General features: G+C 74.5%; 48 protein-coding genes. 29 read left to right on the forward strand and 19 right to left on the reverse strand.

The genetic code is table 11. From position 1 onward, the window contains the following. Positions 1-54: 54 nt before the first annotated feature. Positions 55-288: a DUF7455 domain-containing protein gene (locus tag ACSNN7_RS14520; protein WP_088964796.1), complete on the reverse strand. Its 234-nt coding sequence runs from the start codon at positions 286-288 to the stop codon at positions 55-57. Positions 289-535: 247 nt separating this feature from the next. Next, entirely contained in the window at positions 536-2,146 is a 1,611-nt protein-coding gene (locus ACSNN7_RS14525; protein WP_436681282.1) for an RNA polymerase sigma factor, read from the reverse strand. 288 nt (positions 2,147-2,434) lie between these two features. On the opposite strand from ACSNN7_RS14525, the gene ACSNN7_RS14530 reads away from it, so the two are divergent. Beyond that, entirely contained in the window at positions 2,435-3,250 is an 816-nt protein-coding gene (locus tag ACSNN7_RS14530) for an inositol monophosphatase family protein (RefSeq protein ID WP_436681283.1), read from the forward strand. Between the two features lie 204 nt (positions 3,251-3,454). Here the strand turns inward: ACSNN7_RS14530 and ACSNN7_RS14535 are convergent, their stop codons facing one another. Further along, complete coding sequence (locus ACSNN7_RS14535) at positions 3,455-3,970, reverse strand: LytR C-terminal domain-containing protein (RefSeq protein ID WP_436681326.1); 516 nt, start codon at positions 3,968-3,970, stop codon at positions 3,455-3,457. Between the two features lie 431 nt (positions 3,971-4,401). Here ACSNN7_RS14535 and ACSNN7_RS14540 point away from each other — a divergent pair, with 431 nt between their 5' ends. Together ACSNN7_RS14540 and ACSNN7_RS14545 are read left to right on the forward strand one after the other, a co-directional pair. Continuing rightward, positions 4,402-4,698, forward strand: a complete 297-nt coding sequence (locus ACSNN7_RS14540; protein ID WP_046565779.1) for a DUF4193 domain-containing protein — start codon at positions 4,402-4,404, stop codon at positions 4,696-4,698. Positions 4,699-4,823: 125 nt separating this feature from the next. Further along, entirely contained in the window at positions 4,824-5,744 is a 921-nt protein-coding gene (locus tag ACSNN7_RS14545) for a hypothetical protein (protein WP_436681285.1), read from the forward strand. Positions 5,745-5,747: 3 nt separating this feature from the next. Here ACSNN7_RS14545 and ACSNN7_RS14550 read toward each other — a convergent pair whose 3' ends face one another. Beyond that, positions 5,748-6,248, reverse strand: coding sequence for a DUF3093 domain-containing protein (locus ACSNN7_RS14550; RefSeq protein WP_436681286.1), 501 nt, complete (start codon positions 6,246-6,248; stop codon positions 5,748-5,750). Positions 6,249-6,291: 43 nt separating this feature from the next. On the opposite strand from ACSNN7_RS14550, the gene dut reads away from it, so the two are divergent. From dut to ACSNN7_RS14570, 4 genes are all read left to right on the forward strand, one after another. Next, a complete protein-coding gene (dut, locus tag ACSNN7_RS14555) occupies positions 6,292-6,861 on the forward strand; it encodes a dUTP diphosphatase (RefSeq protein WP_436681287.1) in 570 nt (189 codons plus the stop codon). Positions 6,862-6,886: 25 nt separating this feature from the next. Continuing rightward, complete coding sequence (locus ACSNN7_RS14560; RefSeq protein ID WP_436681288.1) at positions 6,887-7,555, forward strand: DUF3710 domain-containing protein; 669 nt, start codon at positions 6,887-6,889, stop codon at positions 7,553-7,555. Between the two features lie 290 nt (positions 7,556-7,845). After that, complete coding sequence (locus ACSNN7_RS14565; RefSeq protein WP_436681289.1) at positions 7,846-8,226, forward strand: OB-fold nucleic acid binding domain-containing protein; 381 nt, start codon at positions 7,846-7,848, stop codon at positions 8,224-8,226. After that, on the forward strand, positions 8,223-8,906 hold the full coding sequence (locus ACSNN7_RS14570) for a DUF3159 domain-containing protein (RefSeq protein WP_436681290.1): 684 nt from the start codon (positions 8,223-8,225) through the stop codon (positions 8,904-8,906). The genes ACSNN7_RS14565 and ACSNN7_RS14570 overlap by 4 nt, the downstream gene beginning before the upstream one ends. 46 nt (positions 8,907-8,952) lie before the next feature. Here ACSNN7_RS14570 and ACSNN7_RS14575 read toward each other — a convergent pair whose 3' ends face one another. Both ACSNN7_RS14575 and ACSNN7_RS14580 read right to left on the reverse strand, forming a co-directional pair. After that, complete coding sequence (locus ACSNN7_RS14575; protein ID WP_436681291.1) at positions 8,953-9,642, reverse strand: potassium channel family protein; 690 nt, start codon at positions 9,640-9,642, stop codon at positions 8,953-8,955. A gap of 2 nt (positions 9,643-9,644) precedes the next feature. Further along, entirely contained in the window at positions 9,645-10,310 is a 666-nt protein-coding gene (locus ACSNN7_RS14580) for a potassium channel family protein (protein WP_436681292.1), read from the reverse strand. A 164-nt stretch (positions 10,311-10,474) separates the two neighbouring features. On the opposite strand from ACSNN7_RS14580, the gene ACSNN7_RS14585 reads away from it, so the two are divergent. The 5 genes from ACSNN7_RS14585 (at position 10,475) to ACSNN7_RS14605 (ending at position 17,416) form a co-directional block, all read left to right on the forward strand. After that, a complete protein-coding gene (locus tag ACSNN7_RS14585; RefSeq protein WP_436681293.1) occupies positions 10,475-12,547 on the forward strand; it encodes an APC family permease in 2,073 nt (690 codons plus the stop codon). 5 nt (positions 12,548-12,552) lie between these two features. Next, positions 12,553-13,818: a class I SAM-dependent RNA methyltransferase gene (locus ACSNN7_RS14590; RefSeq protein WP_436681327.1), complete on the forward strand. Its 1,266-nt coding sequence runs from the start codon at positions 12,553-12,555 to the stop codon at positions 13,816-13,818. Between the two features lie 13 nt (positions 13,819-13,831). Next, positions 13,832-14,992, forward strand: coding sequence for an anhydro-N-acetylmuramic acid kinase (locus ACSNN7_RS14595; protein WP_436681294.1), 1,161 nt, complete (start codon positions 13,832-13,834; stop codon positions 14,990-14,992). A 70-nt stretch (positions 14,993-15,062) separates the two neighbouring features. Continuing rightward, a complete protein-coding gene (gene dxs, locus ACSNN7_RS14600) occupies positions 15,063-17,012 on the forward strand; it encodes a 1-deoxy-D-xylulose-5-phosphate synthase (protein ID WP_436681295.1) in 1,950 nt (649 codons plus the stop codon). 266 nt (positions 17,013-17,278) lie between these two features. Then, positions 17,279-17,416 (forward strand): hypothetical protein, encoded by a 138-nt coding sequence (locus tag ACSNN7_RS14605; RefSeq protein WP_436681296.1) that lies wholly within the window; start codon positions 17,279-17,281, stop codon positions 17,414-17,416. Between the two features lie 118 nt (positions 17,417-17,534). Here the strand turns inward: ACSNN7_RS14605 and ACSNN7_RS14610 are convergent, their stop codons facing one another. Beyond that, positions 17,535-18,728 carry a hypothetical protein gene (locus ACSNN7_RS14610; RefSeq protein WP_436681297.1) on the reverse strand — a complete coding sequence of 398 codons (1,194 nt, stop codon included), beginning with the start codon at positions 18,726-18,728 and terminating at the stop codon, positions 17,535-17,537. Between the two features lie 231 nt (positions 18,729-18,959). Here ACSNN7_RS14610 and ACSNN7_RS14615 point away from each other — a divergent pair, with 231 nt between their 5' ends. Next, positions 18,960-20,864 (forward strand): hypothetical protein, encoded by a 1,905-nt coding sequence (locus tag ACSNN7_RS14615; RefSeq protein WP_436681328.1) that lies wholly within the window; start codon positions 18,960-18,962, stop codon positions 20,862-20,864. A gap of 67 nt (positions 20,865-20,931) precedes the next feature. On the opposite strand, the gene ACSNN7_RS14620 is transcribed toward ACSNN7_RS14615, so the two are convergent. After that, positions 20,932-22,818, reverse strand: a complete 1,887-nt coding sequence (locus tag ACSNN7_RS14620) for a hypothetical protein (RefSeq protein ID WP_436681298.1) — start codon at positions 22,816-22,818, stop codon at positions 20,932-20,934. Positions 22,819-22,914: 96 nt separating this feature from the next. Here ACSNN7_RS14620 and ACSNN7_RS14625 point away from each other — a divergent pair, with 96 nt between their 5' ends. Next, on the forward strand, positions 22,915-24,198 hold the full coding sequence (locus ACSNN7_RS14625; RefSeq protein WP_436681299.1) for an outer membrane protein assembly factor BamB family protein: 1,284 nt from the start codon (positions 22,915-22,917) through the stop codon (positions 24,196-24,198). Beyond that, a complete protein-coding gene (locus tag ACSNN7_RS14630; protein ID WP_436681300.1) occupies positions 24,195-25,472 on the forward strand; it encodes an outer membrane protein assembly factor BamB family protein in 1,278 nt (425 codons plus the stop codon). The genes ACSNN7_RS14625 and ACSNN7_RS14630 overlap by 4 nt, the downstream gene beginning before the upstream one ends. Here ACSNN7_RS14630 and ACSNN7_RS14635 read toward each other — a convergent pair whose 3' ends face one another. Beyond that, positions 25,473-26,696, reverse strand: coding sequence for a C39 family peptidase (locus ACSNN7_RS14635; RefSeq protein ID WP_436681301.1), 1,224 nt, complete (start codon positions 26,694-26,696; stop codon positions 25,473-25,475). 136 nt (positions 26,697-26,832) lie between these two features. Here ACSNN7_RS14635 and ACSNN7_RS14640 point away from each other — a divergent pair, with 136 nt between their 5' ends. From ACSNN7_RS14640 to ACSNN7_RS14655, 4 genes are all read left to right on the forward strand, one after another. Further along, positions 26,833-27,501 (forward strand): response regulator transcription factor, encoded by a 669-nt coding sequence (locus ACSNN7_RS14640; protein ID WP_436681302.1) that lies wholly within the window; start codon positions 26,833-26,835, stop codon positions 27,499-27,501. Beyond that, the gene (locus ACSNN7_RS14645) at positions 27,498-28,712 is read left to right on the forward strand and encodes a sensor histidine kinase (RefSeq protein WP_436681303.1); all 1,215 of its coding nucleotides are present in this window, start codon (positions 27,498-27,500) and stop codon (positions 28,710-28,712) included. Before ACSNN7_RS14640 ends, ACSNN7_RS14645 begins: the two co-directional genes overlap by 4 nt. A gap of 34 nt (positions 28,713-28,746) precedes the next feature. Continuing rightward, positions 28,747-29,667 carry an AEC family transporter gene (locus ACSNN7_RS14650; protein ID WP_436681304.1) on the forward strand — a complete coding sequence of 307 codons (921 nt, stop codon included), beginning with the start codon at positions 28,747-28,749 and terminating at the stop codon, positions 29,665-29,667. 165 nt (positions 29,668-29,832) lie between these two features. Beyond that, positions 29,833-30,219 (forward strand): VOC family protein, encoded by a 387-nt coding sequence (locus tag ACSNN7_RS14655; protein ID WP_436681305.1) that lies wholly within the window; start codon positions 29,833-29,835, stop codon positions 30,217-30,219. Positions 30,220-30,273: 54 nt separating this feature from the next. On the opposite strand, the gene ACSNN7_RS14660 is transcribed toward ACSNN7_RS14655, so the two are convergent. The 5 genes from ACSNN7_RS14660 to ACSNN7_RS14680 all read right to left on the reverse strand — a co-directional run bounded on the left by ACSNN7_RS14660 (position 30,274) and on the right by ACSNN7_RS14680 (position 37,194). Next, entirely contained in the window at positions 30,274-31,026 is a 753-nt protein-coding gene (locus tag ACSNN7_RS14660) for a hypothetical protein (protein WP_436681306.1), read from the reverse strand. Positions 31,027-31,194: 168 nt separating this feature from the next. Further along, positions 31,195-32,181: a hypothetical protein gene (locus tag ACSNN7_RS14665; RefSeq protein WP_436681307.1), complete on the reverse strand. Its 987-nt coding sequence runs from the start codon at positions 32,179-32,181 to the stop codon at positions 31,195-31,197. Positions 32,182-32,380: 199 nt separating this feature from the next. Continuing rightward, the gene (locus tag ACSNN7_RS14670; protein ID WP_436681308.1) at positions 32,381-34,450 is read right to left on the reverse strand and encodes a 3-hydroxyacyl-CoA dehydrogenase NAD-binding domain-containing protein; all 2,070 of its coding nucleotides are present in this window, start codon (positions 34,448-34,450) and stop codon (positions 32,381-32,383) included. Next, positions 34,447-35,640 (reverse strand): thiolase family protein, encoded by a 1,194-nt coding sequence (locus ACSNN7_RS14675; protein WP_436681309.1) that lies wholly within the window; start codon positions 35,638-35,640, stop codon positions 34,447-34,449. Before ACSNN7_RS14675 ends, ACSNN7_RS14670 begins: the two co-directional genes overlap by 4 nt. A 246-nt stretch (positions 35,641-35,886) precedes the next feature. Next, a complete protein-coding gene (locus ACSNN7_RS14680; protein ID WP_436681311.1) occupies positions 35,887-37,194 on the reverse strand; it encodes a ribonuclease D in 1,308 nt (435 codons plus the stop codon). A gap of 193 nt (positions 37,195-37,387) precedes the next feature. Here ACSNN7_RS14680 and ACSNN7_RS14685 point away from each other — a divergent pair, with 193 nt between their 5' ends. Continuing rightward, positions 37,388-38,554 carry a S1C family serine protease gene (locus ACSNN7_RS14685; protein ID WP_436681312.1) on the forward strand — a complete coding sequence of 389 codons (1,167 nt, stop codon included), beginning with the start codon at positions 37,388-37,390 and terminating at the stop codon, positions 38,552-38,554. Positions 38,555-38,717: 163 nt separating this feature from the next. Further along, a complete protein-coding gene (locus tag ACSNN7_RS14690; RefSeq protein WP_436681313.1) occupies positions 38,718-39,554 on the forward strand; it encodes a hypothetical protein in 837 nt (278 codons plus the stop codon). A 61-nt stretch (positions 39,555-39,615) separates the two neighbouring features. Here the strand turns inward: ACSNN7_RS14690 and ACSNN7_RS14695 are convergent, their stop codons facing one another. Next, positions 39,616-40,188 (reverse strand): DUF3000 domain-containing protein, encoded by a 573-nt coding sequence (locus ACSNN7_RS14695; RefSeq protein WP_436681314.1) that lies wholly within the window; start codon positions 40,186-40,188, stop codon positions 39,616-39,618. Positions 40,189-40,396: 208 nt separating this feature from the next. Here ACSNN7_RS14695 and hemE point away from each other — a divergent pair, with 208 nt between their 5' ends. From hemE to ACSNN7_RS14725, 6 genes are all read left to right on the forward strand, one after another. Continuing rightward, positions 40,397-41,494, forward strand: a complete 1,098-nt coding sequence (hemE, locus tag ACSNN7_RS14700; protein ID WP_436681315.1) for a uroporphyrinogen decarboxylase — start codon at positions 40,397-40,399, stop codon at positions 41,492-41,494. A 6-nt stretch (positions 41,495-41,500) separates the two neighbouring features. Continuing rightward, positions 41,501-42,913 (forward strand): protoporphyrinogen oxidase, encoded by a 1,413-nt coding sequence (hemG, locus tag ACSNN7_RS14705; protein WP_436681316.1) that lies wholly within the window; start codon positions 41,501-41,503, stop codon positions 42,911-42,913. Then, on the forward strand, positions 42,910-43,611 hold the full coding sequence (gene hemQ / locus ACSNN7_RS14710; protein ID WP_436681318.1) for a hydrogen peroxide-dependent heme synthase: 702 nt from the start codon (positions 42,910-42,912) through the stop codon (positions 43,609-43,611). The genes hemG and hemQ overlap by 4 nt, the downstream gene beginning before the upstream one ends. Positions 43,612-43,698: 87 nt before the next feature. Then, positions 43,699-44,025: a CU044_2847 family protein gene (locus ACSNN7_RS14715; protein ID WP_334454212.1), complete on the forward strand. Its 327-nt coding sequence runs from the start codon at positions 43,699-43,701 to the stop codon at positions 44,023-44,025. 70 nt (positions 44,026-44,095) lie between these two features. Continuing rightward, positions 44,096-46,636, forward strand: a complete 2,541-nt coding sequence (locus ACSNN7_RS14720; RefSeq protein WP_436681319.1) for a trypsin-like peptidase domain-containing protein — start codon at positions 44,096-44,098, stop codon at positions 46,634-46,636. Beyond that, a complete protein-coding gene (locus ACSNN7_RS14725; RefSeq protein WP_436681320.1) occupies positions 46,633-48,012 on the forward strand; it encodes an extracellular solute-binding protein in 1,380 nt (459 codons plus the stop codon). The genes ACSNN7_RS14720 and ACSNN7_RS14725 overlap by 4 nt, the downstream gene beginning before the upstream one ends. A gap of 37 nt (positions 48,013-48,049) precedes the next feature. Here ACSNN7_RS14725 and ACSNN7_RS14730 read toward each other — a convergent pair whose 3' ends face one another. From ACSNN7_RS14730 to ACSNN7_RS14745, 4 genes are all read right to left on the reverse strand, one after another. Beyond that, entirely contained in the window at positions 48,050-49,099 is a 1,050-nt protein-coding gene (locus ACSNN7_RS14730; protein ID WP_436681330.1) for a lytic polysaccharide monooxygenase auxiliary activity family 9 protein, read from the reverse strand. Positions 49,100-49,230: 131 nt separating this feature from the next. Then, positions 49,231-49,707 carry a GNAT family N-acetyltransferase gene (locus ACSNN7_RS14735; RefSeq protein ID WP_436681321.1) on the reverse strand — a complete coding sequence of 159 codons (477 nt, stop codon included), beginning with the start codon at positions 49,705-49,707 and terminating at the stop codon, positions 49,231-49,233. Positions 49,708-49,777: 70 nt separating this feature from the next. After that, positions 49,778-50,035: a Prokaryotic metallothionein gene (locus ACSNN7_RS14740; RefSeq protein WP_436681322.1), complete on the reverse strand. Its 258-nt coding sequence runs from the start codon at positions 50,033-50,035 to the stop codon at positions 49,778-49,780. 132 nt (positions 50,036-50,167) lie between these two features. Further along, positions 50,168-50,686, reverse strand: coding sequence for a pyridoxamine 5'-phosphate oxidase family protein (locus tag ACSNN7_RS14745; protein ID WP_436681323.1), 519 nt, complete (start codon positions 50,684-50,686; stop codon positions 50,168-50,170). A 146-nt stretch (positions 50,687-50,832) separates the two neighbouring features. Between ACSNN7_RS14745 and ACSNN7_RS14750 the strand changes: the two genes are divergently transcribed. Then, positions 50,833-51,108 carry an isoamylase early set domain-containing protein gene (locus tag ACSNN7_RS14750; protein ID WP_436681324.1) on the forward strand — a complete coding sequence of 92 codons (276 nt, stop codon included), beginning with the start codon at positions 50,833-50,835 and terminating at the stop codon, positions 51,106-51,108. A 141-nt stretch (positions 51,109-51,249) separates the two neighbouring features. Further along, on the forward strand, positions 51,250-51,851 hold a 602-nt coding region (locus ACSNN7_RS14755; RefSeq protein ID WP_436681325.1), incomplete at its 3' end, for a lytic polysaccharide monooxygenase auxiliary activity family 9 protein.

The raw sequence follows: 51,851 nt of genomic DNA on the forward strand, positions 1-51,851 counted from the left end.
CGGGAGCCCCTTGGGGCTCCCGGCCGGCTATGTCGTCGTTGTGTGGTTGCGGATTCAGTTCGCCATCAGATCGGCGCCACGCCAGCTGAACTCCGGGTCCGTCGCGTACTTCACGGTGATCTTCACGAGATCCTCCGCGTACTTGTTCGCGTGGTGCCCACAGAACACCAGCTCGCTCCCACCCGCCAGAGTGATCCGGAGCTTGCCGGCAGCATTGCAGCGGTCGCACCGTTCATCGGCGGCTGGGGGAGCCACCGTCTCGGGCGGCGGCGTGAGGGTCGGGGTCATCGCCTTCCTCCTCTGGTCGTCACCGATGAACACTCTCTTCGGTCGTTGCTCACCCATCGTGCAACACCCTCGTCGGGCCCTGCCTTCCCTGTGTGCCCGCGGGCGACCGAGGTCACACCTGGCAGGGGGACAGTGTGCCGTCTGCCAAGGGTGCCACGTCAACGATCACAAACGGGCAACCGACCGATCACCTTTGAGTGTTCTACGGCTGGTGATCAAACCGACACGGCTGGTTGACGTGCAGGGGTCAGTCCAGGTAGTCGCGGAGTACCTGGGAACGGGACGGGTGACGCAGCTTGGACATGGTCTTGGACTCGATCTGCCGGATCCGCTCCCGGGTCACCCCGTACACCTGGCCGATCTCGTCCAGGGTGCGCGGCTGACCGTCGGTCAGGCCGAAGCGCAGGCGTACCACGCCCGCCTCACGCTCGGAGAGCGTCTGCAGTACCTGCTGGAGCTGGTCCTGCAGCAGCGAGAAGGAGACGGCGTCGACCGCGACGACGGCCTCGGAGTCCTCGATGAAGTCACCGAGCTGGCTGTCACCCTCGTCGCCGATCGTCTGATCCAGCGAGATGGGCTCCCGGGCGTACTGCTGGATCTCCAGCACCTTCTCCGGTGTGATGTCCATCTCCTTGGCCAGCTCCTCCGGGGTGGGCTCGCGGCCCAGGTCCTGGAGCAGCTCGCGCTGGATGCGTCCGAGCTTGTTGATCACCTCGACCATGTGCACCGGGATGCGGATGGTGCGGGCCTGGTCGGCCATGGCCCGGGTGATCGCCTGCCGGATCCACCAGGTGGCGTACGTGGAGAACTTGTAGCCCTTGGTGTAGTCGAACTTCTCGACCGCGCGGATCAGGCCGAGGTTGCCCTCCTGGATCAGGTCCAGGAACGCCATGCCGCGCCCGGTGTAGCGCTTGGCCAGCGACACCACCAGGCGGAGGTTGGCCTCCAGCAGGTGGTTCTTGGCCCGCTCGCCGTCGCGGGAGATCCAGCCCAGGTCCCGCTGCATGTCGCGGGTGAGCTTCTCCTCACCCTCCTCGGCCGCGCGCAGCCGCTCGGCGGCGTAGAGCCCGGCCTCGATCCGCTTGGCGAGCTCCACCTCCTGCTCCGCGTTGAGCAGCGGCACCTTGCCGATCTGCTTGAGGTAGGCCCGGACGGAGTCGGCCGAGGCGGTCAGCTCGGCGTCGCGACGCGCCTGCTTGAGCGCCTCGGACTCCTCGTCGTCCCACTCGAAGTCGTTGTCCGTGGCGGAGCTGGCCGCGTCGGCCTCGGCGGCCTGGGTCAGCTCGGCCGGCTCCTCGACCACCACGTCCTCGATCGCGGCCGCGAGCTCCTCGGGGTCGATCTCGCCCTCGGCGCCCTCGCCCTTGGCCTTGCCGGCGGCGGCCTTGGTGGCCTTGCCGGCCGCGGCCACCGTCGCCTTGGTGGCGCGGGTGGACTTGGTCGCCTTGGCGGCCGGCGCGGTGGCCTTGGCGGCCACCTCGGCGGTGGTGGCGGCCTTGCGCGGGGCTGCCTTGCGCGGAGCGGGCGCCGGGGCCTCGTCCGCGGCGGGCGCCTGCTTGGGGGCGGGCGCGGCGGCCTTCTTGGTGGTCTTGGCGGTGGTGGCGCGGGAGGCCGGGGTGGCGGACCGGGCGGCGGCGACCCGGCGACGGGTGCTGGCCGAGCCGTCGACGACCACGGTCACCCCCGCCTCGGAGAGCGCCCGCAGGATCTTCTTGGCCTGGGCCGGGGTCACCTCAGCGGACTCGACGGTGCGCGCGAGCTGGGCCGACGTCAACTGGCCGCCCGCGCTCTGCGCGTGGGCGATCAGGGTGTCGGTGAGCGAGCGAACGTCGGCGCCGGTCTGGCGGGGTTCTGTCACGAATGACCTTCCGGAGGCGAAGAGCGAGCACGGCCGGGTCGTCCGGCGCAGCGTGGGGCGACCGTGCCGGGCGATGTCGTTGAGGGACCCCCGTGTCCCGGGCCGGCCGTCCGGCGGCGGTCCGTGGCGCGTGGGCAGGGTGAATTGTAACGCCGTCTGCGGCGATCATCCTGCGGCGCACGGCGTACCGGCGGCGGGGACCGCCGATTCGGCGCAGATGTGGACTTTGTAAGGATGATACCTGCGCGCACGGCGGGACGTCCCGATCGTGCGGGAAGGGGACAAACCATGACTCGTTCGGCGCCGGCGCCGGCCGAACTGCTCACCATCGCGATCGATGTCGCCCGGCAGGCCGCGGCCACCGCGCACCGCATGCGCGCCGAGGGGGTCTCGGTCGCCGCGACCAAGAGCACCGTCACGGACGTGGTCACCGCCGCGGACCGCGCCGTCGAGCGCCAGGTCCTCGACGCGCTGCACCGGGTACGCCCCGACGACGCGGTCCTCGGCGAGGAGTACGGCGCGGGGGCGGGCGGGACGGCCAACGGGGTGCGCTGGATCGTCGACCCGATCGACGGCACCGTGAACTACCTCTACGGGCTGCCGTACTGCGCGGTGTCGCTGGCCGCCGAGGTCGACGGCGAGGTGGTCGCCGGGGTGGTGCGCAACGTCTTCACCGGCGAGGAGTGGACCGCCACCGCGGGCGGCGGCGCCTGGCGCGACGGCCGGCGGCTGAACTGCTCCACCGAGGTCGAGCTGGGGCAGGCGCTGATCGCCACCGGCTTCGGCTACGACCCGGCGCGCCGCTCGCACCAGGCCCGGGTGGTGGCCGAGCTGATCCCGCACGTCCGCGACATCCGCCGGCTCGGCGCCGCCGCGCTGGACCTCTGCCTGGCCGCCGAGGGGCGGGTGGACGCCTACTACGAGAAGGGGCTGGCCGCCTGGGACCTGGCCGCCGGCGGCCTGGTCGCCGCCGAGGCGGGGCTGCGGGTCTCCGGCCTGCGCGGCCTGCCGCCCGGCCCGGACCTGGTGATCGCCGCGCCGCCGGCGCTGTACGCGCCGCTGCACGACCGCCTCGCCGACCTGGACGCCTCCGGCGGCCCCTGACCGTCTGAACCAGGCCGACCCGGGCAGGGGCCTGCGGCGGCCCGTGACCGTCTGAACCAGGCCGACCCGGGCCGTGGCCTTCGGCTGCTGCCTGTCACCGGCCGGGGCCGGAGCTCCGACAGCGAAACGGCGGTGTCCCCCGGGGGACACCGCCGTTTCGGTCACGTCAGTCCGATCCGCCCGCCGGCCCGGCCGGCGGGGCGGTCACTTCTCTACCGGCATCGGGCAGGAGCCGGCCGGCGCGGCGGGCGCGCCCAGGTCACCCAGGGATTGGTTGACCTCGGTGGTGGTGGCCAGCTGCTGGAAGCCGCTGCCGAGCACGACGTCGACGGTGTCGTCCTTGCGCTTGGCGTCGTACTCGGTGTCGGCGTTGTTCAGGAAGTAGGCCCGCAGCAGGTGCGCGGAGCCCACGCCCTTGGGGCCGTAGCGCAGCACCGCCACCGCGTCCACGCCCTTGGGCGCGTTGCCCTCCTTCTTCACCTGGAACTTCCGGTTGCGGAAGTCGTCGGCGATGTTGCCGGCGAGGCCGATCTGTTCGGTGGCGTTGAAGACGTTGATCTTCACGTCCTTCGGCTCGCGCAGCGTGGTGTCGGCGAGCGGCCAGCCCTCGGGGCAACCGCCGGCCGCGCCCGCCTCGCCCTGCGTGTCGCGCACCAGGGCGACGACGACGAAGACCAGGGCGACGACCGCCAGCAGACCGACGACAACGAGTGCTCGCACTCGCGCAAAGCTCATCAGGGTGCTCCCCGGACAGTGGTGGGTGGCGGCGGGCACCGGCGGTCGGGCCGCCCCGCCGGCCGTCGAGTACGCCGCTGAGGTTAACGGTTGTCCGACCGTCGCGTGGAAACAGCCCGACATACCGGCGCGCCATCAGAGAAGCGGGTACTACTACCCCTATCTTCGTGTCGCCTGAGTCACATTGGGAACAACTCGGGGCGCTGGGGCGTACATCTTGGCCACGAGGGCGGTATACATGCCTCGCCCGAGGGGGGTAAGGTTCCGCGCTCGCTGGGGTAGGCCCCTGGCGACCCTCGGTCGAAACGGCCGTCGGTCGGGTGACCGACACAAAGGTGGCCGGCCAGTGGGAACCGAAACAGCGTCGTCCGGCGTTACAACCGGAAGCGACAATATCGATATGGGAGAGTGAACCGATGGCCACCGACTACGACGCCCCGCGTCGCGACGAGGTCGACCTCGGCGAGGACAGCCTGGAAGAGCTCAAGGCCCGGCGGGTCGACTCACAGTCGGGCGCCGTGGACGTCGACGAGGCCGAGGTGGCCGAGAGCTTCGAGCTGCCCGGCGCCGACCTGGCCGACGAGGAGCTGACCGTCAAGGTCCTGCCGATGCAGCAGGACGAGTTCCGTTGCGGCCGCTGCTTCCTGGTCCACCACCGCAGCCAGCTGGCGGTGGAGCGCAACGGCGAGCTGATCTGCCGCGAGTGCGTCTGACCCTGACCCGCACACCGGCGGCGGCCTCCACGACGGGGCCGCCGCTGCCCGAGCTGCCGTGCGGGGGCGGCGGGGAGCTGCTTGACTCGTAACGGGCGGCACCACGCTGACGGGAGGTCGGGCGCATGAGCGAACGCGACGAGCGGGCCGGAGGGCCGGCGCAGGGTCCGGCGGCCGGATCGCCCGGCGCCGGGGCGGGGGCCCCGGCGACACCGGCGGCCACGACGCGTTCGGAGACCGGCGCGGGCGCGGGTACGCCGGCCGTGGAGGCCGGCCCGCCCGACCCGGCCGACCGGGCCGGTGAGGAGCTCGGCGCCACCGTCGCGGCGCTGACCGCCGACGACATCGAGCCGGCCCGCCGCCGTCAACTGCTCACCCGGCTGGTCGGGCAGGCGCGCGCCCGCGGGCTGGCCGACCTGTTCAAGCCGAAGGCCGCGCTGCGCTGGATGACCGACACGGTCGCCGACGTGGCGCCGCACGTACCGGTCCGGGACCTGGCCACGCTGCGCCGGCACTTCCCGGGCCTCGACGACGAGGCGCTGGCCGAGCGGCTCGTCCGCAACGCCTCCCGGGCCACCGCCGGGGTGGGCGCGGCCGGCGGCGGCATCGCCGCCGTGGAGTGGGTGGCCACCCCGACCCTGCTCTCGGCGCCCGTGCTGCTGGCCGCCGAGACGGTCGCCGTGGTGGCGATCGAGCTGAAGCTGATCGGCGAGCTGCACGAGGTCTACCACGTGCCGCTGCCCATCAGTGGCAGCCAGCGGGCGATCGCGCTGGTGCAGTCCTGGGCCAGTCAGCGGGGCATCAATCCGATGATGCCCGGGGTGGGCGTCGGCGCGGTGCTCGGCACCGCGGCCCGCAAGGAGCTGCGGGACACCCTGCTCAAGCGGTTCGGGCGCAACCTGACCACCCTCGGCCCGTTCCTCACCGGCGCGGCCGTGGCCAGCTATCTCAATCGGCGGGCCACCCGGGCTCTGGGCGACGAGCTGCGACGGGACCTGCGCCGGCAGGGCGCGACGCTGCCCGGCGGCCGGCGGGCCCTGCCCTGAGCGTCAGGCCGCCTCGCGGGCGGCCATGATCGCGCGGGCCAGCTCGACCGGGTGCCGGGTGCTCACCACCCAGAACGGGGTTGGGTCGGCCGGGTCGTCGAGCACCACCTGGACCGCGCCGGCGATCCAGGGCCGCTGCACCACGAAGGCGAGCGGGTCGGCGCCCACGCCGAGGACCTCGCGCCGCCCGGCCGCGTCCAACGGCACCACGTCCGCCACGTACCGCACCGGCAGGTGGGCGTCGTCCACGAAGAGTTCGCCGTCGCGGACGGCCACCCGGACCCGGCCCAGCCACCACAGCCCGGCCACGGTGGCCGGCGGCAGCAGCACGAAGGGCAGCCAGGCCCGCACCCCGGGCGCGCCCATCCACAGCTCGGCGGCGAGCAGGCCGGACAGGGCCAGCCCGACCACCCAGAGCCACCAGGGCAGAGTCAGCCGTTCGGAGTACTCCGCGCCGGCCGCGGTACGCGGGGCCGGCGACGACGGGGAAGGCGACACGCTCACACCTGCGAGGGTACGGCGCGCGGCGGCCGTCCGACCCGGCAGGATGGCAGGGCCACCCGAGAGAACCCGACGGAAGAGGAGCACCGTGACCCACGTCGTACCCGTGCCCGTGCGGCAGCTCGACCCGGAGCTGCCGCTGCCCGCGTACGCCCATCCCGGTGACGCCGGTGCCGACCTGGTCGCCGCCGCGGACGTCGAGCTGCCCCCCGGCGGCCGGGCCCTGGTCCCGACCGGGGTGGCGCTGGCGCTGCCGGAGGGGTACGTCGGCCTGGTGCACCCGCGCTCCGGCCTGGCCGCCAGGCTCGGCGTGACGGTGCTCAACGCGCCCGGTACGGTCGACGCCGGCTACCGGGGTGAGATCCTGGTCAACTTGATCAACCATGATCGGGACACACCGGCCAAGATCTCCCGTGGCGATCGCATCGCACAGCTCGTTGTCCAGCGGGTGGAGCGGGTGGATTTCCAGCCGGTGGCCGAGCTGCCCGGGTCCCGGCGCGGGGCCGGTGGGCACGGCTCGACCGGCGGACACGCCGGTCTGGTGCCACCGCCCGCAACCGGTCGACGGGAAGATCCCGACCGGGCGGGCGGGCAGACGGAAGAGGTGGCAGGGTGAGTGCGAACAGCGGAGGGTGGGCGCAGTGATCTTCAGCCGGAAGCGGGCCGACGGCGGGCGGGGTGCCCGTGACGAGCGGGCCGCCGAGGTCCTCGACTCGTACGACACCGAGCCGACGGGCCCGTCGCGCGGCCCGTACGACAGCTCGGAGGCCCCGGACGACGTGCAGCGCCTCGACCTGGGCAGCCTGCACATCCCGGCGGTGCCCGACGTCGAGGTGCGGGTGCAGGCCGACCCGCAGGGGGTGATCCAGCAGGTCGTGCTGGTGCACGGGGAGAACGCGCTCCAGCTCGGGGTCTTCGCCGCACCCAGGTCCGAGGGCATCTGGGACGAGGTGCGCGAGGAGATCCGCCAGTCCCTCTTCGCCGACGGCGCCGCCGCCCAGGAGGTCGAGGGCGAGTACGGCACCGAGCTGCACGCCCGGGTCCGCACCCCGGACGGCCTGACCGACCTGCGCTTCGTCGGCATCGACGGGCCGCGCTGGATGGTCCGCGGCGTCTACCAGGGCGCTGCCGCCACCGACCCGGCCGCGGCCGGGCCGCTGGCGGAGTGCCTGGACGGCCTGGTCGTGGACCGGGGTCAGGAGGCGAAGCCGGTCCGCGAGCCGCTGCCACTGCGGCTGCCCCGCGAGGTCGGCGATCAGGCCGTCGAGAGCGACACCGGCGCCCCGGCGCCCGCCCCGCGCGAGGCCTGACCGGCTCCGTAATGCTGCACACCCGGGCCCGGCACCGTCCACCGACGGAGCCGGGCCCGGTGTCGTGTGCGGCCGTCGCGGCCCGCTCCGTGGGCCCGGGTGGGGGACGGGACACCGCTGCTGTCGACTGCGGCCGTCGCGGCCGGGGCGGGCACACCCGCTGCCGCGGCGGACGCCGGACCGGTCCGGGGGGCGGGATCGGCGTACGCTGGCGGGACGGTTCCGGGATCGACCGGGCCGGGCCAGTACCGGCGCCTGCCGGTCAGCGTGGAGAGGGTGGCGCGGAGGTCATGACGACCGACGAGGGCCGGGTGTCGCTGCGGCGCATCCTGCGGCGGCTCACCGCGAGCGAGGCCGAGATCGAGGCGCAGGAACTGCAACGGGAGAGCGCCGAGTGCGGCGGGGTGCCGGCCCGGCAGTGCACGCGCGGGCAGGTGGTCTCGGTCGCCGGCCGGCTGCGCACCGTGGTCTACACCCCGCGGACCAACCTGCCCACGCTGGAGGCCGACCTCTACGACGGCAGCGACGTGGTGACCCTGGTCTGGCTGGGCCGGCGGCACATCGCCGGCATCGAGCCCGGCCGGCACGTCACCGCCCGTGGCCGGGTGGCGGTCCGCGACGACCGCAAGGTCATCTACAACCCGTACTACGAGCTGGAGTCGCCGAAGTGACGACCGGACAGCACCCGGCCGCCGCGCCGCAGATGCCCCCGGGGGACGAGGAGCCGCTGCCCAGCCTCGCCGAGCAGATGGCCGACCAGCTCGGCGGCTGGCGGGGGCTGGTCGAGTCCAGCATCCCCGTGATGGTCTTCGTGCTCGCCAACATCGTGGGCGAGCTGCGGCCGGCCGTGATCGCCTCGGTCGGGGTGGCGGTGCTGATCGCCGGGGCGCGGCTGGTCCAGCGGCGTCCGGTCCGGCACGCGGTCAACGGGTTCTTCGGCATCGCCATCGGCGCCTTCATCGCCTGGCGCACCGGCGACGAGCGCGACTTCTACCTCCCCGGCATCCTCTACGGCATCGCCTACGGAGTGGCCCTGCTGATCTCGGCGGCGATCCGCCAGCCGCTGGTCGGCTGGATCTGGTCGGTGCTGGTGGCCAAGGGGCGCTCGGAGTGGCGCGACGACCCCCGGCTGGTCCGTACCTTCACCCAGCTCACCGTGCTCTGGGGAGTGGTCTGGCTGGCCAAGGTCGGGGTGCAGGCCGGGCTCTACCTCGCGCACCAGGACACCGCGCTGGGCGTGGCCCGGCTCGCGCTGGGCTACCCGCCGTACGCGCTGCTGCTGCTGATCACGGTCTGGACGGTCCGCCGGGTGACCCGGCAGAGCGCGCCGCAGCCGCTGCCCGGCGCCTGACCCCGGCCCGGCCCGGCGGGTGGCCGGCCCGGCGTGCCGCGCAGGCTCACCGCCCGCCGCGGGTCCGCTCGACGCTGTCCGGGCCGAGGATCACTTCGCGCACCTGGTCCTCCACCTCGGCCGTGCAGACGAAGATCAGCTCGTCGCCGGCCTCGATCGGGTCGTCCGGGCTGGGCACCAGCACCCGCTTGCCGCGCAGGATCGCCACCAGCGCGGCGTCCCGGGGGATCGGCACCGCGTGGATCGGCTGGCCGACGTAGGGCGCGGTCGGCGGCAGGGTGATCTCCACCAGGTTCGCCTCGCCCTGCCGGAAGGTCATCAGCCGGACCAGGTCGCCGACGGTGACCGCCTCCTCGACCAGCGCGGCCATCACCCGCGGCTTGCTGACCGCCACGTCGACGCCCCACTGCTCGGTGAAGAGCCACTCGTTCTCGGCCCGGTTGACCCGGGCGACCACCCGGGGCACCGCGAACTCGGTCTTGGCCAGCAGCGAGACCACCAGGTTGACCTTGTCGTCACCGGTCGCCGCGACCACCACGTCGCAGCCGGCCACGTTGGCCTCCTCCAGGCTGGTCAGCTCGCAGGCGTCGGCCAGCACCCAGTCGGCGGCGGGCACCCGGTCCGGGCGCAGCATCCGGGGCTGGCGCTCGATCAGCATCACCTGGTGGCCGTTGTCGATCAGCTCCTGGGCGATCGAGCGGCCCACGTTGCCGGCGCCGGCGATGGCGATCCGCATGCTCAGAGCCCTCCTTCGGGCGGCGTCGCGGCCACCGTGGTGACCGAGGCGACGATGTCGTCGGTGACCAGCACGTAGAGCTGGTCGCCCTCCTGCACCACGGTGGAGGTGGTGGGCAGCGTGCCGATGCCGAAGCGGGTGAGGTACGCCACCCGCGCCCCGGCCGCCCGCTCCAGCTGGTGCAGCGGCCGCCCGATCCACTCCTTGTGCACCGGCACCTCGACGATCGAGACGGTGCTGGTGGGGTCCCGGAAGATCTCGACGTTGCCCTCGGGGACCAGGTGCCGCAGCATCCGGTCGGCGGTCCACCGGACGGTGGCCACGGTGGGGATGCCGAGCCGTTCGTAGACCTGCGCCCGGCGCTGGTCGTAGATCCGGGCGGCGACGCGGGAGACGCCGAACGTCTCGCGGGCCAGCCGCGCCGAGATGATGTTGGAGTTGTCGCCGCTGGACACGGCGGCGAAGGCGTCCGCGCGCTCGATGCCGGCCTGGCGCAGCACCTCGCCGTCGAAGCCCGCGCCGGTGACGGTGATGCCGGCGAAGTCGGGGCCGAGGCGGCGGAACGCGTCGGCGTCCTGGTCGATCACCGCCACCGAGTGGCCCCGGGCCTCCAGGCTGTGGGCGAGGGTCGAACCGACCCGGCCACAGCCCATGATCACGACATGCACGGTGTCCCTCCCAAAGGTGCCGCCCGGGGGCGGACGGCGGCGTCCTCTGCGAGCGTGCCACGTCCGCCGTGCCGACGGGGGACGACCGTACCCCGCAGGTGCGCGCCGATGGCGATCAGGCACCCCCGACTCCCCGGCGCGCGGTGGTCGTACCCTTAGCGCTTGTGGCCAGTCCCACCTCGCTGCTGAAGCGACTCCTCGTCGGTCGACCGTTCCGGTCCGACCGGCTCCAGCACACCCTGCTGCCCAAGCGCGTCGCCCTGCCGGTCTTCGCCTCCGACGCACTCTCCAGCGTCGCGTACGCCCCCGACGAGATCCTGCTGACGCTCTCCATCGCCGGGGCGTCGGCGTACCTCTTCTCCCCGTGGATCGCGCTCGCCGTCGTCGTGGTGATGCTCACCGTGGTGGCCAGCTACCGGCAGAACGTGCACGCCTACCCGTCCGGCGGCGGGGACTACGAGGTGGCCACGGTCAACCTCGGTCCCCGGGCCGGGGTGGCGGTGGCCAGCGCCCTGCTGGTCGACTACGTGCTCACCGTCGCGGTCTCCGTCTCCTCGGGGGTGGCCAACCTCGGCTCCGTGGTGCCCTTCGTGGCCACCCACAAGGTGCTGATCGCGGTCATCGCGGTGGTGGTGCTGACCGCGATGAACCTGCGCGGGCTGCGCGAGTCGGGCAACGCCTTCGCGATCCCCACCTACGGCTTCATCATCGTGATGGTCGGGATGATCCTCACCGGCCTGGTGCGCGTCTTCGTCCTCGGCGACGACCTGCGCGCGCCCAGCGCCGATCTGGTGATCCAGGCCGAGCACAGCGTGACCGGGTTCGCCCTGATCTTCCTGCTGCTGCGCACCTTCTCCTCGGGCTGCGCCGCGCTCACCGGCGTGGAGGCCATCTCCAACGGCGTGCCCGCGTTCAAGTCGCCGAAGAGCCGCAACGCGGCGACCACCCTGCTGCTGCTCGGCACCATCGCGGTCACCATGCTGGTCGGCATCATCTGGCTGGCCCGGCTGACCGGCCTGCAGTTCGTCGAGGACCCGGAGCTGCAGATCGTCTCCGGCCCCGAGGGGTACGTGCAGAAGACCGTCACCACCCAGCTCGGTGAGACCGTCTTCGGCTCCGGCTCGGTGCTGCTCTACGTGGTCGCCGGGGCCACCGCGCTGATCCTCTTCCTGGCCGCCAACACCGCGTTCAACGGCTTCCCGGTGCTCGGCTCGATCCTGGCCCAGGACCGCTATTTGCCCCGCCAGCTGCACACCCGGGGCGACCGGCTGGCCTTCTCCAACGGCATCGTCTTCCTCGCCGTCTTCGCCATCGTGCTGATCGTCGGTTTCCAGGCCGAGGTCACCAAGCTCATCCAGCTCTACATCGTCGGGGTGTTCGTCTCCTTCACGCTCTCCCAGGCCGGCATGATCCGGCACTGGAACCGGCACCTGCGTACCGAGCGGGACCCGGAGCGGCGGCGGCGGATGCTCCGGTCCCGGGCGATCAACACCTTCGGCATGGCGATGACCGGCACCGTCCTGGTCATCGTGCTGCTCACCAAGTTCCTGCTCGGCGCGTGGATCGCGATCGCCGCGATGGCCGTGATCTACCTGCTGATGCTCGCCGTCCGCCGGCACTACGACCGGGTCGCCGCCGAGCTGGAACCGACCGAGGCGCGCGGCGTGCTGCCCGCCCGCAACCACGCGATCGTCCTGGTCAGCAAGCTGCACCAGCCGACCCTGCGGGCCATCGCGTACGCCCGGGCGACCCGGCCGGACACGCTCACCGCCGTGACGGTGAACGTCGACGAGAAGGACACCCGGCAGCTCCAGGCGGAGTGGCAGCAGCGCGAGATGCCCGTCCCGCTCACCGTGGTCGACTCGCCGTACCGGGAGATCACCCGGCCGATCCTCAACTTCGTGGCCAACACCCGCCGGGAGTCGCCCCGTGACGTGGTCACCGTCTTCATCCCCGAGTACGTCGTCGGCCGCTGGTGGGAGAATCTGCTGCACAACCAGAGCGCGCTGCGCCTCAAGGGGCGGCTGCTCTTCGAGCCGGGCGTGATGGTGACCAGCGTGCCGTGGCAGCTCGCGTCGACCGCCAGCAAGAACCTGGACCGGCTCGACGCCACGCTCAGCCGTACGCCCGCCCGGGGGCCCCGGGTGGCCCCGCGCAGCACCCTGCCGCCGAGCGTGCCGCCGGCGGTCCCCGCGCCGCCCGGCGAGAGCGGCCCGACCGGAGGTGACCGCACGTGAGCGCCGTGGACGAGCAGGCCGGCGGCGTGCCGGACGCGGGGGAGCGACGGGGGCTGGAGGAGGCCGAGCGGGTCGAGCTGACCGTCGGCCCGGTCGCCCCCGGCGGGCACTGCGTGGCCCGGGTCGACGGCCAGGTGGTTTTCGTCCGGCACGCGCTGCCCGGCGAGCGGGTGGTGGCCGAGGTGACGGAGCTGCACAAGGGCTTCGCCCGCGCCGACGCGGTCGAGATCCTGACCGCCTCCCCGGACCGGGTCGAGCAGCCCTGCCCGTACGCCAAGCCGGGCCGCTGCGGCGGCTGTGACCTGCAGCACGTCACGCCCGCCGCCCAGCTGGACTGGAAGACCGCCGTGGTGCGCGAGCAGCTCACCCGCCTGGGCGGGCTCACCGCGGCCGAGGTGGACGCGCTCGGCGTGGCCGTCGAGGCGCTGCCCGGCGGGCAGCTGGGCTGGCGCACCCGGGTCCGCTACGCCGTCGACGCCGCCGGCCGGGCCGGGCTGCTCAAGCACCGTTCGCACGAGGTGGTCCCGATCGCGCGCTGCCTGATCGCCCACCCGGCGATCCAGGAGCTGCCGGTGCTCACCGAGTCGGGCGCGCGCTGGCCGGACGCCGAGGCGGTCGAGACCGTCGCCTCCACCGGCGGGGACGTCAGCGTCGCCACCGTCGCCGAGGGGGTGGCCACGCCGGTCAGCGGGCCGGAGACCGTCCGCGAGGTGGCCGCCGGCCGGAACTGGACGCTGCCCGCCGCCGGTTTCTGGCAGGTGCACCCGGCTGCCGCCGACACCCTGGTCGGGGCGGTGCTGGAGCTGCTCGACCCGCGCCCCGGCGAGTCCGCCTGGGACCTGTACGGCGGGGCCGGGCTCTTCGCCGCCGCCCTCGCCGGCCGGGTCGGCCCGCAGGCCCGGATCACCCTGGTCGAGTCCTCCGCGCAGGGCGTCGCCGCCGCCCGGGAGAACCTGGTCGACCTGCCCCGGGTGGAGGTGGTCGCCGCCCGGGTGGAGACCGCGCTGGCCCGCCGCCGGATCACCGGCCCGGTCGACCTGGTGGTGCTCGACCCGCCCCGCTCCGGCGCGGGCGCGCCCGTGGTGCGCGACGTGGTCGCCGCCGGGCCGCGCGCGGTCGCGTACGTGGCCTGCGACCCGGCCGCCTTCGCCCGGGACGTGCGCACCTTCACCGGGCTCGGCTGGCGGCTCGCCGCGCTGCGCGGGTACGACCTGTTCCCGATGACCCAGCACGTCGAGTGCGTGGGGTTGTTCCTGCCACCCGCCCGGTGACTAGCCTGACCCGATGAAGATCGTCGGGTTGATGTCCGGCACCTCGTACGACGGGGTGGACGTGGTCGCCGCCGAGTTCACCGCCGACGGCGACACCCTGTGGATGCGTCCGCTGGGGCACCGCGGGCTGGACTACGACGACGCCCTGCGCGAGTCGATCGGCGCGCTGCTGCCGCCGGCGGCCACCACGATCGAGGCGGTCTGCCGGCTGGACAACGCCCTCGGCGAGGTCTTCGCCACCGCCGCCGCGCTCGGCGTCGAGCTGGCCGGCGGGCGGGCCGACCTGGTGGTCTCGCCCGGTCAGACGGTCTTCCACTGGGTCGACGGGGGCACCACCCGGGGCACCCTGCAGCTCGGCGCGCCGGCCCGGGTCGCCGCCCGGGTGGGCGTACCCGTGCTGTCGGACCTGCGCGCGGCGGACGTCGCCGCCGGCGGGCAGGGCGCGCCGCTGGTCCCGGCCTTCGACGCGCTGCTGCTCGACCCGGCCGGCGGGCCGCGCGCGGCGCTCAACCTGGGCGGCATCGCCAACCTCACCGTGGTGGCCCCGGGCCAGCCGGTGCTCGGGTACGACGTCGGCCCGGCCAACGCGCTGCTCGACGCGGCGGCCCGGCGCCTCCTCGGTCGCCCCTGCGACCTCGACGGCGCCCGCGCGGCGGCCGGGCGGGTGCACGCCGGGCTGCTCGACGCGCTGCTCGCCGAGACGTACTACGCCGCGCCGCCGCCCAAGTCCACCGGCAAGGAGCTCTTCCACCCCGGCTACCTGGACGAGCGGCTGGCCGCGCTGGGGGAGCCGGTGGCCCCGGACGACGTGCTCGCCACGCTGACCGAGCTGACCGCCCGGACGGTGGCCGCCGCGTGCGACCGGCACCGGGTCACCGAGGTGGTCGCCGCCGGCGGGGGAGTGCGCAACCCCACACTCCTGGGCCGGCTGGCCGCCCTCGGCGCGGGGCGCTGGCGGCTGCGCACCACCGACGAGCTCGGCGTGCCGGCGCAGGCCAAGGAGGCGTACGCGTTCGCCCTGCTCGGCTGGCTCTCCTGGCACGGGCTGCCCGGAGCGATCCCCTCGGTCACCGGCGCCCGGCGGCCGGCCGTGCTGGGCTCCTGGACCCCGGCCGGGCCGGCGCACGGGGCGACCCCGCCCGCGCCGCCGCGCCGGTTGGTCGTCGCGGCGTGAATCTGGGAGCCGGCTGGGATGATCCACGGCCGAGCTGCGCCCTGGGGGACGGCCGATAGACTCTGTCGTCATGAGTGTTGAAGAGGGCACGGCCAACCACGGTCGGTTGCTGGGCGCCGTCCGCGGTCCGCAGGACGTCAAGCGGATGACCGCCGAGCAGCTGGACATCCTCGCCGCCGAGATCCGTGACTTCCTGATCGCCAAGGTCTCCCGCACCGGCGGGCACGTCGGGCCGAACCTGGGCGTGGTGGAGCTGACCCTGGCCATGCACCGGGTCTTCGACTCTCCGCGGGACCGGCTCCTGTTCGACACCGGCCACCAGGCCTACGTGCACAAGATCCTCACCGGGCGGCAGGACGGCTTCGACAAGCTGCGCCAGCGCGGTGGGCTCTCCGGCTACCCCAGCCAGGCCGAGAGCGAGCACGACCTGATCGAGAACTCGCACGCCTCCACCGCGCTGTCGTACGCCGACGGGCTGGCCAAGGCGTACGCGCTGCGCGGCGAGCAGCGCAGCGTGGTCGCGGTCGTCGGCGACGGCGCGCTCACCGGCGGCATGTGCTGGGAGGCGCTGAACAACATCGCCACCTCCGGCAACCCCCTCGTGATCGTGGTCAACGACAACGGCCGGTCGTACTCGCCGACCATCGGCGGCCTCGCCGACCACCTCTCCTCGCTGCGGCTCAACCCCAGCTACGAGAAGGTCCTCGACACCGTCAAGGACGCCCTCGGCTCCACCCCGCTGGTCGGCAAGCCGATGTACGAGGTGCTGCACGCGGTCAAGAAGGGCATCAAGGACGCGGTCGCCCCGCAGGCGATGTTCGAGGACCTCGGCATCAAGTACGTCGGCCCGGTCGACGGGCACGACATCGCCGCGATCGAGTCGTCGCTGCGCGCCGCGAAGAACTTCGGCGGCCCGGTGATCGTGCACGCGGTCACCCGCAAGGGCTACGGCTACCGCCCGGCCGAGGAGGACGAGGCGGACTGCCTGCACGGTCCGGGCGCCTTCGACGCCGAGACCGGCAAGCTGCTCGCCGCGCCCTCGGTCAAGTGGACCCAGGTCTTCGCCGACGAGCTGGTGGCGATCGCCGACGAGCGGCCCGACGTGGTGGGCATCACCGCCGCCATGGCGGAGCCCACCGGCATCGCCACCCTGGCCCGCAAGCACCCCGAGCGGGTGTACGACGTCGGCATCGCCGAGCAGCACGCCGCCACCTCGGCCGCCGGCCTGGCGATGGGCGGGCTGCACCCGGTCGTGGCGGTCTACGCCACCTTCCTCAACCGCGCCTTCGACCAGGTCCTGCTGGACGTGGCGATGCACAAGCTGCCGGTGACCTTCGTGCTGGACCGGGCCGGCATCACCGGCCCCGACGGGCCGAGCCACTACGGCATCTGGGACATGTCCGTCTTCGGCGTGGTGCCCGGGCTGCGCATCGCCGCGCCCCGGGACGCCGGCAGCCTCCGCGAGGAGCTGCGCGAGGCGGTCGCCGTCGACGACGGCCCGACCATCGTCCGCTTCCCGACCGGCACCGTCGCCGCCGACCTGCCGGCCGTGCGCCGGGTCGGCACCGTCGACGTGCTGGCCGAGTCGGCGCGTACCGACGTGCTGCTGGTCGCGGTCGGCTCCTTCGGCCAGCTGGGCATGGAGGTCGCCGCCCGCCTCGCCGAGCAGGGCTACGGCGTGACCGTGGTCGACCCGCGCTGGGTGCGCCCGGTCCCGGCCGAGCTGGTCGAGCTGGCCGCCGGGCACCGGCTCGTGGTCACGGTCGAGGACGGCGTGCGGGTCGGCGGGGTCGGTGACGCGCTCGCCCAGGCGATGCGGGACGCCGACGTCCGGGTGCCGCTGCGCGACCTCGGCGTGCCCGCGGACTGGCACCCGCACGGCACCCGCGCGCAGATCCTCGGCGACCTGGGGCTCACCGCGCAGGACGTGGCGCGCGACGTCACCGGCTGGATCTCCGGCCTGGACGCGCAGTCGGTGGAGCCGGTCCGGCTGCGGGCCAGCGAGGCCAGCTCCAACTGATCGTCATGACGAGGGCGGTCCCGGCACACCGGGACCGCCCTCGTCGCGTTCCGGCCTCTCGCCGTCGCCCGCCCTCGTCGCCCGCCCTCGCGTCGTGCCCGCCCCCGTCGGCACCGGGCCGGGACGCGGCGGCGGCGGTGCGCTCACCGGCCAGCGAGCGCGGTGGGCCGGCCGCCGCTACCAATCTGATGTCATCGATGACTCGGTCGGCTGGCGGAGGCTGTCGCCCGCCTCGAGCGGGTCGAGCTGGTTGGCCGGCGCGAGTTGTGGCTCGCCGCCTCGAGCGGATCGAGCTGGTCGGCTGGTGCGAGCCGTCGCTCGCCGCCTCGAGCGGGTCGAGCTGGTCGGCCGGCGCGACCCTCGATGCCGCGGTGCCGGTGCCGGGACGGCACCTGCGGCGCTGAGTCGTTCACGTCATCAGGTTCGTAGGCATGGCGACGGCCGGTCGGGGTACCGGCGACCGGAACCTGCACCAGCGTGGCGAGCGGTCGGCTCCGGCCGACCGGGGCCGGCACGGCCGGGTCAGCGACCGCCGACGGAGCGGTAGTAGGTCTTCTCCGCGCCGGCCAGGCTGAAGGTCTGCTTCGCGGCCGGCATCGGCACCACCGCCAGGCCGGGACGGTCCACCAGCCGGGGCGTGCCCGGCGGCGTCGAGAGCGAGGCGTCGCGGTTGCCCCGCCAGGTGAGCACCACCAGCGGCTGCCCGGGCACCGGCAGCACGTACGTCTGCAGGGGGTTGGACCGGTCGGCCGGGGACACCACCGGCTCGCCGCCGTCGGCAGGGCGGTAGACCACCGCCGTCATCGGGCCGGCGTCCGTCTCCCAGGTCAGCTGCTCCAGGTCGCCCGGGTCGCCGCCGCCCAGCGCCATCTCGCCGATCGCGCGGACCGTCACCTTCTCCATCGGCCACGACTCGGGCGTCGAGCGGGGTGCGTCCCGGTCGCCGATGCGGCGCGGCATGCTGCCGAAGGGGCCCCGCTCGTCGGCGAGCACGCAGGTGTCCAGCCCGTCCAGGGCCCGGCGGCCCGAGCCGGTCTCGTCCCGGACCAGCGGGTAGCGGGGGTCGACGGTGGCGGTGCCGAGGTCGAGCAGGCGCTCTGCGGCGCGACCGCGCGGCAGAGACTCGGTGGCCCGCAGCGTCGCGGTGACCGGCACGGCCGCGCAGGCCGGCACGGCGACCGGGCGGCTCAGCCCGTCGGTGCGCACCAGCGCCCGGCCGTCCGGCCCGAGCAGCCGCTCCACCCGGCCCGAGGTGAGGTAGCGGCGGCCCTCGGCGAGCTGCACCGGCAGCACGTCGGCGTAGGCGAGGTAACCGGGGTCGGTGTACTCGCTGGCCCGGGTCACGGTGTAGCGGCCGCCGTCGCCGGTGAGCTGCAGCAGCCAGGACGCGCCCTCGCCGGGCACGTCGGCGGCGACCAGGGCCAGCCGGGTGCCGTCGACCTCACCGGAGAAGAGGATGCCCGAGGAGGGCAGGTGGGCGCGGTCGTCGATCGGCGAGCGCCAGGCGCGTACCGCCTCGGTCACCGCCCGCGTGGCGGCGGCGTCCCCGGCGAGCGAGCCGCGCGGCGGCCAGACCGGCAGCGTGCCGTCCAGGCTGTCGTAGCCGACCCGCAGCTCGCGGGTCGACCGGTCGGCGACCGGGCCACAGGCGGTCACGGCCAGCACCATGGTGAGCAGTGCGGTGGCCGTCGTGCCGCGGCGGCGGACTGAAGCCACCTGAACGCCTCCCGATCGCCTCGCCGTCGTTGCCGGAAGCCCACATGGTACGCAATGGTCTCCGCGCACCTCGCGGCCGTGTCCGACGGCCACAAGGGACAGCAACAGCGATTTCGGGCTATTCTCCGGCTCCGGTAGACTCCGCCGACTGTGACGTCTGTCGAGCCCCGTGGCGCCTCCGCACCGGACCCCGACGCCGCCGGGGGCTCCGTCCGCGGCGCCACGGCGACCGTGACCGCGCCCCCTGTCCTCGATCCGCCGGTCGAACAGGTACCGGCCACCGGCGCGCCGGTCGACCGGGCGGCGACCGTGGACGCGCCGGCGCGGGGCGTACCCGACAGGCGGCCGGCGACGGCGGACCGCGACGGTGCGGCGGCGCCCGCGTGGCGGCGGTGGCGCTGGACGTCCCGGCGCAAGGACCTCACCGTCTACGGCATCTTCCTGCTCGCCGCGCTCTGGGTGACCAACCAGATCTGGGTCGACCCGGCCGGTCGGGTCGCCTCGCTCTACAGCAGCGACCCCGCGCAGGTGCAGTTCTTCCTCGCCCACTCGGTGCGGGTGGTGCTGCACGGCGAGTTCCCGTTCTTCACCGACCAGTTCAACTACCCCGACGGCGTCAACCTGATGGCCAATACGGCCGTGCTGGCGCTGGGCATCCCGATGGTGCCGGTCACCCTGCTCTTCGGACCCGCCGTGTCGTTCGTGGTGCTGGTCACCCTCGGCCTGTCCGGCACCGCCGCCGCCTGGTACCACGTGTTCTCCCGGCACCTGGTCCGCCGCCGGCTGGCCGCCGCGGTCGGCGCCTGGTTCTGCGGGTTCTCACCGGCGATGCTGTCGCACGCCAACTGGCACCCGAACATCATCTCCCAGTTCCTGCTGCCGTTCATCGTCTGGCGGGTGATGGTGCTGACCCGCTCCACCCGGCCGGTGCGCGACGGCGCGTTGCTGGCCCTGCTGGTCACCGCGCAGGCGTTCATCAACGAGGAGATCCTGCTCTTCACCGCGCTGGCCTGCGGCGTCTTCCTGACCGCGATGGTGGTGCAGCGGCCCGCGCTGTGGTCGGTGGCCTGGCGTCCCCTGGCCAAGGGGCTGCCGGTGTGCACGCTGCTGGCGGGATCGCTGCTGGCGTACCCGCTCTACATCCAGTTCGCCGGGCCGATGGCGTACCACGGGCTCAGCGACGCGGTCCGCGACTACGGCAACGACATCGCCGCCTTCTTCGCCCCCGGCTCGCCGACCTTCGGCGGCAACGAGCGGGCGAACGTGAACCTGGCGCCGAACTACTCCGAGGAGAACGCCTTCTTCGGCTGGAGCCTGTCGCTGCTCGCCGTCGGCATCGTCGTCTGGCTGCGCCGCGAGGTGCTGGTCCGGGCGCTCGCCGCGACCGGGTTCTTCTTCGCCGTGCTCTCCCTCGGCGAGCGGGTGTCCTGGTGGGACCGGAACCTCTTCACCGGCCCGTGGGACCTGCTGGTCCGGCTGCCGCTGCTCGACGCGGTGGTGCCGACCCGGTTCGCCCTGATCACCAGCGTGGTGATCGGCATGCTGCTGGCGCTGGCCGTGCAGCGGGCCTGGACGCTGCGCGGCGCCGAGTGGCGGCACGCCAAGACGGTCACCGTCGCCGCCCTGGTGCTCGCGCTGCTGCCGATCGTGCCGATGCCGCTGAAGGTGACCTCCCGCCCGCCGGTGCCGGCCTTCATCACCGCCGACCGCTGGCGGCAGTACGTGGGCCCGGACCAGACTCTGGTGCCGGTGCCCGTGCCGAGCATGGGCAACACGCACGGCATGCGGTGGGCCGCCTCCACCAACCTCGACTTCAAGATCCCCGGCGGCTACTTCCTCGCCCCGCGCAACGGCAACACCGGTGACCCGGGTCGCTTCGGCGGCCGGCCCAGCGGCATCGGCGAACTGCTCGACGAGGTCGCCACCACCGGGCGCAGCCCCAAGCTCAACGACCGGCAGCGCCGTCGCTGCCTGGACGAGCTGCGCCACTGGAACGCGGCGGTCCTGGTGCTGCCGGTGGGCCACCAGCACGCCGAGCCGCTGCGGCGCACCGTCGAGCAGCTGGTCGGCCCGGCGAAGCGGGAGCTGGACGTCTGGGTGTGGGACGTCCGGCCGCTGACCGCCCGTACCGCCTGACCCCGGCGGTGCCCGGGCCGCCGGCCCGGGCCCGCTCGGCCGACCGGCGGACGCCCGGGCGGCGGCGTCAGCCGACCAGCGGGCGGACGTCCCAGAGCCACACGTCGTCGACCCGCTGCGCCGGCCCGATCAGGCCGGTCATCAGCTCCCGCAGCACCGCCTCGCGCGGGTGGGCGCCGAGCACCACCACCGAAGCCTTCCAGTAGCGCAGGTCCTCCACCGCCTGGCGGCGGTTCTCCTCGGTCAGCGCCGGCACCGTGCCGGTGTCCATCGAGGTGTAGATCAGCGTGCTGGTGGGCCGGTTGGGGGCGCCGAAGACGCCCTCGCCGTCCAGGTTGGGCCCGATGAAGTAGCCGCCCGGCACCGGGAACTCGTGCCCGGTCAGCGCGCTCCAGCGCAGCGTGGGCAGGCCGTGCACGTTGCTCGGGATGGGCACCGGTACCAACGTGCGGCCCGCCGGCACGTACGGGCGCCACCCGCCCGCGGTGATGAAGTGCGGCGGCGGCTCCACCGGCTGCGCCGGCAGCGGGCGCGGAAACAGCGGCAGCACGGCGAGCGTGATCGCCGCGTACCCGACCGGCCGGACCCAGCGCCCCCGGGCCGCCCGGCCGGTGGTCGCCGCCCGGCCGGCGTCGTCGGCCGCCGCGCGGGGCGCGGGCACCCGGGCGCGACCGTAGCCCGCCGCCGCGTCCCAGGCGAGCGCGAGCAGGACGCCGACCGCCGCGACCACCACCAGGGCCAGCCGGGTCGGCATCATCATCTCCACCAGCGGCAGGTCGTCCGGGATGTACGCCCACGGGCCGTCGACCGTCGTCTCCACGCCGTCGAAGCGCACCTTCGGCCCGATCGAGGCGAGGGTGAAGACCAGCACCAGCACACCGGCGATCCGGGCCGGCAGCGAGCGACGCCAGAGCAGCACCAGGGCGGCCAGCGCCACCAGCACCAGCGGCCAGCCGAACCAGGTGTTCTGCTCGGTCAGGCCGATGGTCTTCTCCACCGCCTCGTCACCGGCCACCGTGTCCCGGGCGAAGGTGACGAAGGCCATCAGGTCCTCGCCCCAGTTGTGGAAGACCCCACCCTGCAGGCCGCGGTAGGACTGCGGGCCGTTGAACTGGTACCAGATCGGGTAGGCGGTCAGCAGCAGGGCCAGCCCGCCGCCGACGCCGAGCGCGGCCAGGAAACCGCCCGCCCGGGCCCGCGCCGCGCGCGGCCGCTGCACCGCGTACGTCAGCACCAGCACCAGGCAGGCCAGCGCGGTGAGCAGCAGCATCTCCTCGTTGATGAAGATCTGGTACGCCACCAGCAGCCCCAGCACGATGCCGTCGCGCCGCCACCGGCCCGGCTCGCTGCCCAGTCGCAGCACCCGGACCACGATCACCGGCAGCAGGAAGTTGGAGACGAAGTTCGGCTGCCCGTTGGCGTGGTGCACGATGCCCGGCGCGAAGCCGAGGAAGGCGCCGCTCACGAAGGCCGCCGCCCGCGAGCGCACCAGGTGGCGCGAGAGCATCCAGTACGAGGTGCCCGCGGTCGCGGCCAGCGCGCCGCCCAGGTAGAGCGCGTACGTCACCTGTGGACCGAAGAGGAGGGTGACCGGGGCCAGCGGCAGGGTCATGCCCAGCAGTGAGGTGTTGGCCATCATGTTCACCCCGTCCGGGGCGTTCTGCCGGGCGCTGAAGAGCGGATTCTCCAGGTGCCGCACCGAGTACGCCCCGTGCGAGAAGAGCCACTCGAACCAGCTGTGGTCGGTCGGCAGGTGCGACGAGACCCGGTGCTGCACGTCCACCCAGTAGTTCAGGCACACGAAAACACCGAGCAGCACATAGGCTCCGATGGCCAGCATGTCGGCCCGGCTCGGGCGCCGACGGGGCCGCCCTGGCGGGTCGGCCGCGACGGGCTCGACCGTCTCGGGCGCGGACGTCGGGTTCAACGAGGGATCTACCACCGGCACAGCCACGACGGGCCATCGTACAGGCGGTGACGCGTCGTGCCCGCCGGGCCGGTGGGGCGTCCCGCAGGGTGCGCCGGCGGCCGGCGGTCGGGGAGGTCGGACGTGGCGCTGATCGATCTGGGTGACGTCCGCGAGGAGCCGGTGCCGGCCCGGCGTCCGCCACGCGACGCCGGCCGCCCGGCCCGGGTGGCGGCCGCGCTCGTGCTCACCCTCGTCTCGCTGGCCGGGGCGGCCCCGACGACGCCGCCGACCAGCTTCACCGTGCCGGCCCGGCCGTCCACGAGGGCCCTGCTCCAGGACGACCGGCTCTTCCTGGTGGAGCCGGTCGACGGCCCGGGCGGGCAGGGCGGGGGATTGACCGCGTACGCCGTGCCGGCAACCGGGCGGGGTGCGCTCGCTCCGCTGTGGCGGGTGCCGCTGCCGCCCTCGCGCAATGCCGACGCCCTCTCCGTCCACCGGGACGTGGTGCTGGTCACCGGGGACGTGTCGGAGGACGGGCCGGGCACCATTTTCGCGTTCGACGTGGCCACCGGGCGGCTGCGGTGGCAGCGGCCGGGTGGCGAGGTCCTGCCGGCCGGGGATGCGCTGCTCACCGTGGAGGGCGGTGGTGCGGAGCCGGGGCGGGTCAGCTCCGTCGACCCGGGCACCGGTCTCCTCGCCTGGTCGGTGCCGACGTCGGTGCACGCCGGCTACCGCTACGGGCCCGACGGGGTGGACCGGATCGTGGTCGGTCTCCCCTCCGGGCAGATCGAGGTCCGGGACGCCCGCAGCGGGGCGCAGCTGCGCAGCGCCCACCTCAACCCCGGCGAACTCCCGGTGCACCACCGGAGCCAGCCCGTCGGCGACCTGCTGCTGGTGGTCCGGGACCAGGCCGCCCTCGTCACCGCCTACGGGCTGGACGGGCTGGAGCGCCGCTGGGAGATCCGGCTGGGGCTGGTGGCCTACTTCAACACCTGCGGACCGTTGCTCTGCGCGTACGGGCAGACCGGCGGCATGTGGGCGCTGGACCCCGCCAGCGGTGCCGTCCGGTGGCGCGCCACCCGCTGGAACGGCAACGGGCCGGCGCAGGGCGGCCGGGTGCCGGTCACCGGGCCGGGCACCGGGAGCCAGGACGCGTTGGCGATCCTCGACACGGCCACCGGCGAGGTCGTCGACGACCTGGGCGACTGGGACCTGATCGGGGGGCATCCGACCGAGGGCCGGCTGATCGGGGCGCGGCGGGACGGCGACGACCGGCTGACGGTGGCCGAAGTGGACGTGGCCGGTGGCCGGACCCGCACCCTCGACGTGCTCGCCGACGTCAGCGGCGACTGCCAGACCGCCGGGCGGCTGCTGGTCTGCCGCCGGGTCGGCGGCAGCTACGGGATCTGGAGGCTGGAACGGTGACCGTCATCGACCTGGGCGAGCTGGGGCGCGCCGACGAACAGACCCCGTCGCCGCGACCACCCCGGTCGGGGGGCCGCCCGCTGCGTCTCGCGCTGGTCGCCCTGCTGGCCCTGCTGAGCCTGGCCGGGGCGGTGCCCGGGCCGCGGCCGCCGGTCCGGCTGGCCGTGCCGGCCGGTCCCGAACCCGGTCAGCTCCTCTCCGACCTGCTCGTGCGCGCCGTGCCGACCTCCGCCGCGTCCGCCCGGGAACTCGTCGCCGTGGGGCTCGCCGACGGGCGGGTCCGCTGGCGGTCACCGCTGCCGGCCGGGCACCAACTGGCGCTGGTGGACGAGGTGGGCGGGAACGTGGTGGTCACCTCGGACCCGGGCGGCGAGCCGGAGTCCGCGCTGCTCGACCACGACAGCGGGCGGGTGCGGTGGCGCCAGCCCGGGGTCGCGGTGCCGACCCGTGACGGCGGCCTGCTGCTGGAGAAGATGGAGCCCGACCGGATCAGGGTGCGGGGCGTCGACCCCGGCTCCGGGGCGGTGCGCTGGTCGGCCACCGCCGGCGCGGGCACGCTCGGATACCGGTACGACGACCGGGGCGTCGCGCAGGTCGTCCTGATCACGAACGCCGGCCGGGTCGAGGTGCGGGACTCGGACACGGGTCGGCTGGGCAGCGCCTTCCAGGTCCCGCCGGCGCGTGGCCCGGCGGCGGACTACACCCAGGTCGCCGGGGACGTGCTGCTGACCGACGGCGGTCCGGGCCAGGTTGCCGCCTACGACCTCGACACCGGGGACCTGCGGTGGCGGACACCGGTGGACCCGGCCAATCCGTTCGCGCGGGCCTGCGGCGGCGGGATCTGCGTGGCGCAGGGCGACACCGGGACCCGGGTGCTCGACCCGAGCACCGGGCGGGTGCGCTGGACCGACGACCGGTGGTCCCCCGCCTGGCCGCTCGGCGACCAACTGCTGGCGATCGGCTCGGGTCCGGGCGGGGACAGGGAAAGCTTCGCGCTGCTCGACCCCGCCACCGGCCGGATGCGCGTCGAACTGGGGCCGTGGCAGCCGATCAGCACCGAGGTCGCCGGCGGGCGGCTGGTCGAGGGGCGGATGCTGACGGTCCGGCCGCTCTCCGGCGGCCGGATGCTCCTGGGCGAGCTGGACCTCGGCACGGGTGAGGTGCGCCCCCTCGACGTGCTGCCCGGCGGCTGGGACTTCTGCACCCACCGGGGTCGCGCCGTCACCTGCTGGGGAGCGAAGAGTGAACTGGGGCTGTGGCGGCTGCCCGGCTGATCACCAGTTCCGCTGGGCCGGCGGCGCGGGCAGCGGCACCGACGCCGGGTGCACCACGTACGCCGCCCCGCCGCTGCCCTCCTGCCAGGCCGCCTCGAAGCGGGCCCGGTCCACGGTCCGGCGTACCGACGCGTCGTCGGGGGCGTACGGGTCGTTGAGCACCGGGTCGCCGCCGTCGGTGAAGCCGACCAGCACCATCAGGTGCCCCCGGGTGTCGTAGTCCAGCCCGGGCACCTCGCCGGCGCGGAACGCCGCGGAGACCACCAGCGGTACGCCGGCGGCCACGAACGCCTCCGCCTCGGTCAGCGAGCGCAGCCGGGTGACGAACGCCTCCACTCCGTGCAGGCCGGCGTACGCGGTGTTGAACGCCCAGTTGCCGGCCCCGGCGTACGCGTGGTCGTAGCAGTGCCGGGCGGCGTGCACCACGACCGGGCGGGGGCCGGGCGGCGCCACCCAGGCGTACCGGTCGGCCGCCGGCCCGGCGCCCCAGTAGTCCAGCACCATCGAGGTGCAGGTGGGGCTGCACCAGGAGTCACCGCCGCCGCCCCAGCGCGACTCGCCCGCGGTGTGCCGGCGCTGGGAGTAGCGCGGCACGTCCAGCACGACGCCCCACGCGCCCGGCACCCCCACCGGCCCGGCGGTCCGCCCCGCGGTCGGCTCGGTGGCCGGTCCAATGTCCGGCCCGTCCACCGGTGAAGCGGTCACGCGGGGGATCGGGCCGGAGGCGACCGCGCCGACCGTGCGCAGCAGCGGGCCGGCCGTCGCACCCACCGGGCGCAGCAGGGTCACCCGGACCTGCCAGCCGGTCACCGTGGCCGCCCCGACCACCAGCGTGTCGCAGTCCACCCGGGCGTGCGGGTCGCGCTGCCCCGGCACCGAGGTGCGCCGTACCGTCTCCTCGCCCTCGGCCCAGCGAGCCAGCGCGTACCAGGCGGTGGTGGGGACGTCCGCGTGCCAGCCGCGCAGCTCCACCTCGACCCAGCAGCCCGGCGGCGTCCGCGCCGTCCAGGAGGGCACCACCTCGGCCACGGCGAAGCCGGCCGGCACCGGGGGAGCGGTCCAGCTACCGGCCTCGTACGTCGCGCCGTCGTGCGCGCGCCGGTCGACCGGGTCGGCCAGCTCCAGGCCGCCGGCGGTGGCCCGGACCCCGACGCCGGTGCCGAGGCGCGCGTCGGCGGTGAGGCGGAAGCCCCGGTAGGCGATGTGCCTCCCGACCGGTGTCACGGTCACTCCCCTGCCTCTGCGTAGATCGGTGCCGAAAGCATTCCGTACTCCGGAGCTTTCATGCAACGGCTGCGGTGGGCGACGGCTGTTTGGCGGCCGGCACTAGGTTGACGGGCAGGTCGGCGAGGAGGTCGGGATGCGGGTGCTGGTGGTCGAGGACGAGCGGAACCTCGCCGACGCGATCGCGCGGGGGCTGCGCAAGCGCGGCATGGCGGTCGACGTGGCGTACGACGGCGACGCCGGCCACGAGGCCGCCTTCGTCACCCGGTACGACGTGGTGGTCCTCGACCGGGACCTGCCGGGTGTGCACGGCGACCAGATCTGCGCGGACCTGGCCGCCTCCGGCACGCTGACCCGGGTGCTGATGCTGACCGCCAGCGACAGCGTCGCCGACCGGGTGGAGGGTCTCGGCCTGGGCGCCGACGACTACCTGCCCAAGCCGTTCGCCTTCGACGAGCTGGTCGCCCGGGTGCAGGCGCTCGGCCGGCGAGCCACCCCCGCCGCCCCGCCGGTGCTGGCGGTGGGCGACGTGGTGATCGACCCGGCCCGGCGGGTGGTCACCCGGGCCGGTACGCCGGTCGACCTGACGAACAAGGAGTTCGGCGTCCTCTGCGAGCTGGTCAAGGCGCGCGGCGCGGTGGTCTCCAGCGAGGAACTGCTGGAGCGGGTCTGGGACGCCAACACCGATCCCTTCACCACCATCGTCCGGGTCACCGTGATGACCCTGCGCAAGAAGCTCGGCGACCCACCGCTGATCGAGACGGTCGTCGGCGCGGGCTACCGCACGGCCGAGGTGGCCGCGTGAGCGCGCGGCTGCGGCCGACCCTGCGGCTGCGGTTGACCCTGCTCAACGGGGTGCTGCTGGTCGGCGCCGGGGCGGTGCTGGTGGTGCTGGCCTGGCTGCTGGTCCGCGACGCGCTGCGTCCGAGCGACGAGCTGCGGCCGGGCACCACCGTGCTGCTGGCCGACGGCCGGACGCTGGACGCGGCCGAATGGCAGCGCCAGCTGGTCGACGCCGCCTCGCAGGAGCTGCTGCTGAAGGGCCTCGTCGCGCTGCTGGCGATCAGCGTGGTCGGGGTGGCCGGGGCGTACCTGGTGGCCGGCCGGGCGCTGCGCCCGCTGCACCAGGTGACCGCCACCGCGCAGCGGCTCGGCGAGGCCACCCTCGACCAGCGGATCGGCTGGTCCGGGGCGGACGACGAGGTGGCCGAGCTGGCTCGCACGTTCGACGCGATGCTGGACCGGATAGCCGCCGCGTTCGAGTCGCAGAGGCGCTTCGTCGCCAACGCCTCGCACGAGCTGCGCACACCGCTGGCGGTGATGCGTACCGAGATCGACGTGACGCTCAGCGACGAGGACGCCGACACCGCCGAGTACCGCCGGATGGCCACCGTGGTGCGCGACGCCTCGGAGCGGGCCAACGGCCTGGTGGACGCGCTGCTGGTGCTGGCCCGCAGCGAGGCGCAGATCGGTCGCCGGCTGGCCCGGCGCACCGAGTTCGACCTGGCCACCGGCACATCCAACGCGCTGTCCGCGATGGCCCGGGAGGTGGAGCGGATCGGGTTGCGGGTGCAGACCTCGCTCCGGCCCGCCCCGGTGGTCGGCGACCCCGGGCTGCTGGACCGGCTGGCCGGCAACCTGATCGAGAACGCGGTCCGCTACAACCATCTGCACGGGCAGCTCTGGGTCCGTACCGACACCGACGGGCGCACCTCCCGGCTGGTGGTGGGGAACACCGGGTTCGAGGTGGACCAGGCCGACGTGCCGGGGCTGTTCGAGCCGTTCCGGCGGGGCGGGCGCGAGCGGACCGGGGCGCGTGGCTCCGGGCTGGGGCTCTCCATCGTCCGGGCGGTCTGCGACGCCCACGGGGGCACCGTGACGGTGCTCGCCCGCTCCGGCGGCGGCCTGGAGGTGATGGTGGCCCTGCCGGCCGCCGACGTCGACTGCCCGGCGACCGGGGCCCGCCCTGGTGGCGGCGCGCCGGCCGTCCGGTCGGAGGCGCACCGGAGGCGGTGACGCCGGCCCGGCCGGCCGGCCGTACGCTGCCCGCGTGCTCGCCGCCTTCGTACCCATCTGGGTGCTCACCGGGCTCGGCTGGGTGACCGGACGACGCCGGCTGCTGGGCGGGGAGGCCGAGCGGGTGCTCGGCGGCTTCGTCTTCCACCTGGCGATGCCCGCCGCGCTCTTCACGGCGCTGTCCCGGACCCGGCTGGACGTGCACCCGCCCGCCCTCGGCGCCTTCGCGACGAGCACCGCCGTCACCATGGCGCTGGCGTTCCTGCTCTGCCTGGTGGTGCGCCGGCGTGACGGCGGCGAGGCGACGATCGGGGCGATGGCGGCCGGCTACGTCAACTCGGCCAACCTGGGCATCCCGGTGGCGCTCCAGGTGCTGGGCGACGCGACCTTCCTCACCGGGGTGCTGCTCTTCCAGGTGCTGGTGGTCACCCCGGTGGTCCTGATCCTGCTGGACCGGTCCGCCGGGCGGACCTGGCGGCCCGGGCGGCTGCTGACCCTGCCGCTGCGTAACCCGGTGATCGCGGCACCGGCTCTCGGTGCCGCGTGCGCGGCCCTGCACTGGCAACCGCCGGACGTGCTCGGCGCGCCGCTCGCCCTGCTCGGCGCAGCAGCCGTGCCGACCGCGCTGGTCGCGCTCGGGCTCTCGCTCACCGCCGGGGCGCGTGCCGGCGACGCACCGCCGCGTCCCGCTGGGGAGCGCACCGAGGTGGCCTTGCTGTCCGCCCTGAAGCTGCTGGTCCAACCGGTGATCGCCTGGTCGGTCGGCCGGCTCGTCGGCGTCGCGGGGGCGGACCTGCTGGCCCTGGTGGTCTGCGCCGCGCTGCCGACCGCGCAGAACAGCTACGTCTTCGCCCGCGAGTACGGGCGGGCCGAGGCGGTGGCCCGGGAGACGGTGCTGGTGACCACCGCGGGCGCGATGGGGACGCTTGCGGTGATCGGCCTGCTGCTGGGCTGAAACCGGGTTGTCGGCACCGGGACGCCGATGGCAGGATCGGCGGGTCAGCCCGACGGGCGAGAGGGGGTGCGCGATGTCCACCATGATCACTGCCGCGCCCCACCCCGGTCACTGCTGACATCCCACGCACCCGGGGCGCGTCCATCCATTGCGGAGGAACACACCGTGAGTGCACGGATCCACAACATCGGCATCGACTGCCGCGACACCTACGCCCTGGCCGGATTCTGGTCCCAGGTCTTCGAGTGCCCCCGCCAGCCGGACGACTTCCCTGGTGACTCGGAGGCCATGCTGCTGCCCCCGGGCGGGCCGGAGGTGCTCTTCCTGGCCGTGCCGGAGGAGAAGGTGGTGAAGAACCGCCTGCACCTCGACCTGGAGCCCACCGACCGGACCCGGGACGAGGAGGTGGCGCGGCTGCTCGGCATCGGCGCGGTCCAGGTCGCCGACCATCGCCGGCCGGACGGGGCCGGCTGGGTGGTGCTGGCCGATCCGGAGGGCAACGAGTTCTGCGTGCTGCGCAGCGCCGCCGAGCGGGCCGCCACCGCCGGCTGAGTCGACGAGGGCCCCGTCCACCTCGGTGGACGGGGCCCGGTCACGCCGTACGGGTCAGGACTTCTGCTGGATCTGACCGCGCATGGTGGGCAGTTCGGCGGCGGCCTCGTCACCCGACTTGAAGTAGACGATGATCATGCCGAGGCTGCCCTTGTCGCTCCAGACGCAGACGCCGAGCGGCACGTTGGAGGCCTCGGCGTCGCCGCACTTGGCCTCTCCGCCGAGCGGGCCGGCGGGGACGGTCTTCATCTCGCCGATCTTGACGGCGCTCTGGCCGGCGCCCTTGATGGTGTCGTCCAGCGTCTTCGACGGGTTGGTGTTGATCCCGGAGGCGGCGGCGATCATCACCAGGTCCTTCTTGGCCGCCGTGCCGTAGAACGCGCCGGCGGTGCTGGTGGCGTCCGGAAGGGACTTCTTCAGCTCCGTCTCCAGCTGGGTGGCGCCGTTGAGCAGGGCCGGGTCCGTGGACTTGGCCCGGCCGGCGAGCGTCGCCGGGGCGGCCACCCGGGTCTTGCTGGCGTCCACGGTCTCCTTGACCTCGTCCTTGACCGCGAAGAACGCGATCGCGGCGCCGCCCAGGCAGAGCACCAGCACCACGGCGAGCGAGATCAGCACGATCTTGCCGACGTTGGACTTCTTCTTCGCCGGCGGCAGGTTCGGGTCGCCGTACGGCTGGCCGGCCTGCGCCGGGAAGGCGCCCGGCTGCTGCGGCGCCGGGTAGCCGCCCTGCTGCTGCTCCGGGTACGAGCCGTGGGGCGCGCCGCTGCCCGGCTGCGGGGGATAGGGATTGGACGGCGGCTGCGACATGAGTCTGCTCCAGATAGTCAGGTGAGGACGGGTGATCCTAAGCCAGCCCAGCGCCCGTCCGCTGTCCCGTTGGGACCCGGCTCGACCGGTCGGCCCGGCGGTGGCGGTCGCGGTGGCCGGTGCCGTTCGTACCGGCCGTCCGGCCACCGCGACCTGCGCTTTCCCGCCTCAGGAGCGCTTCTCGACCTGACCGCGGATGGTGGCGAACTCGGCCTTCGCCTTGGCCGCGGAAGAGAAGAACATCACGATCAGGCCGACGCTGCCCTCGTCGGCCCAGGTGCACACCCCGAGCGCGATGCCGGAGCTCTTGCCGGCGCCGCACTTGGCCACGCCCCCGAGCGGGCCCGGGTCGACCGTCGCCATCTTCTTCACGGCCAGCGAGGTGGACAGGCCCTCGACCGCGTCGTCCAGCTCCTTCTCGGGGAAGAGCACCGGCCCGGAGGCGCCGGCCACCATGACCAGGTTCCGCCGGCCCGCGCTGCCGTAGAAGGCACCCACCGCACCGGTCTCGTTGCGTACCCCGCTCTTCATGTCGCGGACCATGTCGTCGGCGATCCGGCGCAGCTGCGGCTCGGTGTTCTTCGACCGGCCGGCCAGCGTCTTCGGGGTGACCAGCCGGATGTTCGGGGCCGGCTCGACCTCCTCCTCCGACGGGGTCGGCTCCGGGGCCGACGTGGCCGGGGCGGCGCGCGAGACGCCGGGGGTGGGGCTGCTGGCCTTCGGGTCCGGGTCGTCGTCGGAGAGGGCGACGTAGGCCAGCCCGCCGCCGCCCGCGCAGAGCACCAGCAGCCCGGCCAGGACCAGCGTCAGGATCAGGCCGAGCCGGGACTTCTTCGCCGGCGGCGGCGCCGGGGGAAGGCCGTACGCCGGGGCGCCGGCGAAGCCGTCCGGCTGCACGCCCGGGTAGCCGCCCGGCTGCGCCTGCGGCTGGACCCCCGCCTGCCCCGACTGGTACGCCGGGTAGGGCTGGGTGGGCTGCGGGCCGGCCGGCGGGTGAGTCCCGTACGCCTGCGTGGCGTCGGGGTGCCCGCCCTGCTGCGGGATCTGCGGCCAGGCCTGCGTCGGCCCGGTGCCCGGGGGCGGCGGCTGGTGCGGGGGCGGGTACGAGCCGGGCTCCGGCTGCGTGGACCAGGGATCGACCGGCGGTGTGGACATGCATCAGCTCCAGGCGAGGATGAGAACGCGTGATCGTAGCGAGCCGTGGGCGTGCTGCGCTGCCCCGCCCGAGTCTGACCGGGCCGCGCAAGTGGCCGCCGTGGCGGGTCCGCGCCGGGGCCGGAGACGACGATCGCGGTGGCCGGCGACGCCCTTGACGGGAGTGCCGACCACCGCGATCGGGGTGCAGCGGAAGGGGTCAGCCGCGCAGGCTGGCGACCCCGCGCGGCAGGAACCGCTTGCCGGTGACCTTCTCGGAGGTGCCGGTCCGGTCCAGGTACGGCGTGACGCCGCCCAGGTGGAACGGCCAGCCGGCGCCGAGGATCATGCACAGGTCGATGTCCTGCGCCTCGGCGACCACGCCCTCGTCGAGCATCAGCCGGATCTCCTGCGCCAGCGCGTCCAGCGCGTTCTGGCGTACCTCCTCGGCGGTCAGCGGCTGGTCGCCGACCACGAGCAGCTTGGCGACCTCGTCGTTGATCTGGTCGTCGACCACGATCGGCTGGCCGGAGTCGGCGATCCGCTTGAGGTTCTCGCTGACCCCGAACCGGTCCGGGAACGCGGCGTGCAGGGTGCCGCCCACGTGGTACGCCACGGCCGGCCCGACCAGCTGGAGCAGGGCGAGCGGGCGCATCGGCAGACCCAGCGGGTCCAGCGCGCTGTTCGCCACGTCCAGCGGGGTGCCCTGGTCGACGGCGGCGAAGACCGTGCCGAGGAAGCGGGTGAGCAGCCGGTTGACCACGAACGCCGGGGCGTCGGAGACCAGCACGGAGGACTTGCGCAGCTGCTTGCCGACCGCGAACGCGGTGGCCAGCGTGGCGTCGTCGGTCCGCTCGCCGCGGACGATCTCCAGCAGCGGCAGCACCGCGACCGGGTTGAAGAAGTGGAAGCCGACGACCCGCTCCGGGTGCTCCAGCTCCTCGGCCATCGCCGTGATCGACAGCGAGGAGGTGTTGGTGGCGAGCACCGCCTCCGGCTTGACGATCTTCTCCAGCTCGGCCCAGACCTGCTTCTTGACGTTCAGGTCCTCGAAGACCGCCTCGATGACGAAGTCGGCGTCGGCGAAGACGCCCTTGTCCACCGAGCCGCTGACCAGGCCGTACAGCTTGGCGGCGGTGCCCTTGTCCATCCGGCCCTTGCTGACGGCCTTCTCGATCTGGGTGTGCACGTAGCCGACGCCCTTGTCCACCCGGGCCTGGTCCAGGTCGGTCATGACGACCGGCACCTGCAGGCGGCGGGCGAAGAGCAGGGCGAGCTGGCTGGCCATCAGGCCGGCGCCGACGATGCCCACCTTGGTGACCGGCCGGGCCAGGCCCTTGTCCGGCGCGCCGGCCGGCCGCTTGGCCCGCCGCTGCACCAGGTCGAAGGCGTACAGGCCGCTGCGCAGCTCCTCGGAGAAGACCAGGTCCGCGAGCGCCTCGTCCTCGGCGGCGGTGCCGGTGGCGAAGTCCGCGTCCTTCGCCGTCTCCAGCAGGTCCAGCGCCTTGTACGCGGCCGGGACCGCGCCGTGCAGCCGCTGGTCCAGGGTCTGCCGGGCGAAGTAGAGCACGCCCGCCCACATGTCCTTGTCGACCTCGGGCCGGGTCACGGTGACCTCGCCCCGCACGACGCCGGCGGCCCACTCCAGCGACCGCTCCAGGAAGTCGGCCGGCTCCAGCAGCACGTCCGCGATGCCCATCTCGGCAGCCTGCTTCGGCTTGAGCATCTTGTTCTGCATCAGCGGGTTCTGGATGATCACCTGGGTCGCCGCCGGGATGCCGATCAGGTTCGGCAGCAGCTGGGTGCCGCCCCAGCCGGGCACCAGGCCGAGGGAGACCTCGGGCAGCGCCAGCGCCGCCGCGCCGCCGGAGAGAGTCCGGTAGTGGCAGTGCAGGGCCAGCTCCAGGCCGCCGCCCATCGCCGCGCCGTTGACGAAGGCGAAGGTGGGGATCGAGCTGTCCTTGAGCCGGGCGAAGACCCGGTGGCCGAGCCGCCCGATCTCCAGCGCCTGCTCGCGGTCGGCCAGCGCCGGCAGGCCGACGATGTCGGCGCCGACGCAGAAGATGTACGGCTTGCCGGTGACCGCGATGAACGCCGGGTCGGCGGCCAGCGCGGCGGTGATCGCCTCGTCCAGGCTGGTCAGACCGGTTGGGCCGAAGGTGTTCGGCTTGGTGTGGTCGAAGCCGTTGTCCAGGGTGATCAGGGCGGCGGGCTTGTCCAGCCCCGGCACCCGTACCGCGCGCAGCAGCGCCTTGGTGACGACCTCGTTCGGTGCGGCGAGCGCGCTCACTTGTTGCCCTCCCAGTGCGGGTTCTCCCAGATCACGGTGCCGCCCATGCCGATGCCGATGCACATGGCGGTGAGGCCGTAGCGGACCTCGGGGTGCTCGGCGAACTGGCGGGCGAGCTGGGTCATCAGCCGTACGCCCGAGGAGGCGAGCGGGTGACCGATGGCGATCGCCCCGCCCCACGGGTTGACCCGCGGGTCGTCGTCGGCGATGCCGAAGTGGTCGAGGAAGGCGAGCACCTGCACGGCGAACGCCTCGTTCAGCTCGAACAGGCCGATGTCGGCGATGGTGAGGCCGGCGATGCGCAGGGCCTTCTCCGTCGACGGGATCGGGCCGACGCCCATCACCTCGGGCTCGACGCCCACGAAGCCGTACGACACCAGCCGCATGGCGACCGGCAGGCCCAGCTCGCGCGCGGTGGCCTCGTCGGCGAGCAGGCTGGCCGTGGCGCCGTCGTTCAGGCCGGCCGCGTTGCCCGCGGTGACCTTCCCGTGCGGGCGGAACGGCGTCTTCAAGGTGGCGAGCTTCTCCAGCGAGGTCTCCCGGGGAGCCTCGTCGGTGGTGGCCAGGCCCCAGCCGCCGTCGGCGTCGCGGATCGCAACCGGCACCAGGTCGTCCTGGAGCTTGCCGTTGGCGTACGCCTTGGCGGTCTTCTGCTGCGAGGCGAGCGCGAACGCGTCGGTGCGCTCCTTGGTGATCTGCGGGACCCGGTCGTGCAGGTTCTCCGCGGTGGCGCCCATGACCAGGGCGGACGGGTCGACCAGCTTCTCCGCGATGATCCGCGGGTTGGGGTCGACGCCCTCACCCATCGGGTGCCGGCCCATGTGCTCGACGCCGCCGGCGATGGCGATGTCGTACGCGCCCATGGCGATGCCGCCGGCGACGGCGGTGACGGCGGTCATCGCGCCGGCGCACATCCGGTCGATGGCGAAGCCGGGCACGGTCTTGGGCAGCCCGGCCAGCAGGGCGGCGGTGCGGCCGATGGTCAGACCCTGGTCGCCGATCTGGGTGGTGGCGGCGATGGCCACCTCCTCGACCCGCTCCGGCGGCAGCTGCGGGTTTCGGCGCAGCAGCTCACGGATGCAGCGGATCACCAGGTCGTCGGCGCGGGTGTTGGCGTACATGCCACCCGCCTTGCCGAACGGGGTACGGACGCCGTCGACGAAGACGACATCCCGAACTTCACGGGGCACTTGGAGCCTCCTTTTCGACCATAATTCGACCTCCGCGCCGAGAGGCGCACTACGGACCGAATGAAGGTCGCCGGCACGGGCGTGTTCCCCCGGATGCTACTCGCCAGTAACCAACGCCGACAGCACCCCTCGTGTGGTCAAGCCCACACCCGTACGCCGCTGCGGACGCGCGGGCCGGCACGGTGGCGCCCCGGCCCGTCGAGGGGCGGGGGCGGCCACTTCAAAATCAACGACGCCGGGCCGGCGTCAGGGGGTGGCGAGGGCCTCGGTGAGGCCGGCGACCAGGAGGGTGAGCTGCCACTCGCGGGCGCCGTAGCCGCGCAGGGTCTCGGCGACGGTGGCCTCGGTGATCTCCTCCGGCGGGAGCCACGCCAGGCGGCGTACCGAGTCGGGGGCGATCAGGTTCTCCGGGGGCAGGTTGTGCTCCCCGGCCACCCGGACCACCACCTCGCGGCAGCGGGCCAACCGGCCGGCAGCCACCGGGTCCCGCTCCGCCCAGCGGTGCGGCGGTGGCGGTCCCTCCACCGCCGGGGTCACCGGCAGCGCGTCCTCCGGCAGTTGCCGGGCGTCGTCCAGCGCCGCCAGCCAGGTGCGGGCCAGCCGGCGGACCGAGCGGCCACCGAACCCGGGCAGGGTCAGCAGGGTCTTCTCGTCCTTCGGGTCCAGCTCGGCGGCGGCGACGATCGCCGAGTCCGGCAGCACCCGGCCCGGGGCGGCGTCCCGCCGGGCGGCGATCTGGTCCCGGGCGTACCAGAGGGAACGGACCCGGGCCTGGGCCCGCGCCCCGCGTACCCGGTGGATGCCCGAGGTCCGCCGCCACGGCTCGGCGCGTACCCGGGGCGGGCGGGCGCCGGTGCGGATCAGCGCGGCGAACTCCTCCGCCGCCCACTCCGACTTGCCCTGCCGCTTCAGCTCCTCGTCGAGGGCGTCGCGGAGGTCGACCAGCATCTCCACGTCGAGGGCGGCGTAGGTCAGCCAGGACTCGGGCAGCGGCCGGCTGGACCAGTCCGCCGCCGAGTGGTGCTTCTCCAGCGTGTAGCCGAGTAGCTGTTCGGTGAGGGCGGCCAGGCCGACCCGCTCGAAGTTGGCCAGCCGGGCGGCCAGTTCGGTGTCGAAGAGCCGGCGTGGGCGCAGCCCCACCTCGGCCAGGCAGGCCAGGTCCTGGCTGGCGGCGTGCAGCACCCACTCCGCCCCGCCGATCGCCTCGTCCAGCGCGGTCAGGTCGGGCAGCGGCAGCGGGTCGATCAGCGCCGTACCGGCGCCCTCCCGGCGCAGCTGCACCAGGTAGGCACGCTGGCTGTAGCGGTAGCCGGAGGCGCGTTCGGCGTCCAGGGCCACCGGGCCGTGGCCGTCGGCGAAACGGGCCACGACCTCGTCGAGTGCGCTCGGGGTGGCCACCGGCTGAGGCGTGCCGTCGCGGGGAGCGGTCAGCGGCACGGGGCCGCCGCTGGGCTGGTCGGTCCCCACGTCCTCCGGCTCCGGCGCGGCCGAGGGCTGGGCGTCTCCCGTACGGCTTTCGGCGGCCCGACGGCGCAGGGGTGGTTCGTCGGTCACCTGACAACCCTAGTGCGCGGCGCGATCCGGTGTGCGCAGCCGGTCCGTCGTGTGTCGCCGGGGCGGCCGGCAGGTGTCGCGAAAGGCCGGACAACGGGGGAGACAAAGCGCGTACGCGCAGGTACGGTCCATCGAGCCTCGCGCCGGTCGAGGTGGCGCCACACGGGGGCGACGGGGAAGGGCGGGGGCCATCATGACGGCTGGGTACGGCCCGGGCGGCGGGGTACCGGCGCCGGGCACGGAAGAGCGCGGGCCGCAGGCGGCCGGCGACGACCGCCCCGGACCGCTGGCACCCCGGATCGAACGCCCCTGGCCGTCGGCGTACCCGCCGCCGGGCGCACCCGGCCAGCCGGCCCCGCCGCCGGTGCCCGACCCCAGGCAGCCCGGCCTCCCGGGACAGCCGGCCGACGTCGCGCCGGCCGGGGCCTACCCGCCGCCCGGCGGCACCTGGTCGCCCCCGCCGCAGGCCGGGCAGTGGAGCGCCGCGACCCCCGCCGCGCCGGCCTACCCGGGCGCACCCGGGCCGTTCCCCGGCCCCTTTCCACCCGGGGCGATGCCGCCGCCCGCCCCGCCGGCCCCGCACCGGGGCCGTGGCCTCACCGTGGCCGCCCTCGGGCTGGCGGGCCTGCTGGCGGTGGTCACGGGCGTCCAGGCGTACCAGATCGACCGGCTCTCCGACCGCGTCGCCGCCACCGACGGCCGGCTCGCCGCAGCCCGCGACGGTGCCGAGGTCCGGCTCGACGGCCTCGAACAGCGGGCCGGGGCGCTGGAGAAGCAGGCCGGCGCCGCCTTCAACCCGGAGGCCATCGCCAGCGCCGTGCTGCCCAGCGTCTTCCGCGTCCGGGCGGGCCAGTTCACCGGCACCGCCTTCGTCGTCGGCAAGCCCGTCGCCGGGGGCGCGGCGAACCTGTTCACCAACTTCCACGTGGTCGAGTCGGTCTGGGAGAGCGGCGGTCGGCAGGTCTTCCTGGAGCGGACCGACCAGCGCTTCCCGGCCACCATCGTCAAGGTCGACAAGGACAACGACATCGCCCACCTGCGGGCCACCGGCAGGTTCACCGGCCTGACCACCGCGCCCAGCCCGGTGAAGTCCGGGCAGCAGATCGTCGTGGTCGGCGCCCCGCTCGGGCTGGCGGACAGCGTCACCACCGGTGTGGTGAGCGCCTTCCGCAAGGACGAGGACGGCTCCGGACAGGTGATCCAGTTCGACGCACCGATCAATCCCGGCAACTCGGGCGGGCCGGTGATCAACGGCGCGAAACAGGTCGTCGGCATCGCCACGGCCAAGGCCCGCGACGCCGAGGGCATCGGGCTCGCCGTGCCGATCAAGACCGCCTGCGACGGCTTCCGGATCTGCTGATCCCCGCTTCCGGGCCGGCGCTGCGCCGGCCCGGCCGCACCGCCCCTGCTTCCGGCCGGCCGTTCCCGGCCGGCCCCGCCGACGCCCTGTCGGCCATCGACCCGACTCGTCCCCGGTCCGTCGCGGCGCATCGCGGCAGACCAGTCACCTGGAGGAAGAACAGATGTCCCAGCCACCGACCGGGCCGGAGGGCTTCCGGCCGGCATACCCGCCCCAGCCGCCGACCGCCCCGGATCCGCAGTCGCCGGCGGCTCCGCACGCCGGCGACCAGCCGGCCGCCGCCGCGCCGCACCCGGGCGGGCCGGTCTCCGCACCCCCGGTTCCCGGCCAGTACGCGCCCGCCCCGCCGGCCTCCGGTCCCATGTACGGCCAGCCGACGCCGGCCCCGCCGGTCTCCGGACCTGGGTACGGCCAGCCGATGTCGGCCCCGCCGGTCTACGGGCAGCCGATGTCGGCCCCGCCCGTGTCCGGGCCCGCCTACGGGCAGCCGATGTCGGCCCCGCCGGTCTCCGGGCCCGCCTACGGGCAGCCGATGTCGGCGCCGCCCGGGTCGGCGGCCCCGTTCGGCGTGCCCGCCCCGGGTGCCGGCGCGGGCCGGAAGGTGCTGATCCTGGCCGTCGTGGCCGGGCTGCTCTTCGTGCTCAGCGGCGTGATGACCGGCCTGTTCGTCGTCAAGAGCAGCGAGCTGGCCAGCACCGAGCGGCGGCTCTCGGGCCAGGTGAGCGAGCGGGACGGCACCATCGCCGCCAACACCAAGGAGATGGAGAAGCTCCGGGCCGACCTGCAGGGCGCCCAGGACAAGCTGGCGGACACCGAGCAGGACCTCACCGGCACCCGCAACGACCGCGACGAGCAGGCCCGGCAGAAGAAGGTCATCGCCACCTGCCTGGACAAGCTGACCACGGCGCTCGGCGCGGCCGCGGCCGGCAACCGCAGCGCCTTCGAGAAGGCCAGCAAGGGCATGAACAAGGTCTGCGACGAGGCCGAGAACTACCTCTGAGCGCCTCGCCCGGGGTCAGGGCCTGGGTCAAAGTCCTCGACCGAGGACTTTGACCCGGGCGCTAGGCCGCGCCGGCCGGGCGGCGCTCGGAAAGCGCCGTCACCCCGGGCGGCGGCAGCCCCGCCGTCGAGGCGAGCAGGGCACACCAGGCCTGCAGGTGCGGGGCCAGGTCGTCGCCGAGCGGGGTCCAGGACGCCCGGATCTCGACGTCCCCGGCGGCGGGCGGGCCGGCCAGCTCGCCGAACCGGGTCGACATGGTCTGGGTGACCGTGCCGCCGGCCGCCCGGTAGCGCGCGTCGTGCGCCTCCAGGGCGTCGACCAGCCAGGTCCAGCCCACCCCGGGCAGCAGCGGGTCGGCGGCCAGGTCGACCTCCAGCTCGGCGGTGACGTAGGTGACCAGCCGCAGGGTGCCCTGCCACGCCTCGTGCCCGGCCGGGTCGTGCAGCAGGATCAGCCGCCCGGTGGCCACCTCGTCGGAGTCGCGCAGCACGGCGGCGGAGAGCGCGAACGCGTACGGGGCGAGCCGCTGGGGGGCGCCGACCTCCTCCAGTGCGATCTCCGCCCGAGGGGTCACCGACCGCAGCCCGGCGACCGCGCGGGCGAAGGTCTCCGGGAGCGCGATCGGGGGGGCCATGACCGGCAGCCTATGCCGCGCCCCGCCCGCCCGCGCGGACGGCGCGCCGAACGCCGGGGCCGTGGCGGTGGGCCGGAGCCGGGTGGCGGGGTGGGCGCCCGGCACGATCCGGCCCCTCGGCACCAGGGCCGGACGGCCAGGCGGACGCGGGTCACAAAAGGCGGCGGTGCCCGCTGGGGTCGTCCCCGCGCGTGGCACGATTGCCGCGATGACCACCGACACCACGGGCACTGCCGCCCGAGACGGAGAACCCCGCCCCGGGGGACCGGCCGACTCGCCCTTCGTCCGGGCCTGCCGCCGCGAGCCCGTCCCGCACACCCCGGTCTGGTTCATGCGCCAGGCCGGCCGGTCGCTGCCGGAGTACCGGGAGATCCGGGCCAACGTGGGGATGCTGGACTCCTGCCGCCGCCCCGACCTGGTCGCGGAGATCACCCTCCAGCCGGTCCGCCGGCACGGGGTCGACGCCGCGATCCTGTTCAGCGACATCGTGGTGCCGGTCGCCGCGGCCGGGGTCGACCTGGACATCGTCCCGGGCACCGGGCCGGTGGTGGCCGAGCCGGTGCGTACCGCCGCCGACGTCGAGCGGATCCGCCCGATCGACCGCGACGACGTGTCCTACGTGGACGAGGCGGTCCGGCTGCTCGTGAAGGAGCTGGGCGACACCCCGCTGATCGGCTTCGCGGGCGCGCCGTTCACCCTCGCCAGCTACCTGGTCGAGGGCGGGCCGTCGCGGACCCACGCGAAGACCAAGGCCCTGATGTACGGCCGGCCGGAGCTCTGGCACGCGCTCTGCGCCCGCCTCGCCGAGGTGACCCTCGCCTTCCTGCGGGTGCAGGTGGCGGCCGGGGTCTCCGCGGTGCAGCTCTTCGACTCCTGGGCCGGGGCGCTCTCCGAGGCCGACTACCGCCGCTACGTGCTGCCGCACTCGGCGGCCGTGCTCTCCGGGCTGGCTGACGCCGGGGTGCCCCGGATCCACTTCGGGGTGGGCACCACCGAACTGCTCGGCGCCATGGGCGAGGCCGGCGCCGACGTGGTCGGCGTGGACTGGCGTACCCCGCTGGACGTCGCCACCCGCCGGATCGGCCCGGACCGGGCGGTGCAGGGCAACCTGGACCCCACCGTGCTGCTCGCCCCCTGGTCGGTGGTGGAGACCGAGGTGCGGCGGATCGTGGAGCAGGGCCGCGCCGCCCCCGGCCACGTGTTCAACCTCGGTCACGGCGTGCTGCCGGAGACCGACCCCGAGGTGCTGACCCGGGTGGTCGCGCTGGTGCACGAGGTGTCCGCGCGCCGGGCCGAGCAGGGCTGAGCCGTCGTGCGGCGGCCGTGGCGGGTGGCGGTGGTCGGCGGCGGGATCGCCGGCCTGGCCGCCGCCGTCCGGTTGCGCGACCGCGCGCCCGCCGGCACCGAGATCACGGTGTACGAGCAGTCCGGTGCGCTCGGCGGCAAGCTGCGCACCGGTGAGCTGGCCGGGCAGCCGGTGGAGTTCGGCGCCGAGTCGTTCCTGATGCGCGACCCGGCCGGCGGGGAGTCCGCCGCCGTCGCGCTGATCCGCCGGCTCGGGCTGGCCGAGCAGATCGTGCACCCCACCGTCGGGCAGGCCGCGCTCGCCGTCGACGGCGGGCTACGCCCGGTGCCGGGCGGCACGCTGGTGGGCGTACCCGGGGATCTGGAGCAGGTGGCGACCGTCGCGCAGCCGGCCGCGGACGCCGACCGCGACGGCGGCCGGCCGCTGCTCGGGCCGGACGAGGACGTCTCGGTCGGGAAGCTGGTCCGGGCCCGCCTCGGCGACGAGGTGGTGGACCGGCTGGTCGACCCGATGCTCGGTGGCGTCTACGCCGGCCGGGCCGACGACCTGTCGCTGGTCACCACCATGCCGGCGCTGGCCCGCGCGGCCCGGGTCGCGCACACCCTCACCGGGGCGGTCCGCGCCGCCCAGGCCGCCGCGCCGCGCGCCCCCGGCGCGCCGGTCTTCGGCACCCTGGCCGGAGGGCTCTCCACCCTGGTCGAGGCCGCCGCGACGGCCAGCGGCGCGACGATCCGGCGGGACGCGGCGGTCCGCGAGCTGACGCCCGTCGTGGGCGGCGGCTGGCGGCTGACCGTCGGCCCGACCCGCGACCCGGAGCTGGTCGAGGCGGACGCGGTGGTGCTCGCCGTTCCTGCCCGGCCCGCCGCCCGGCTGCTCGCCGGGGTCACCCCCGAGGTGGCCACCGCGATCGGCGGGCTCGACTACGCCAGCGTCGCGCTGGTCACCCTGGCACTGCCCCGGCCGGAGCTGCCGACGCTCTCCGGCTTCCTGGTGCCGGCCACCGAGGGCCTGCTGATCAAGGCGTCGACGTTCTTCACCACCAAGTGGGGTCACCTGGCCCGGCCGGACGGCATCGCCCTGGTCCGCGCCTCGGTCGGCCGGTACGGCGAGGAGACGTCCCTGCACCTGGCGGACGCCGACCTGGTGGCCGCCGTGCACCGGGAGCTGTCCGGGGTGCTCGGCGTGGCGCTGCCCGCGCCGCTCGCCAGTCACGTGCAGCGCTGGGGCGGGGCGCTGCCGCAGTACGCCCCGGGCCACCTCGACCGGGTCGCCGCCGCCCGGACGGCGTTGCGCGCCGCCCACCCGACGCTGGTCCTGGTCGGCGCCGGCCTCGACGGGGTCGGCATCCCGGTCTGCGTCCGCTCCGGCGAGACGGCGGCCGGGGAGATCATCGAAGCACTGGGAGGATCGGGTTCATGACCGAGCAGACCAACGCGGCCCGGCTCAGGGAGCTCAACGCGAGCATCCGCTACACGATGTGGTCGGTGTTCCGGGCCACCAGCCCGCTGCCGTCGCTGCGGGAGAACGTCACCGGCGAGGTCGAGGCCCTCCTCGAGGAGCTGGCCGGCAAGGACGTCGTGGTCCGCGGCCTGTACGACGTGGCCGGCCTGCGCGCCGACGCCGACCTGATGATCTGGTGGCACTCCGCCTCCAGCGACGCCCTCCAGGACGCCTACCTGCGGTTGCGCCGCACCACCCTGGGCCGGGCGCTCACCCCGGTCTGGTCGCAGATGGCCCTGCACCGGCCGGCGGAGTTCAACAAGAGCCACATCCCGGCCTTCCTCGCCGACGAGGAGCCCCGGGCCTACGTCTGCGTCTACCCGTTCGTCCGCTCGTACGAGTGGTACCTGCTGCCCGACGCCGAGCGGCGCGAGCTGCTGGCCGAGCACGGCAAGATGGCGCGCGGCTACCCGGACGTGCGGGCCAACACGGTCGCCTCCTTCGCCCTCGGCGACTACGAGTGGATGCTCGCCTTCGAGGCCGACGAGCTGCACCGGATCGTCGACCTGATGCGCGACCTGCGCGCCTCCGGCGCCCGCCGGCACGTGCGCGAGGAGGTCCCGTTCTACACCGGCCGGCGCCGCTCGGTCGCCGAGATCGTCAACTGCCTGGTGTGACGGGCTCGCCGGGATTGCGTACCCCCGGTAACGTGGCAGATCCATCACCGTAACTGTCGCTGCGGTGCGGATCCGTCTGGAGGCCAGGTGTCTCAGCTCGTCGAGTTCCCGTTGGACGGCGGTGGCGCGGTCCGGGTCGAGATCGGCGACGAGGAGGGCGTGGTCCCGGTCGGGCGGGCCGGCGACGTGGTGGCGCGGGCCCACCAGACGCTGGAGTCCGCGCTGGCCCAGTTGCGGCCGGTGACCGACGCCGTCCTGCGCAACCTGCGTGACGCCGCCGAGCCGCCGGACCGGGTCTGTGTGGAGTTCGGCGTGAAGCTGGCGGCCAAGGGCGGGCTCGTGGTGGCCAGCGGCACCTCGGAGGCCAACCTCAAGGTGCAGCTGGAATGGAACCGGGCCGACCCCGCCGCGTGAGCCGGCGGCGTCGGACGACCGCGTGATGCCCGGCGCGACGGGGCGCCCTCCGCAGCGGCCGGAGCGCCCGGTGCCCGGCACGGCGACGCTCGCCGTGGCCGCCGTGCACGACCGGGCCGGCACCGTCGTCGGCGCGGCCTTCCTGATCGACTCCGCCCGGCTGCTGACCTGCGCCCACGTCGTGCAGGCGGCGCTCGGTCCGGAGCCGGTGACGCCCGGGCCGGCCGACCCGGTCCTGGTGTCGCTGAGCTTCCCGCTGCTGGCGCCGGGGAGCCGCTGGACCGCGTTGGTGCTGCCGCAGCACTGGCAGCCGGGGCGGCCGGACGGCTCGGGCGACTACGCGGTCCTCCAGCTCGTCGCGCCCGCGCCCGACGGGGCCCGGCCGGTCCGGCTGGCCCGCCCCGGCCAGGCCGGCACCCGCGACCGGGTCTGCCGGGTCTTCGGCTTCCCCCGTGCCCTGCCCGAGGGCCGCTGGTTCGAGGGGTGGGTGGTCGGGCCCATCGGGGGCGGCTGGATCCAGCTGGCCAACCGCAGCGACTCCGGCTACCAGATCGAGCCGGGTTTCTCCGGCGCACCGGTGTGGGACAGCCGGCTGCGCTGCGTCATCGGCATGGTCGTCGCGGTCGACCAGGTGGTCCGGCCGCAACCGGCCCGCCCGGCCGCCTTCATGATCCCGATCCGCCGGCTGCCGGTGCCCGACCAGCACGGCCGGCCCCGGGTGCTGCCGCGCTGGCGGCAGCCGTTCAGCCGGTGGCGCACCGGCCCCGCCCCGGCCGCGGCCCGCTGGTCGCCGCGGTCCCGGTCCCGGGTCGCGGCGTTCGTGGTGGCCCTGCTGGCGGTCGGCCTGGCCGCCGTGCCCGAGCCGCTGGGCGGCTGCGCCGGACCGGTCGAGCTGCGGGTGGCCGCCGCCCCGGACGACCTGGTGACCTACCAGGCGGTGGCCGCCGCGTACGAGTCGTGGACGGCGGCCCGGGCGGGCGGCTGCCGGACCACCAACGTCTTCGTCTACCCGGCCGCGCCGCGGGAGGTGGCCCAAGGGCTCCAGCTCGGCTGGTCGGACTCGGCCGGCCGGCCGGCGACGGAGGCGGATCCGGGCACGCCGGGCTGGTACCCGGCCGACGTCGGGCCGCGCCCGGACGTCTGGTTCCCGGGTGCCGAGATGCCGTCGCAACAGGTGCTGAACCTGACCGCCGTCCGGGACTACCTGACGGTGGCCCGCTCGCCCCTGGTGCTGGGGGTGCCCCGCGCCCTCGTCGACCCCGCGCGCGACGACGCGGACCGGCAGCGTTCGCTCTCCTGGCCGGAACTGTTCGCCAAGGCCGGCCGGGGCCCGGGGGAGGAGCCGACGATCACCGACTCGGGCCGGCGGGTGACCGGCACCGGGTGGCAGGTCGTCCGTCCCGATCCGGCGGTGTCCCCCGAGGCCCGGATGGTCGACGTGGCGCTCTACGACGGCGCGCCCGACACGGCGTGGATCCGCCAGCAGGTCGAGCAGCGGCTGGAGGCGGCCCAGGACGGGCGGGGCTTCCCGCTGGGCAGCCTCGCCGCCGTGCTGTGCCGGCAGCGGCAGCTCGCCGCCGACCCGACCGGTCCGGTGCCGCCCGCGGTGATCACCACCGAGCAGGCCCTGGTCCGGTTCAACCTCGGTGAGCGGCTCGGCGACGGCTGCGTCGAGTACGGCCGGCCCGCGCCCGGCCGGTCGCTGGTGGCCTTCTATCCCGAGCTGACCCCGGGGGTGGATCACCGGCTGGTCCTCCTGCGCTGGCCGGACTCCCGGCAGAGCGCCGACGCCCGCGCGGCCGCGGACGACCTGCGGCGCTGGTTGACCGGGCCGGGGCGCGACGAGTTGCTGGCCCGGGGTTTCCGGGTGCCCGGCCGGGACGGCAGCGGGCCGGCGCTGACCGAGGCGAACGGCGTGCTGCCCGGCTGGCTGCTGGACAACCCGCAGTGGGAACTCGTCGACGGCGCCGACCTGCTCGCCCTGAACACGGCCGACCAGCGCTACCGGGAGGCCCGGCGGCCGGCCCGGGTGCTGCTGGCGCTGGACACGTCGGGCTCGATGCTGGCGGAGGCGGGCCGGGGCACCCGCTTCGACGTGGCCGTGGACGGTGTCGCCGCCTCGCTGCGCCGCCTCGGCGGCCGGGACGAGGTGGGCTTGTGGGCGTTCTCCACGGCATACCCGGGGGCCGCGGGACGGTTCCGGGACGTGGGACGGGCCGACCCGGCGCGGGACGCGGCCCTGCTCGCCGAGCTGCGGCGCACGGTGCCGGCGGGGGACACGCCGCTGTACCGGACCATCGACGCGGCGATCCGGGAGGTCCGCCGGCTGGGTGGCGGCGCCGACGAGTACCTGCGGGCCGTCGTGGTGCTCACCGACGGGCGGGACACGGCCAGCGGCGGCCTGGTGCCCCGGGTCGACGGCGACCCCCCGGTACGCCTCTACGTGATCGCCGTGGGCGAGGCGAGCTGCGACGACCGGGTGCGCACCCGCACCCTGCGGCAGACCGCCCGGGCCAGCGGCGGGCAGTGCGTGCAGGCCGAGGCGAGCACCGTGGACCGGGCCCTGACCGGGCTGTTCCGTCAACTCTGGGAGAAGGGAGCCGGCCAGTGACCGACCGGAGACCGGGCGGCCGGTCCGCGACCGCGCGTCGGCGACGCCGGGTGCCGGCGTCGTTCCTGCTCGGGGTGGCCGTCGGCACGGTGCTCGGCATCGTCGCGACGCTCGGCTGGTACGTCGCCACCCGGGAACAGCCGCTGGAGCACGGGGAGCTGGTGATTCTCAGCGGCAAGGACACCAGTTCCGGCGGGCAGCGGGAGGAACTGGTCAAGCTCTGGAACGTGCTGCACCCGCAGAGCCCGGCGCGGATCCGCGAGGCGCCGGTCACCACCGACCAGCAGCACAGCGAGATGGTGGGCATCGCCCAGGCGCAGGCGGCGGGCGCCGGGCCGGACCCGGACGACGAGGTCGACATCTACAACCTCGACGTCACCTTCACCGCGGAGTTCGCCGCCGCCGGTCACCTGCGGCCGGTCGACGAGGCGCGGCTGGCCCCGGGGCACCTCGACGCGTTCGTGCCGGAGGTGCTGGACACCTGCCGCTACCGAGGCTCGCTCTGGGCGCTGCCCTTCAACACTGACGCGGGCCTGCTCTTCTACCGTTCGGACCTGGTGACCGGCACCCCGCCGGCCGCACCCGGCGGGGTGCCCCGTTTCGACTGGGACGCCATCATCGAGCGGAGCGCGGCGCTCACCGGCGCGGGCGGCGCCGCGCAGCGGCCCGTCGCCGGGTACGTGGGACAGTTCGGCCCGTACGAGGGGTTGACCGTCAACGGGATGGAGCTGGTCTGGGCCGGGGGCGTCGACCGGCTCGTCGACGAGACCGAGAATCGGGTGATCTTCCAGCGGGACCGCTGGGAACGCCGGCTACGCGAGGTGGCCACGGCCCGGCGCGCCGGCCTGCTGGTGGGCGACGCCTTCACCGTCCCCGGTGACGAGGGGCGCAGCCTGCGCGACTTCCAGGAGGGCCGGGCGCTGTTCATGCGCAACTGGCCGGTCAACTACCGGGCGCTGGCCGCCACCGACGCGACCCCGGCGTCCCGGGTGCCCTTCGAGGTGACCCGCCTGCCCGGCCCGTCGGCGCTGGGCGGGCAGAACCTCGCCATCGCCAAGCAGACCCGGCAGCCCCGGGCGGCCCAGGCGCTGATCGAGTTCCTGACCCGGCAGGAGGCCCAGCGCACGCTCTTCACGGTGGGCGGCTTCGCCCCGACCCGGACGGACGTCTACGCCGATGCGGCGCTGCGGGAGCGGTTCCCGTACCTCGCGCTGCTCGGTGAGGCGGTCCGGGAGGCCCGGCCGCGGCCTCGGGTGCCGCACTACTTCCAGTTCAGCCGGGTCTTCCGGGAGGGTGTGCGGACCGCCCTGGAGGGAGACGGCACGCTGCCGGAGGACTTCGAGGCCCGGCTGAACCGGGCGCTGCGGGGCGGCTGACCGGGGCCGCGCGGGTGCGCGGCCCCGGCCGGCCGGTTCAGGTGGTCGCGGTGCAGGTCGGGGTCGGGTTCGCCCCGCTGCCGGAGCCGAGGAAGCCGAAGGACGTCTTCGCCCCGGCGGCCACCGAGCCGTTGTAGCCGGCGTTGCGGGCGGTGACCGTGGACCCGCTGCTGGTCACCGTGGCGTTCCACGCCTGGCTGACCTGCTGGCCGCCCGCGTACGTCCAGGTGACCGTCCAGCCCTTCAGCGCGGTGGCGCCGGCGGTCACCTCCACCTCGCCCTGGAAGCCACCGGACCACTGTGCGGTGACCCGGTAGGTGGCGGTGCAGCCCCCGGCCGGCGGGGTCGTCGGCGGCGGGGTGGTCGGCGGCGGGGTGGTCGGCGGCGTGCCGGGTCCGCCGCCGCCGAAGTCGACGTCGCTGCACAGGTAGTACGACTGGTCCAGGTGGCTGGCCTGCCAGATGGTGTAGACGATGTGCCGGCCGGTGCGGCCCGGTGCGCTGGCCGGCACCTGGATCGAGACGCCCTGGGCCTCCGGCGTCCACCGGCTCGCCGGGGTGTCGCCGATCTGGCCGACCAGTTCCAGGTCGCTCCAGGCCAGCGGCTTGCTCAGGGCGTTGAAGCCCTGCCTGGTCACGTACACCCGGATGTAGTCGGCGCCGTGACTGGCCTGGTCGTACAGCTTGATCCTGAAGTTGGTCGTGGTGGGCACGGTCTTCCAGGCGCCGACCGCGTCGAGCGCGTTGTAGCGGCCGCTGGCGGTGTGCCCGGCGCTGCACAACTGGCCGTCCGGGATGGCGGCCTGGTGGTTGCCGGCGACGCCCTCACGGAACAGGCCGTTCCAGTTCCACATGGCGTTCGGGTCGGCCTGCCAGGCCTGCCAGCACATCGGGTCCTCGGTGGCCATCTTCGGGTTCTGGAAGTCGCTGCCCCAGCGTTGCCAGCAGCCGTAGTTGCGCGACGCCGGGTCCACCACCGATCCGTGGGCGGAGGCGGACCGGGCCAGGGCGGTGGTGAGCAGCAGCGCGACGATCGCGCCGACGGCGAGCAGCGCCGCCACCAGTGGGGTGGGGCGTCTGCGCAGCAGGACGGACAAGGGAGCCTCCGGGGTGAGGGGTCGATCGACGACGACGCCCGGACGGCCGGGAGTTGCCCCCTCCCGAGCCCCTGCGCGGCTCCCGCGACGGCTCTGCCCCCGCAGGCTCCCACGGGAAAACGCTATCCGTCAATGTCTCCCGGGTGCCCGGGTCGGCTCTCCCGGCGCATCGGGACGTGCGGGATGCCGTCCTCGACGTACTCCGGGCCGGTCACCGCGAACCCGTGCCGGGTGTAGAAGCCGACCAGGTAGGACTGCGCCTCCAGCACGCACGGCCGGTCGCCGACCAGCCGCAGCGCCTCGGTCATCAGCCGGCCGGCGTGCCCGCCGCCCCGGGCCGCGGGCGCCACCACGACCCGGCCGATCCGCGCCGCGCCGTCCGGGTCGGCCAGGATCCGCAGGTACGCCAGCACTGCGCCGTCGTGCTGCAGCCAGAGGTGCCGGGTGCCGGGCTCGACGTCCCGCCCGTCCAGCTCCGGGTACGGGCAGTGCTGCTCGACCACGAACACGTCGATGCGCAGCCGGAGCAGGTCGTGGAAGGTGCGGGCGTCCAGGTCGGCGAAGGCGGCGACCCGGACGTGGGCGGTCTGCGTCGGCATCCCGCGATGGTAGGCCGGGCGGTGCGGCGTACCGCGTCGAACCCGGCGTGGCGCGGCCCGCGGGCGCCGGTCAGGCCGGGCGGGCCCCCACGGCGTCGCGGATCTCGGCGCCCTGGGCCTCCACGGCGCGGGCGCAGTGCGCACAGCAGAAGAACCGGCCACGGACCTCCACGCCGTGGCCGAGGATCTTGACCTCGCAGTGCTCGCAGATGGGTGCGAGCTTGTGCGCCGCGCACTCGAAGGAGTCGAAGGTGTGGGTGTCACCGCTGACGGTGCGCACCTCGAACGCCATCCAGTAGTCGTTGCCGCAGACCTCACAGGTAGCCACGATCGAAAACCCCCGGTATCAGGACAGGTGACACCTACAGTGGCGGCAGTGCGGGGTCCGCGGGGGCGAAATGCCGCGAGTCGATCCGGTCGGGCGGCGTTTCGCCCCGGCGTGTCCGAGTCAGGCGTCAGATCACGTGGCGGTGAGCTTGTCGACGTCGGGCGCGTAGACGCTCATCCAGTGCGGGTGCAGCCGGTAGTAGACGACGTCGTTGGCCCAGTCGAAGGCGTCGCTGCCGTAGAAGTCCTTGAAGTAGGCCAGCAGGTCCGGCCAGTCCGCGGCGGGCTCGCCGTCGCGGGGGTTGAGGATCTCCACCGTGCCGTGCGTGAACACGCCCAGGTCCTCGCCGCGCAGGTGCGCGACGCTGGCGGCGGGGCGGGCGGCGAGGTGGCGGGCCTTGGCGGCGCCGGGTGCCGTGCCGAAGTGCCACCTGCCGTGCAGGAAGTGCCCGTCCACGGCGCTGATCCGCGGCTCGCCCTGCGCCGTCACGGTGGACAGGGCGAGGACGCACATGCCGCTGAGGATCCGGGTGAGCTGCGCCGCGGTCAGGGTGCGCTCGGCGATGATCGAGCGCAGGTGCGCCGTGGAGCGGGCGAGGGAGGAGTCGAGCAGGTCCTGGAGCTCTTGAAGCTCTTCTGGTGTTTCGCGCATGCAGGTCATGCTCCGGCAAAAACCTGACGCCTTGTGTCACATCTCTTCGCCGGGCGAAATGCGCCGGCCGATCGGGCCGGGCGGCGTTTCGCCCCCGGCGAGTCGCGCGTTGGACCTGGTGGACCGCCTCGACCCCGGAGGATCACGTGATCAAGCGCAACAAGCTCTTCGGCAACCAGACCCGGGTCACCTTCTGCCTGCCCCGGGACATCCCGCCCGGCCCGGTCAGCGTCGTCGGCTGCTTCAACGGCTGGGAGCCCGGCCGGCACGAGCTGGTCGCCCGCCGCGACGGCACCCGGACGGTGACGGTCAAGCTGGGCCCGGGGGAGTACCGCTTCCGGTACCTGGCCAGCGGGGGTGTCTGGCTGGACGACGACTCCGCCGACCGGGTGGACGAGAGGGGCAGCCTGCTGCTGCTCTGACCGCCCGCGCGGCCCGCCCGACACGGAGCGCGATCCGCTGATGACCGTCGATAATTTTATTGACAGGCGTCTTTACTGTTAACAAACCTTAAATTATGTTGGATGACATCTTCATCAGGCCGAAGCCGAGGAGTTGTCATCATGCGTCGAAGAGTCACCGTCCCGATCCTGGCGGCGGGCGCCGTCGTGTCCTCGCTCGCCGTCGCCGCCCCCGCCCAGGCCCACGGCTACGTCTCCGGGCCGCCCAGCCGGCAGGCGCTCTGCGCCCAGAACCGGGTGCCCGACTGCGGGCAGATCAAGTACGAGCCGCAGAGCGTGGAGGGCCCGAAGGGGCTGCGCAACTGCCATGCCAACATCGCCCACTTCGCCGTCCTCAACGACGACAGCCGGGGCTGGCCGGCCACGTCGGTCGGCAGCTCGGTGACGTTCACCTGGGTCAACACCGCCCGGCACGCCACCAGCAACTGGGAGTACTACATCGGCGGCACCCGGGTCGGCGTCTTCAACGGCGGCGGCCAGCAGCCCGGCGCCACCGTGTCCCACACCGTCAACCTCGGCGGCTTCTCCGGACGGCAGAAGATCCTCGCCATCTGGAATATCGCCGACACCGCCAACGCGTTCTACTCCTGCGTGGACGTGCAGATCGGCGGCGGCAGCGGACCGGCGCCCAGCCCGACGCCGCCGCCCCCTTCGCCCACCCCGAAGGACACCCGGCACTGCGTCAACTCGCTGTCGATCCGGCT

Source organism: Micromonospora sp. URMC 105, assembly GCF_051386295.1.
Classification (GTDB): domain Bacteria; phylum Actinomycetota; class Actinomycetes; order Mycobacteriales; family Micromonosporaceae; genus Micromonospora.

Bases quoted from the DNA above. Each gene is read 5' to 3' on its own strand.
- ACSNN7_RS14520 (WP_088964796.1), bottom strand. From the start codon at position 288: ATGACCCCGACCCTCACGCCGCCGCCCGAGACGGTGGCTCCCCCAGCC.
- ACSNN7_RS14530 (WP_436681283.1), top strand. From the start codon at position 2,435: ATGACTCGTTCGGCGCCGGCGCCGGCCGAACTGCTCACCATCGCGATC.
- ACSNN7_RS14540 (WP_046565779.1), top strand. From the start codon at position 4,402: ATGGCCACCGACTACGACGCCCCGCGTCGCGACGAGGTCGACCTCGGC.
- ACSNN7_RS14545 (WP_436681285.1), top strand. From the start codon at position 4,824: ATGAGCGAACGCGACGAGCGGGCCGGAGGGCCGGCGCAGGGTCCGGCG.
- dut (WP_436681287.1), top strand. From the start codon at position 6,292: ATGGCAGGGCCACCCGAGAGAACCCGACGGAAGAGGAGCACCGTGACC.
- ACSNN7_RS14565 (WP_436681289.1), top strand. From the start codon at position 7,846: ATGACGACCGACGAGGGCCGGGTGTCGCTGCGGCGCATCCTGCGGCGG.
- ACSNN7_RS14575 (WP_436681291.1), bottom strand. From the start codon at position 9,642: ATGCGGATCGCCATCGCCGGCGCCGGCAACGTGGGCCGCTCGATCGCC.
- ACSNN7_RS14595 (WP_436681294.1), top strand. From the start codon at position 13,832: ATGAAGATCGTCGGGTTGATGTCCGGCACCTCGTACGACGGGGTGGAC.
- dxs (WP_436681295.1), top strand. From the start codon at position 15,063: ATGAGTGTTGAAGAGGGCACGGCCAACCACGGTCGGTTGCTGGGCGCC.
- ACSNN7_RS14640 (WP_436681302.1), top strand. From the start codon at position 26,833: ATGCGGGTGCTGGTGGTCGAGGACGAGCGGAACCTCGCCGACGCGATC.
- ACSNN7_RS14660 (WP_436681306.1), bottom strand. From the start codon at position 31,026: ATGTCGCAGCCGCCGTCCAATCCCTATCCCCCGCAGCCGGGCAGCGGC.
- ACSNN7_RS14665 (WP_436681307.1), bottom strand. From the start codon at position 32,181: ATGTCCACACCGCCGGTCGATCCCTGGTCCACGCAGCCGGAGCCCGGC.
- ACSNN7_RS14685 (WP_436681312.1), top strand. From the start codon at position 37,388: ATGACGGCTGGGTACGGCCCGGGCGGCGGGGTACCGGCGCCGGGCACG.
- ACSNN7_RS14690 (WP_436681313.1), top strand. From the start codon at position 38,718: ATGTCCCAGCCACCGACCGGGCCGGAGGGCTTCCGGCCGGCATACCCG.
- ACSNN7_RS14695 (WP_436681314.1), bottom strand. From the start codon at position 40,188: ATGGCCCCCCCGATCGCGCTCCCGGAGACCTTCGCCCGCGCGGTCGCC.
- hemE (WP_436681315.1), top strand. From the start codon at position 40,397: ATGACCACCGACACCACGGGCACTGCCGCCCGAGACGGAGAACCCCGC.
- hemQ (WP_436681318.1), top strand. From the start codon at position 42,910: ATGACCGAGCAGACCAACGCGGCCCGGCTCAGGGAGCTCAACGCGAGC.
- ACSNN7_RS14735 (WP_436681321.1), bottom strand. From the start codon at position 49,707: ATGCCGACGCAGACCGCCCACGTCCGGGTCGCCGCCTTCGCCGACCTG.
- ACSNN7_RS14745 (WP_436681323.1), bottom strand. From the start codon at position 50,686: ATGCGCGAAACACCAGAAGAGCTTCAAGAGCTCCAGGACCTGCTCGAC.